This window comes from Novosphingobium indicum, assembly GCF_014645195.1.
Taxonomy (GTDB): domain Bacteria; phylum Pseudomonadota; class Alphaproteobacteria; order Sphingomonadales; family Sphingomonadaceae; genus Novosphingobium; species Novosphingobium indicum.
In genome coordinates, this window is the sequence record NZ_BMLK01000001.1 from 115,343 (window position 1) to 170,684 (window position 55,342).

The 55,342-nt window shown below is 64.2% G+C and carries 58 protein-coding genes and 1 tRNA gene (1 of these 59 only partly in view); 25 read left to right on the forward strand and 34 right to left on the reverse strand.

Annotated elements, in window-relative coordinates:
• Nucleotides 1–119: 119 nt before the first annotated feature.
• The 3 genes from IEX64_RS00500 to ispG are packed head-to-tail and all read right to left on the reverse strand — an operon-like array spanning nt 120 to nt 2,519.
• On the reverse strand, nt 120–635 hold the full coding sequence (locus IEX64_RS00500) for a retropepsin-like aspartic protease family protein (protein WP_188817167.1): 516 nt from the start codon (nt 633–635) through the stop codon (nt 120–122).
• Nucleotides 636–669: 34 nt separating this feature from the next.
• Nucleotides 670–1,395, reverse strand: coding sequence for a hypothetical protein (locus IEX64_RS00505; RefSeq protein WP_188817169.1), 726 nt, complete (start codon nt 1,393–1,395; stop codon nt 670–672).
• Nucleotides 1,392–2,519 (reverse strand): flavodoxin-dependent (E)-4-hydroxy-3-methylbut-2-enyl-diphosphate synthase, encoded by a 1,128-nt coding sequence (gene ispG, locus IEX64_RS00510; RefSeq protein ID WP_188817171.1) that lies wholly within the window; start codon nt 2,517–2,519, stop codon nt 1,392–1,394. The genes IEX64_RS00505 and ispG overlap by 4 nt, the downstream gene beginning before the upstream one ends.
• A 146-nt stretch (nt 2,520–2,665) precedes the next feature.
• On the opposite strand from ispG, the gene IEX64_RS00515 reads away from it, so the two are divergent.
• The 3 genes from IEX64_RS00515 to IEX64_RS00525 all read left to right on the forward strand — a co-directional run bounded on the left by IEX64_RS00515 (nt 2,666) and on the right by IEX64_RS00525 (nt 5,564).
• Nucleotides 2,666–3,676 (forward strand): zinc transporter ZntB, encoded by a 1,011-nt coding sequence (locus tag IEX64_RS00515; protein WP_188817173.1) that lies wholly within the window; start codon nt 2,666–2,668, stop codon nt 3,674–3,676.
• 74 nt (nt 3,677–3,750) lie between these two features.
• Nucleotides 3,751–5,040 (forward strand): cytochrome P450, encoded by a 1,290-nt coding sequence (locus tag IEX64_RS00520; RefSeq protein WP_188817175.1) that lies wholly within the window; start codon nt 3,751–3,753, stop codon nt 5,038–5,040.
• Between the two features lie 80 nt (nt 5,041–5,120).
• Nucleotides 5,121–5,564 carry a hypothetical protein gene (locus tag IEX64_RS00525; protein WP_188817177.1) on the forward strand — a complete coding sequence of 148 codons (444 nt, stop codon included), beginning with the start codon at nt 5,121–5,123 and terminating at the stop codon, nt 5,562–5,564.
• Nucleotides 5,565–5,627: 63 nt separating this feature from the next.
• Here IEX64_RS00525 and IEX64_RS00530 read toward each other — a convergent pair whose 3' ends face one another.
• The 9 genes from IEX64_RS00530 to IEX64_RS00570 are packed head-to-tail and all read right to left on the reverse strand — an operon-like array spanning nt 5,628 to nt 13,842.
• A complete protein-coding gene (locus IEX64_RS00530) occupies nt 5,628–6,149 on the reverse strand; it encodes a GNAT family N-acetyltransferase (protein ID WP_188817179.1) in 522 nt (173 codons plus the stop codon).
• A complete protein-coding gene (locus IEX64_RS00535) occupies nt 6,149–6,616 on the reverse strand; it encodes a GNAT family N-acetyltransferase (protein ID WP_188817181.1) in 468 nt (155 codons plus the stop codon). The genes IEX64_RS00530 and IEX64_RS00535 overlap by 1 nt, the downstream gene beginning before the upstream one ends.
• A 4-nt stretch (nt 6,617–6,620) precedes the next feature.
• Nucleotides 6,621–7,532, reverse strand: coding sequence for an RDD family protein (locus IEX64_RS00540; RefSeq protein WP_188817183.1), 912 nt, complete (start codon nt 7,530–7,532; stop codon nt 6,621–6,623).
• On the reverse strand, nt 7,529–8,569 hold the full coding sequence (locus tag IEX64_RS00545) for a stage II sporulation protein M (protein ID WP_188817184.1): 1,041 nt from the start codon (nt 8,567–8,569) through the stop codon (nt 7,529–7,531). The genes IEX64_RS00540 and IEX64_RS00545 overlap by 4 nt, the downstream gene beginning before the upstream one ends.
• On the reverse strand, nt 8,566–9,894 hold the full coding sequence (locus IEX64_RS00550) for a DUF58 domain-containing protein (RefSeq protein WP_188817186.1): 1,329 nt from the start codon (nt 9,892–9,894) through the stop codon (nt 8,566–8,568). The genes IEX64_RS00545 and IEX64_RS00550 overlap by 4 nt, the downstream gene beginning before the upstream one ends.
• Nucleotides 9,895–9,897: 3 nt before the next feature.
• The gene (locus IEX64_RS00555) at nt 9,898–10,872 is read right to left on the reverse strand and encodes an AAA family ATPase (RefSeq protein ID WP_188817188.1); all 975 of its coding nucleotides are present in this window, start codon (nt 10,870–10,872) and stop codon (nt 9,898–9,900) included.
• Nucleotides 10,869–12,194: a DUF4350 domain-containing protein gene (locus tag IEX64_RS00560; RefSeq protein ID WP_188817190.1), complete on the reverse strand. Its 1,326-nt coding sequence runs from the start codon at nt 12,192–12,194 to the stop codon at nt 10,869–10,871. The genes IEX64_RS00555 and IEX64_RS00560 overlap by 4 nt, the downstream gene beginning before the upstream one ends.
• Nucleotides 12,191–12,901 carry a hypothetical protein gene (locus IEX64_RS00565; protein ID WP_229709986.1) on the reverse strand — a complete coding sequence of 237 codons (711 nt, stop codon included), beginning with the start codon at nt 12,899–12,901 and terminating at the stop codon, nt 12,191–12,193. Before IEX64_RS00565 ends, IEX64_RS00560 begins: the two co-directional genes overlap by 4 nt.
• A 47-nt stretch (nt 12,902–12,948) precedes the next feature.
• On the reverse strand, nt 12,949–13,842 hold the full coding sequence (locus IEX64_RS00570) for a prephenate dehydratase (RefSeq protein ID WP_188817192.1): 894 nt from the start codon (nt 13,840–13,842) through the stop codon (nt 12,949–12,951).
• A gap of 119 nt (nt 13,843–13,961) precedes the next feature.
• On the opposite strand from IEX64_RS00570, the gene IEX64_RS00575 reads away from it, so the two are divergent.
• A complete protein-coding gene (locus IEX64_RS00575; RefSeq protein ID WP_188817195.1) occupies nt 13,962–14,627 on the forward strand; it encodes a c-type cytochrome in 666 nt (221 codons plus the stop codon).
• 126 nt (nt 14,628–14,753) lie between these two features.
• Here the strand turns inward: IEX64_RS00575 and IEX64_RS00580 are convergent, their stop codons facing one another.
• Together IEX64_RS00580 and IEX64_RS00585 are read right to left on the reverse strand one after the other, a co-directional pair.
• Nucleotides 14,754–15,413 (reverse strand): RlmE family RNA methyltransferase, encoded by a 660-nt coding sequence (locus IEX64_RS00580; protein WP_188817196.1) that lies wholly within the window; start codon nt 15,411–15,413, stop codon nt 14,754–14,756.
• 13 nt (nt 15,414–15,426) lie between these two features.
• Nucleotides 15,427–16,749 carry a Ppx/GppA phosphatase family protein gene (locus tag IEX64_RS00585; RefSeq protein ID WP_188817198.1) on the reverse strand — a complete coding sequence of 441 codons (1,323 nt, stop codon included), beginning with the start codon at nt 16,747–16,749 and terminating at the stop codon, nt 15,427–15,429.
• A gap of 157 nt (nt 16,750–16,906) precedes the next feature.
• Between IEX64_RS00585 and IEX64_RS00590 the strand changes: the two genes are divergently transcribed.
• A tRNA-Gln gene (locus tag IEX64_RS00590) sits at nt 16,907–16,980 on the forward strand.
• Nucleotides 16,981–17,200: 220 nt separating this feature from the next.
• Here the strand turns inward: IEX64_RS00590 and IEX64_RS00595 are convergent.
• Nucleotides 17,201–17,500, reverse strand: coding sequence for a hypothetical protein (locus IEX64_RS00595; RefSeq protein ID WP_188817642.1), 300 nt, complete (start codon nt 17,498–17,500; stop codon nt 17,201–17,203).
• A gap of 11 nt (nt 17,501–17,511) precedes the next feature.
• Here IEX64_RS00595 and IEX64_RS00600 point away from each other — a divergent pair, with 11 nt between their 5' ends.
• Both IEX64_RS00600 and IEX64_RS00605 read left to right on the forward strand, forming a co-directional pair.
• Entirely contained in the window at nt 17,512–19,944 is a 2,433-nt protein-coding gene (locus IEX64_RS00600) for a TonB-dependent receptor domain-containing protein (protein ID WP_229709987.1), read from the forward strand.
• Nucleotides 19,945–20,019: 75 nt separating this feature from the next.
• Nucleotides 20,020–21,861, forward strand: a complete 1,842-nt coding sequence (locus tag IEX64_RS00605) for a methyl-accepting chemotaxis protein (protein WP_188817202.1) — start codon at nt 20,020–20,022, stop codon at nt 21,859–21,861.
• Between the two features lie 345 nt (nt 21,862–22,206).
• Here IEX64_RS00605 and IEX64_RS00610 read toward each other — a convergent pair whose 3' ends face one another.
• Nucleotides 22,207–23,295, reverse strand: coding sequence for a DUF2332 domain-containing protein (locus tag IEX64_RS00610; protein WP_188817204.1), 1,089 nt, complete (start codon nt 23,293–23,295; stop codon nt 22,207–22,209).
• Nucleotides 23,296–23,667: 372 nt separating this feature from the next.
• Here IEX64_RS00610 and IEX64_RS00615 point away from each other — a divergent pair, with 372 nt between their 5' ends.
• A complete protein-coding gene (locus IEX64_RS00615; protein ID WP_188817206.1) occupies nt 23,668–24,015 on the forward strand; it encodes a hypothetical protein in 348 nt (115 codons plus the stop codon).
• Nucleotides 24,016–24,021: 6 nt separating this feature from the next.
• Here the strand turns inward: IEX64_RS00615 and IEX64_RS00620 are convergent, their stop codons facing one another.
• The gene (locus IEX64_RS00620; protein ID WP_188817209.1) at nt 24,022–25,071 is read right to left on the reverse strand and encodes a S66 peptidase family protein; all 1,050 of its coding nucleotides are present in this window, start codon (nt 25,069–25,071) and stop codon (nt 24,022–24,024) included.
• A 93-nt stretch (nt 25,072–25,164) separates the two neighbouring features.
• On the opposite strand from IEX64_RS00620, the gene IEX64_RS00625 reads away from it, so the two are divergent.
• Nucleotides 25,165–26,043 carry an LOG family protein gene (locus tag IEX64_RS00625; protein WP_188817211.1) on the forward strand — a complete coding sequence of 293 codons (879 nt, stop codon included), beginning with the start codon at nt 25,165–25,167 and terminating at the stop codon, nt 26,041–26,043.
• Nucleotides 26,044–26,053: 10 nt separating this feature from the next.
• Entirely contained in the window at nt 26,054–26,554 is a 501-nt protein-coding gene (locus tag IEX64_RS00630) for a GNAT family N-acetyltransferase (RefSeq protein ID WP_188817213.1), read from the forward strand.
• On the opposite strand, the gene thiD is transcribed toward IEX64_RS00630, so the two are convergent.
• The 3 genes from thiD to glmM form a co-directional block, all read right to left on the reverse strand.
• The gene (thiD, locus tag IEX64_RS00635; RefSeq protein ID WP_188817215.1) at nt 26,551–27,696 is read right to left on the reverse strand and encodes a bifunctional hydroxymethylpyrimidine kinase/phosphomethylpyrimidine kinase; all 1,146 of its coding nucleotides are present in this window, start codon (nt 27,694–27,696) and stop codon (nt 26,551–26,553) included. The two genes, IEX64_RS00630 and thiD, sit on opposite strands and share 4 nt — an antisense overlap.
• Nucleotides 27,697–27,795: 99 nt before the next feature.
• The gene (locus IEX64_RS00640) at nt 27,796–28,023 is read right to left on the reverse strand and encodes a DUF1272 domain-containing protein (RefSeq protein WP_188817217.1); all 228 of its coding nucleotides are present in this window, start codon (nt 28,021–28,023) and stop codon (nt 27,796–27,798) included.
• Nucleotides 28,023–29,363, reverse strand: a complete 1,341-nt coding sequence (gene glmM / locus IEX64_RS00645) for a phosphoglucosamine mutase (RefSeq protein WP_188817220.1) — start codon at nt 29,361–29,363, stop codon at nt 28,023–28,025. Before glmM ends, IEX64_RS00640 begins: the two co-directional genes overlap by 1 nt.
• A gap of 89 nt (nt 29,364–29,452) precedes the next feature.
• On the opposite strand from glmM, the gene IEX64_RS00650 reads away from it, so the two are divergent.
• Nucleotides 29,453–30,730 (forward strand): dicarboxylate/amino acid:cation symporter, encoded by a 1,278-nt coding sequence (locus IEX64_RS00650; protein ID WP_229709988.1) that lies wholly within the window; start codon nt 29,453–29,455, stop codon nt 30,728–30,730.
• A 4-nt stretch (nt 30,731–30,734) separates the two neighbouring features.
• On the opposite strand, the gene IEX64_RS00655 is transcribed toward IEX64_RS00650, so the two are convergent.
• Entirely contained in the window at nt 30,735–31,343 is a 609-nt protein-coding gene (locus tag IEX64_RS00655; protein ID WP_188817221.1) for an HNH endonuclease, read from the reverse strand.
• A 175-nt stretch (nt 31,344–31,518) separates the two neighbouring features.
• Between IEX64_RS00655 and gluQRS the strand changes: the two genes are divergently transcribed.
• The 5 genes from gluQRS to IEX64_RS00680 all read left to right on the forward strand — a co-directional run bounded on the left by gluQRS (nt 31,519) and on the right by IEX64_RS00680 (nt 34,621).
• Nucleotides 31,519–32,364, forward strand: coding sequence for a tRNA glutamyl-Q(34) synthetase GluQRS (gene gluQRS, locus IEX64_RS00660; RefSeq protein ID WP_188817223.1), 846 nt, complete (start codon nt 31,519–31,521; stop codon nt 32,362–32,364).
• Complete coding sequence (locus IEX64_RS00665) at nt 32,361–32,594, forward strand: HIG1 domain-containing protein (protein WP_188817224.1); 234 nt, start codon at nt 32,361–32,363, stop codon at nt 32,592–32,594. Before gluQRS ends, IEX64_RS00665 begins: the two co-directional genes overlap by 4 nt.
• A 63-nt stretch (nt 32,595–32,657) precedes the next feature.
• Complete coding sequence (locus tag IEX64_RS00670) at nt 32,658–33,227, forward strand: cob(I)yrinic acid a,c-diamide adenosyltransferase (RefSeq protein ID WP_188817226.1); 570 nt, start codon at nt 32,658–32,660, stop codon at nt 33,225–33,227.
• 65 nt (nt 33,228–33,292) lie between these two features.
• The gene (locus tag IEX64_RS00675; protein ID WP_188817228.1) at nt 33,293–34,162 is read left to right on the forward strand and encodes a 3-hydroxyacyl-CoA dehydrogenase family protein; all 870 of its coding nucleotides are present in this window, start codon (nt 33,293–33,295) and stop codon (nt 34,160–34,162) included.
• A gap of 141 nt (nt 34,163–34,303) precedes the next feature.
• The gene (locus IEX64_RS00680; RefSeq protein ID WP_188817230.1) at nt 34,304–34,621 is read left to right on the forward strand and encodes a hypothetical protein; all 318 of its coding nucleotides are present in this window, start codon (nt 34,304–34,306) and stop codon (nt 34,619–34,621) included.
• Here the strand turns inward: IEX64_RS00680 and IEX64_RS00685 are convergent.
• The gene (locus IEX64_RS00685) at nt 34,618–34,815 is read right to left on the reverse strand and encodes a hypothetical protein (protein ID WP_188817231.1); all 198 of its coding nucleotides are present in this window, start codon (nt 34,813–34,815) and stop codon (nt 34,618–34,620) included. The genes IEX64_RS00680 and IEX64_RS00685 overlap by 4 nt on opposite strands.
• A 23-nt stretch (nt 34,816–34,838) precedes the next feature.
• Nucleotides 34,839–37,472 carry a DNA mismatch repair protein MutS gene (gene mutS, locus IEX64_RS00690; protein WP_506330847.1) on the reverse strand — a complete coding sequence of 878 codons (2,634 nt, stop codon included), beginning with the start codon at nt 37,470–37,472 and terminating at the stop codon, nt 34,839–34,841.
• A 114-nt stretch (nt 37,473–37,586) separates the two neighbouring features.
• Here mutS and IEX64_RS00695 point away from each other — a divergent pair, with 114 nt between their 5' ends.
• The 4 genes from IEX64_RS00695 to IEX64_RS00710 are packed head-to-tail and all read left to right on the forward strand — an operon-like array spanning nt 37,587 to nt 41,865.
• Nucleotides 37,587–39,848, forward strand: a complete 2,262-nt coding sequence (locus tag IEX64_RS00695) for an NADP-dependent malic enzyme (RefSeq protein ID WP_229709989.1) — start codon at nt 37,587–37,589, stop codon at nt 39,846–39,848.
• 19 nt (nt 39,849–39,867) lie between these two features.
• Nucleotides 39,868–40,728 carry a carboxylating nicotinate-nucleotide diphosphorylase gene (nadC, locus tag IEX64_RS00700; protein WP_188817236.1) on the forward strand — a complete coding sequence of 287 codons (861 nt, stop codon included), beginning with the start codon at nt 39,868–39,870 and terminating at the stop codon, nt 40,726–40,728.
• Nucleotides 40,725–41,162 (forward strand): hypothetical protein, encoded by a 438-nt coding sequence (locus IEX64_RS00705; protein WP_188817238.1) that lies wholly within the window; start codon nt 40,725–40,727, stop codon nt 41,160–41,162. The genes nadC and IEX64_RS00705 overlap by 4 nt, the downstream gene beginning before the upstream one ends.
• 1 nt (nt 41,163) lies before the next feature.
• A complete protein-coding gene (locus tag IEX64_RS00710) occupies nt 41,164–41,865 on the forward strand; it encodes a ribonuclease T2 family protein (protein ID WP_188817240.1) in 702 nt (233 codons plus the stop codon).
• Between the two features lie 15 nt (nt 41,866–41,880).
• On the opposite strand, the gene IEX64_RS00715 is transcribed toward IEX64_RS00710, so the two are convergent.
• Nucleotides 41,881–42,336 (reverse strand): nucleoside deaminase, encoded by a 456-nt coding sequence (locus tag IEX64_RS00715; protein ID WP_188817242.1) that lies wholly within the window; start codon nt 42,334–42,336, stop codon nt 41,881–41,883.
• A 114-nt stretch (nt 42,337–42,450) separates the two neighbouring features.
• On the opposite strand from IEX64_RS00715, the gene rpmB reads away from it, so the two are divergent.
• Nucleotides 42,451–42,735: a 50S ribosomal protein L28 gene (gene rpmB / locus IEX64_RS00720; RefSeq protein WP_188817245.1), complete on the forward strand. Its 285-nt coding sequence runs from the start codon at nt 42,451–42,453 to the stop codon at nt 42,733–42,735.
• 76 nt (nt 42,736–42,811) lie between these two features.
• Here the strand turns inward: rpmB and IEX64_RS00725 are convergent, their stop codons facing one another.
• The 4 genes from IEX64_RS00725 to xseA are packed head-to-tail and all read right to left on the reverse strand — an operon-like array spanning nt 42,812 to nt 46,505.
• A complete protein-coding gene (locus IEX64_RS00725) occupies nt 42,812–43,831 on the reverse strand; it encodes an esterase-like activity of phytase family protein (protein WP_188817247.1) in 1,020 nt (339 codons plus the stop codon).
• 48 nt (nt 43,832–43,879) lie between these two features.
• Complete coding sequence (locus IEX64_RS00730; RefSeq protein ID WP_188817249.1) at nt 43,880–44,773, reverse strand: M23 family metallopeptidase; 894 nt, start codon at nt 44,771–44,773, stop codon at nt 43,880–43,882.
• A complete protein-coding gene (locus IEX64_RS00735; protein ID WP_188817251.1) occupies nt 44,770–44,973 on the reverse strand; it encodes a DUF2093 domain-containing protein in 204 nt (67 codons plus the stop codon). Before IEX64_RS00735 ends, IEX64_RS00730 begins: the two co-directional genes overlap by 4 nt.
• Before the next feature lie 26 nt (nt 44,974–44,999).
• Nucleotides 45,000–46,505 carry an exodeoxyribonuclease VII large subunit gene (xseA, locus tag IEX64_RS00740; RefSeq protein ID WP_229709990.1) on the reverse strand — a complete coding sequence of 502 codons (1,506 nt, stop codon included), beginning with the start codon at nt 46,503–46,505 and terminating at the stop codon, nt 45,000–45,002.
• On the opposite strand from xseA, the gene purD reads away from it, so the two are divergent.
• On the forward strand, nt 46,506–47,789 hold the full coding sequence (gene purD, locus IEX64_RS00745) for a phosphoribosylamine--glycine ligase (protein ID WP_188817255.1): 1,284 nt from the start codon (nt 46,506–46,508) through the stop codon (nt 47,787–47,789).
• The gene (locus IEX64_RS00750) at nt 47,782–48,336 is read left to right on the forward strand and encodes a hypothetical protein (protein ID WP_188817257.1); all 555 of its coding nucleotides are present in this window, start codon (nt 47,782–47,784) and stop codon (nt 48,334–48,336) included. Before purD ends, IEX64_RS00750 begins: the two co-directional genes overlap by 8 nt.
• Here IEX64_RS00750 and IEX64_RS00755 read toward each other — a convergent pair.
• Together IEX64_RS00755 and IEX64_RS00760 are read right to left on the reverse strand one after the other, a co-directional pair.
• Complete coding sequence (locus IEX64_RS00755) at nt 48,330–48,833, reverse strand: 3'-5' exonuclease (protein WP_229709991.1); 504 nt, start codon at nt 48,831–48,833, stop codon at nt 48,330–48,332. The genes IEX64_RS00750 and IEX64_RS00755 overlap by 7 nt on opposite strands.
• A gap of 47 nt (nt 48,834–48,880) precedes the next feature.
• Complete coding sequence (locus IEX64_RS00760; protein WP_188817259.1) at nt 48,881–49,876, reverse strand: adenosine kinase; 996 nt, start codon at nt 49,874–49,876, stop codon at nt 48,881–48,883.
• A 131-nt stretch (nt 49,877–50,007) separates the two neighbouring features.
• On the opposite strand from IEX64_RS00760, the gene IEX64_RS00765 reads away from it, so the two are divergent.
• Nucleotides 50,008–50,439, forward strand: a complete 432-nt coding sequence (locus IEX64_RS00765) for a hypothetical protein (protein ID WP_229709992.1) — start codon at nt 50,008–50,010, stop codon at nt 50,437–50,439.
• Between the two features lie 74 nt (nt 50,440–50,513).
• On the forward strand, nt 50,514–51,458 hold the full coding sequence (locus tag IEX64_RS00770) for a hypothetical protein (RefSeq protein WP_188817261.1): 945 nt from the start codon (nt 50,514–50,516) through the stop codon (nt 51,456–51,458).
• A 48-nt stretch (nt 51,459–51,506) separates the two neighbouring features.
• On the opposite strand, the gene IEX64_RS00775 is transcribed toward IEX64_RS00770, so the two are convergent.
• The 4 genes from IEX64_RS00775 to IEX64_RS00790 form a co-directional block, all read right to left on the reverse strand.
• Nucleotides 51,507–53,192, reverse strand: coding sequence for an AMP-binding protein (locus tag IEX64_RS00775; protein ID WP_188817263.1), 1,686 nt, complete (start codon nt 53,190–53,192; stop codon nt 51,507–51,509).
• A gap of 99 nt (nt 53,193–53,291) precedes the next feature.
• Complete coding sequence (locus IEX64_RS00780) at nt 53,292–53,999, reverse strand: DUF1013 domain-containing protein (protein WP_188817265.1); 708 nt, start codon at nt 53,997–53,999, stop codon at nt 53,292–53,294.
• Between the two features lie 131 nt (nt 54,000–54,130).
• Complete coding sequence (locus tag IEX64_RS00785; RefSeq protein ID WP_188817267.1) at nt 54,131–54,745, reverse strand: glutathione S-transferase family protein; 615 nt, start codon at nt 54,743–54,745, stop codon at nt 54,131–54,133.
• Nucleotides 54,746–54,769: 24 nt separating this feature from the next.
• Nucleotides 54,770–55,342, reverse strand: the 3' portion of a protein-coding gene (locus tag IEX64_RS00790; RefSeq protein ID WP_188817269.1) for an NAD(P)H-quinone oxidoreductase. The gene runs 429 nt beyond the window's last position; only the last 573 of its 1,002 coding nucleotides appear in the window; its start codon lies off the right edge, out of view; the stop codon is at nt 54,770–54,772.

Below are 55,342 nucleotides of genomic sequence, written 5' to 3' on the forward strand. Positions count from 1 at the left end.
CAGATGATTGCCCCTGAATCGAAAGTAACGCCCGCTGCAATGGCCTCGGTCATCGGCATGACGGCTTTCGCCATCTGGTCCAGCCTTGCGGGACTTTCCCCCTACATGGTCTGATCCGCTCAGCCCTCGTCGCCGAGCACCATCCGGTCGCCTTCAACCTTCACGCCGGGAAGATGCGTGAGGAAAGACTGACCCAGCAGCGACACGTCGAGTCCCTCAGGGATGATCGCCGCGGCAACATCCCGGGCTATGAAAGTATCCAGTTCCACCCGGTCAAGCCTCACCGGCACGCCGTAGACGGTGCCGCTTGCCCCCCGGCCGACCGGTACGAGATCGGCGTCGTTCCAGACCAGACCGACCGACCGCGCATCCGCTCCGGTAAGCGCAACGATGCTGGCCCCGGTATCGACCAGGAAATGGATGGGACGCGATTCGACGTCCACATCGGCATAGAAATGGCCATCGCCTGCCCGGTCGAGCACGGCGCCCCCGCTCATCCAGGCCTGCCGGCTCGGCGGAGCGGCAACGACCTGGGCGGGTTCTGCCTCCACTGCCGTCTCTCCCTCGAGTCCAGGCGCGATCCAGCCGACGAAAGTCACCGTCGCAAAGAGAAGGATGATAGGTCCGGCGCGCATGTCGGCAGGTTAGCCGACAAAGGATGATGGCCGGTTAAAGCGCCTGCGGATCCGGCCGATCCATACGGTAGCCGTGATGCATGGCCGTACCCGCCAGTGTCGCCATCAGGCCGACGATCAGCGCATCCCACACCATCAGCGACCAGACCAGCGATTCGGGCCGACCGAGAGCGGCCACGTGGTTCCAGCTGTGAACCGCCTGCAGCAGCAACCAGCCCGGTCCCGCATGCACGACGATGCGCAGAGCCTGACCCCACCCCTCGCGGTAAACCTGCGTCAGCCCCGAGGCCCGATCGCCGACCAGGCCGCCGATCATGAGCACGAGCGCGGGCAGGCTCGCGACCGTCATCACGGCCGATATCGCCGTTGCCACTTGCGGGGATGCACTCGTGAAGATCATGCCGGGGAGCGATGCGACAATCTGAATCGCGAAGCCGATAAGAACCCGTTTCCACGCGATCCCGGCAAGGCTCCACCAGCGCGCACCACGCTCGCGGTTGGCCCAGACCAGCGCCGCCAGGACGACCGCGATCATCAGGCCGGCAATCTTGAAAGCGCCGAAGGCCATGCGCTGCGGGTCCATGGCCAGCGCCCGGAACGCATCCAGGCTGTCGAACATGCCGAGGCGGACCTCGGCGACATGCTGCGCAAATTCCGGCACGATCGCGACCATCGGCACGATCGGGGCCAACCGCCAGAGCAGGACGCTGTCGCGCTGTGTAACCAGAAACGCCGACAGCTCCCGCTTCATCGCGCTCATTCGGCGGCCACCGCCTGCGCCTGTTCCGCCGCTTCGATCTCGGCCGCCTTGGCCTCGACCAGAGAAACGATGTGATCGAGCATGTCGTCGCTCTGCACGTGGTGATCGGTCACGCCCGAGAGATAGACCATGTGCTTGCCGTTACCCCCGCCGGTAATGCCGATGTCGGTCTCCCGCGCTTCGCCGGGACCGTTGACAACGCAACCCAGTACCGAGAGCGAAAGCGGCGTCTTGATGTGCTGCAAGCGCGCTTCCAGTGCCTCGACCGTGCGGATCACGTCGAAGCCCTGCCGTGCGCAGGAGGGGCATGAGACCACGCGAACACCGCGGGTGCGCAGGCCCAGCGCTTTCAGGATCTCGAAGCCGACGCGCACTTCCTCTTCCGGCTCGGCGGAAAGCGAGACACGCAAGGTATCGCCGATGCCGGCCCAGAGCATGTTACCGATGCCGAGCGCCGATTTGACCGTGCCGCCGATAAGCCCGCCCGCCTCGGTAATGCCGAGGTGCAGCGGACAATCCACCGCGTCGGCAAGCCCCTGATAGGCGGCAACCGCGAGGAACACGTCGCTGGCCTTCACCGCCACCTTGTATTCGTGGAAATCGTGGTCCTGCAGCAACTTGATGTGATCGAGCGCCGATTCGACCAGCGCTTCCGGACAGGGTTCGCCATACTTTTCGAGCAGATCGCGCTCGAGGCTGCCTGCGTTCACGCCGATTCGGATGGCACAGCCATTGGCCTTGGCCGCCCGCACAACTTCGGCCACGCGTTCGTCGGAGCCGATATTGCCGGGATTGATGCGCAGGCAGGCCGCGCCGGCATCGGCGGCTTCGAGCGCGCGCTTGTAGTGGAAATGGATGTCCGCGATCAGCGGCACCTGCGCCGCCCTGGCAATCTCGCGGAAGGCCGCCGTGCTTTCCACATCGGGGCAGGACACGCGGATGAGATCCGCCCCGGCCTCCTCGCAGCGGCGGATCTGGTCGATCGTGGCCTTTGCGTCGGAAGTGGGCGTGTTGGTCATGGTCTGTACCGTGATCGGGGCATCGCCACCGACGGGTACGCTGCCGACCATGATCTGGCGGCTCTTGCGGCGCTCGATATCGCGCCAGGGGCGTACAGAAGACATGACAGCCCTATAGGCGTTCGGCGCGCGGGTTTGAAGCCGCTTCCGACCTTCCTCGGCGATTCCTGTATCCTGTCGCACGGCGGCACCCCGCCGTGATGTCGATAGATGCCCTTTTGCGCCGCAGCGAATTGGGGCATGCAAAGGACATGAAGGCAAAAATCCTGACCGATGAAGGCGACGGCTCGATGCCGATGCTGTTCGGCCGCGTGCTGGACGGCAAGGGCGGCGGCCGGCCGATCAGCTGGGAGGAGGTGCCGGAATGGCGCCCCGGCAATGACAACGAGATGCTCTGGATCCACCTCCAGCGCACGCATCCCGGCGTCCAGCAGTGGCTGGAGGAGTGCCTCGGCATCCCCGAACCCACCGCCGAACTGCTCACCGGTGAGGCAACCCGCCCGCGTGCCTTCCGCGACGGCAGCACGCTGGTCGCCACGTTGCGCGGTATCAACTTCAACCCCGGTGCCGAGCCGGAGGACATGCTCTCGATGCAGCTGTGGAGCGACGGCAAGCGGGTCGTGACCCTGCGCCGGCTGCCGCTGCAGACACCGCGGATGACCTGCAACGACGTGGATGCCGGCACCGGCCCGGTCGACGCGGGTTCGCTGGTCACCTCGCTGACCGAGCACCTGATCGACCGCATGAGCCATTCGATCATCGACATGAACGATGCCATCGACGAGCTGGAAGACGGCGATCCCGAAGAGGATACCGAGTCGGTACTCGACAAGATCGCCACCATCCGCCGCAACTGCCTGGGCCTCAAGCGGCACATGTCGCCGCAACACGAGGCGCTGCTTGCCATCGCCAACAATGCGCCGGACTGGTTCGAGGACCACGACCGCCGCGAGATCGCCGAGACCATTGACCGGCTCCGCCGTTATCTCGACGATCTCGACATCAGCAAGGAAAGCGCGCTGGTGCTGCAGGACGACATTCGCGCCCGCGCTGCCGCCAGTACCGAGCGCACGCAGAACATGCTGACCATGGTCGCGGGCATCTTCCTCCCGCTGACCTTTCTGACCGGACTGCTGGGCATCAACGTGAGCGATATTCCGCTGGCAAGCCCTGGCAGTCACGGTTTCTGGATTATCGTCGGACTGTGTCTGGGCCTGTTTGTCATCGAGCTGCTCATCGCCCGAAAACTCAAGTGGATTTGACGGTTGTACAGTTTTCCGGTTGACAGAATCTGCCGGTGCTAACAGTCTGACGAAAACGCCGAGGGAGAGAAGGCGTGCCGCAGACAGAGACGCTTACACCGCCGAATTATCCGGACTTCTATTCCGACCCGAAGGTGATCGACCATCCACGCGAGTACTTCGCGCAGATGCGCTCCGCCGCGCCGGTGCAGCGCGAGGCCTATCACGGATCGCTGGTGGTCTCGGGGTACGACGAAGTCGTGGAAGTCCTCACCAGCCGGGACGACACGTTCTCCTCGGCGGTATCGGTTCTCGGACCGCTACCGCCCCTGCCCTTCACACCGCAAGGCGACGATATCGGCGAGCAGCTCGACGCGCACCGGGGCGAAATGCCGTGGACAGCGCACCTCGTGTGCTTCGACGGCGAAGACCACACCCGGCACCGCGCCCTGCTGACCAGCCTGCTCACCTTCAAGCGCCTCAAGGCCAACGAGGAATACCTGCGCGGTCTGGTGAACCGGCTGTTCGATGCTTTCGCCAAGGACGGCGGCTGCGAAGTGGTGACCCAGTTCGCCCACGCCACGTCCACCTACGCGATCAGCGACATAATGGGCATTCCCATGGCCGACCGCGCGGAATTGCTGGAAATGCTGGGCGCGCCGCCGAGCCAGATCGACGGCGATGCCGTGCACAAGGTCGGCCCCGACCCGCTGATCTTCCTCAAGGAACGGTTCGACAACTACATCCTCTCGCGTCAGGCCGAGCCGCAGGGCGACCTGATGAGCGATCTCGCCAATTCCCGTTTCAAGGACGGCAGCGCTCCGCCCTGCGAGCGGCTCGCGGAAATGGCCCGCTTCCTCTTCGGCGCCGGGCAGGACACGACCTCGCGCCTGATCGCGATGGCCATCCGCGTGTTGGGGGACCGGCCCGACATCCAGGCCCGCCTGCGCGCCGAGCCGGAAAAGATCGGCGATTTCATCGAGGAAACGCTGCGGATCGATCCGCCGGTCAAGGTGGTCTATCGCTTGGCCCGCAAGTCCACCGAGATCGCCGGCGTCGAAACCCCCGCCGGCACCGTGATCAACGTCAGTCTGACCGGCGCGAGCAACGACCCGCGCCACTTCCCCCACCCCGACGATTTCGACATGGACCGCGAAGGTCTGCGCGATCACATGGCCTTCAGCCGCGGCGGCCACGCCTGCATGGGCGCTCCGCTGGCCCGGCTCGAGGCACGCGTCGCCATCGAGGAACTGCTCAAGCGCACTAAGGACATCCGCATTTCGGAAGCCCACCACGGCCCGCCCGATGCACGCCGATACGAGTTCGAGCCGACCTACAGCTTCCGCAACATCGCGCGGCTGAATATCGAATTCGATGTGGCTTAGAATGATGGTTGAAGCGGCCCGCAACTGCGACGTCCGGCAAATTAGCAAATAAATAACGGACGTAGCCATACATCAAAGACATGAAGCGCTTTGTGACTATCATCGCGGCATTTGCCGTTGCCGGGTGTGGGACCATGTCCCCCCACTGCGCAAGCAATGATGCTCAGGGTCTCGTTGAAGCACTGAGGCCGGAAGCGCAGTTCAAGTCGATGCTCAAAGGCGTGGTCAATCGCACGCAGACTGCGAAGATGGCCGCTGCCAAAGACGGTAGTGCTGCGGGTCAGAAGCTTGATCAAGCCATTGATGACGCCGTTGAACGGCACGCGGGCGAATGGAAACGCAACCTTGTACTCAGCTGGCAGGCACTTAGCCCGGCAGAGGTTGAGCAAGTGTGCACAGCCTTGGAGCAAAGAGATCAACAGACGTTCACGCGCTTCGCCCAGCGTGTGGGCTCGAAGGTCCAATCCCGTAACGAACCACTTCTGCGTCGAAGTGCGGTCGAGGTGCTAGACGCTGTCTGGTGACGGCAAGACTGACCAGCCCAAGCACTACTTGAACTGGGTTGGATGCTCGGATCGACAGTTTCCCTAAGCCGCTCCGACCAGCTTCGCGAACAGGTACTCCTCGTCGCGCTGTTCGCCTACCATGAAGTGGATGTCGGCCACCTTGTCGAAGCCGTAGCGGCAGTAGAACTTCTGTGCGCCGGGGTTGTCCGAATAGACCGAAAGCTGGATCTCGTCGGCACCAAAGGCAGCGGCTTCCTGCAGTGCCCAGTCCATCAGGCACGTGCCGATGCCCTGGCCGGTCGCCTCGGGATCGGTGTAAAGCTGCTTGAGTTCGATCACCCGCTGCCCGCGCGCATGGTCGGGCCAGCCGCAGGCCATGATCAGCTTGCAATAGCCGAGCAGCTTGCCGTCGCGTTCGGCCACCATCACGCGCATCTGCGGGTCGGCGATCTCCTTGGCGACTTTCGCCTCGGTGTGCGATTCCGCGAGAAACGTCGAGAGGTCCTCGGGCGTGTAGAGATGGCCGAACTTGACGACGAAGCTGTGCGCCCCGAGTTCGGCGAGTGCCGCAGCATCGCTGAGTATAGCCTTACGCAATTCCATTATAGCACCTTGGTCATGCACATAGAGAATTCATCCGAAACGTAGTCGCCGAAGGGCGGGCATTCGGTGAAGCCATGGGCGCGGTAGAGGGTCTGCGCGGCCTGAAAAGGTTCGGGCCGCCCCGTTTCCAGACTGACCCGGCTATAGCCGCGCGAGCGCGCCTCTTCGATCAGCCTGAGCAGGATCGCCTTGCCCACGCCCTTGCCCCGGTATTCGGGCGCCGCGCGCATCGACTTCAGTTCGCCGTGCATATCGTCGAGATGCTTGATCGCGCCGCATCCTGCCAGCCTCTCCCCGTCCCACGCGGAAAAGAAGCGCACGTCGGGCTGCCGCAAGCGCTCGGCCGGCATTGCATGGACTTTGCAGGCCGGAGACCACTGGTGCATCTCATCGAGGTGCAATTGCAGCAGGGCGAGCACCGGCTCACCGGTCAGATCGTCGGGAACGATCGTCAGATTCTCGATCATGGCCTCACTCGGAATGCTTGTCGGCCTTGCGCCGGCCCATGCGCATGCCGCTTTCCAGCCTTGCCCGCAACTGCGTGTAGTAATCCTCGAGGAACGCCTTTTCATCGTTCCAGCCGTCGTTGCGGTCGATCTTGCCAGCGATGGTCTGATAGACCGTCTCGATCGACTTTTCGCGGTTCTCGCGCAGGACACGTTCGAGCGTCTGCAGTTCATACTCGCCGTAGACCTCCAGTTCGGCCTCCTCGAAGCGATAGCCACGGCGCGACGTGCTGACAGCATCGGTTTCGCCTGCAGACATTGCCGCTTCGAGTTTCTGGCGCGGTCGCTCGAGCACCCACGATCCGGCGATCACGTCGCCCGCACGCAGGGCGTCGCGGTTGAACAGCGGGAAGAGCATGAAGATCAGGAACCAGGCCGTCGCCGCCAGCCAGGCCCAGCCGTTGTCCGCCCCTGCACTCGCGAGGAACACCAGCGGCAGGAACAGCTCGATATCGCGCAGCAGGTTGCGGGCGATGACCATCTCGGCGGTGAGCCGTCCGCCATCGCGCGCGGCGATGCGGATGCCGGTCAGCCGCTTGCCCGGCGTCGCCCCACGCGGGCCCAGTTCGAAGAACAGGAAGTAGGCATTGCGGAACAGGAAGATCACAACGATCCAGACAATGACGAGAAACTGCAGCGCCTGCCCGGCAACCGAGCCGGACTGCGCCGCCCGCTCTACCTGCGCCACGCCGCCTGCAATCTGGAACAGAGCGATGGTGCTGGCGATGATCAGCACGACAATAATCAGCAGATCGAGCATCAGCGCGCCCATGCGGGCACCCCGGCTGGCAACGGCGACCGGTAGCGAAATGCCCTCAGGCGTCACCAGAATGCGATCGCGGCGGGACCGGCGCAGGCGATTGGGCAGCGCGCTCATCGCCGGTCCAGCACCGCATCGGCATTGCCGCGAAAGGCGAAGAAGTAGACGCACCAGAGGGAGAGCATGAAACCGCCGATGACGAAGCGACCGAAGGTTTCATCGACCATCTGTCGGGCAAAGCCTTCCAGAAGCGCCGCGATCACCAGCATCAGCACGACCCCGGTCATAACCACGGCGGAGCGGCGCCCGGCCTCTCCGGCCGCCTGCAGTACCGGCCTGTTGCCGGGAAAGGCGAAGGCGCGGCCGATATGCAGCCCGGCAGCGCCGGCAAGCAGGATCGCGAAGAGTTCGGTCGTGCCATGCACCGCGATCCACCCCGCGAAGTCCACGGCCAGGCCAACCCGATGATAGACCCAGGCCATGGCACCGAGCGTCGCGAGGTTCTGCACCAGCAGCAGCAGAGACGGCACACCGAAGGCAAAGCCCAGCGCGAAGGCCAGAATCGAGACCTGCGCATTGTTGCTGAACAGTTGAGCAGCAAAAACGCTCATGCCGCTTTCCTTGGATTGGCCGAAAATCGTGCTGCGCAGCACTTCCTCGCTGGCGCCGGGAACGCGCTGCCCGGCCATCTCACGGCCCACCAGCGAGAAATACCATTCGGGATCGTGGCTGACGAGGATCCAGCCGACCACGGCGCCGGCCACCATGACGGCAAATGCTATGAGCAGGTCCAGCCAGATCGAACGGACCGCCGCGCTCCAGCCGCCGCCCAGAAACCCTCTCAGCCATTCCCACAGCGAGGACCGCGTTCCGTAAACGACGAACCACGCGCGCTGAACCAGCGATTCCAGATAGGCCAGCGTGGCAGCATCGAGCGAGGTCTCGCGGGCAATCGAAAGGCTCGATGCCACTGTGCGATAGAGGCCGGGCAGTGCCAGAAGATCCTCGTCAGAGATCCCCTTGAGGCGCCCCTTCTCCATCCGCGTGACGATGGTCTCCAGCCGCTTCCAGTCGGCCTCGCGGTCAAGCCGGAAACGGTCGGAGCGCAGGGCGGCGGTTTCAATGGCCGAGGGGGCGGAAACAGCGGCGTTCATCCGATCGCTCCCGATCGCTTGATGGAAAGATAGGCGTCGAGCAGGCGCGTGCCGATGCGGTCGAAAGGCGCCTCCACGACATCGACGCCGATCTGCCGCAACCGGCCCGTGACCAGCGCCCTCTGACGAAGCAGCAAATCGGCGGAGACGGCTTCGGACAAGGTCTCCAGATCGTCGGGCGCGGCGGCCGACATCGTTTCCAGCTCATCGTCGGCCATGGTCACGAACAGGACCACATGGCGCGAAACAAGTCGCGATATGCTCTCGATCATCAGCTCGGCATTTGTGGGATCGCTGAAGTCCGAAAAGACGACGATCAGCGAGCGGCGCTGCAGGCGACCGGCCAGCGTTGCCAGCGCCAGCGTGAAGTTGGGTTCCTCGGTGCGGTATTCCAGCTCGGCGGCCGCACGCTGCAGCCGGTAGAATTCGCCCGATGCGGCAATGAAGGGCGTCTGCACTTCGGGATGACCGGCAAAGCCGAACAGCGAGACCCTGTCCCCTCCACGCAGCGCGACATAAGCCGTTGCCAGAGCGGCCGAAACCGCCCGGTCGAGCCGCGGCATACCCTGTATCGGTTCGCACATCGCCTGCCCGCAATCGAAAGCGAAAACGATCTGGTTGTTGCGCTCGGTCTCGTATTCCTTGGCATAGAGATGGACGTGCTTGGCCGAAGCCTTCCAGTCGATGCGCCGGCGGTCCATGCCCGGCTCGTACTCGGCCAGTGCTTCGAACTGCGTCCCCTCACCGCGGATACGCCGCGCGATCAGGCCGAACTGCGCGTCCTTGAGGAAGGTCTGCAGTGCCGGCGAACGGACAGCGGCGATGTTGGGCCAGACCCGCACAGCCTCGTCGACGTCGCCCTCAAGCTGGCGCGCACCGAGCCCGAGCGGGCCCGTCCAGCGCAGCCACGTGCGGCTTACTTGCCCGGTTCCACGGCGTGTCGCGCTGAAGCGCGCAGAGCCCTGCCAGTCATCGGTTTGCCTCTGGAGATCAAGCGTCATGCGCCCACCCGGTGCCAGCCGCGGATCGCAGGCAAGCGCCAGTTGCATCGCCGATGGACGCCCGCCGCTCAGCCGGACATGCGCGCCCATGGCTTCGCTCGCGCCGACTTCGATATCACCCGGCACCGCAAGGCGAAGGTCTTCCAGCCGGCCAGCCAGCAGTGCATCGATCACGACCAGCGCCAGAAGGACAAGGCCTGCGAAAGGCGCGATCACCCACGCGTCCGGCCGGGTTGCGCCGATCACCAGCGCGACCGGCGCCGCCAGCACCAGCAGCACGGCGGCGCGAACGGTCGGAACAATCGGGGCGATGCCGCGGCGCATGTCCTAGCGGGGCGCCTCGGTCTGCTCGACCAGCTGGGCGACGAGCTGCTCGACCTGCTTGCCCTCGATCTCCGCAGCCGGGCTGAGCAGCAGGCGGTGGCGCAGCACGCTGCCGGCGAGTGCCTTGACGTCATCGGGCACGACATAGTCGCGGCCTTCGAGCGCAGCGCGAGCACGGGAGGCACCGGCCAGCAGGACGGCGGAACGCGGGCTGGCACCGGATGACAGATCCGGACTCTCGCGCGTCGCGCGTACCAGCCGGACGACATAGTCGGTGACACTGGCGGAAAGGGTGACGCTTGCAACCGCTCGGGTGGCGGCGGCCAGAAGCTCCGGTGACGTCACGGCTTCGATCCCGAGTTCGGCCGGGCTCGGCGCTCCGCGATTCTCGCCGTAGCGGGCGACGATACGGCATTCTTCCTCGATGCTCGGATAGCCGACCAGCAGCTTGAACAGGAAACGGTCGAGCTGCGCTTCGGGCAGCGGATAGACGCCCTGGCTCTCGATCGGGTTCTGCGTCGCCACGACGGTGAAATGCTGCGGCAGTGTATGCGCCGTGCCGTCGAGCGTCACGCGGCGTTCCTGCATTGCCTCGAGCAAGGCCGCCTGCGTCTTGGGCGGTGTGCGGTTGATCTCGTCGGCCAGCAACAGGTCGCAGAAGATCGGGCCATGCGTCAGCGTGAACTGGCTGGTCTGGAAGTTGAACAGGTTCGAACCCAGAATATCGCCCGGCATCAGGTCCGGCGTGAACTGGATGCGCCCGAAATCGAGCCCCAGCGTCGCGGCAAAGCACTGCGCGAGGAAAGTCTTGGCGGTTCCCGGCGGACCTTCGAGCAGAACATGGCCGCGTGCCATCAGCGCGATCAGCAGGTGATCGATGGTCTCGGCCTGACCCACCACGGCCTTGGCGATCTGCGCCCGGATCGCATCGGCAAGCGTCGCCACTTCGGGCAGACTGAGAGATTGGGACTCGGTCATCGCATCAGCATCCTTTCGAGCGCATGGAGATCGCGCGCGGCTTTCAGGAGATCGTGCGGACGCCGCGCCGCTTTCAGGCGCGCGACGATCGCGGTAAAGGGTTCGGCATCGTCGTGGCGAGCGGCCAGCGCGCGGTCTATTGCCTCGCCGGCTTCCTCGGGATCGAGCGTGCGCGGCAGAGCGAGCGCCTGCATCAGCCGCTCCCGCGAGCGCTCGGCATAGGGTCCGGCGAGCAAGTGCAGTCGGCCCGACCGGCGAACGAGACCCGCCGCGTTCGCAACCAGGGCGCGCTTGCCGAAAGCTATCGCGCGGTCCGGCGCAAAGGGCGGACCGAAACGCAGGAAGGCGCGCCATCCGACAATGACCGCTGCCAGCAGCAGGCAGAGGGTCGCCGCGAGAAACGGCGGCGTGAAAGCCAGCGTGAGCAGGTTGTTTGACCGCCCCAGCCCGTTAAGCGTCAGGTCGAACAGAACGGACCCGCCGTCATCGACTTCCATCGCCGGCACCAGAACATCAAGCAGCTGCGCGCTGGAGCGGCTTGCCATACCGTAATTGTTGAACAGGTCCGGCTCAAAGACGACCACAAGCGGATAGAGATCCTCGTCTTCGCCCGAATGAAGCACCCGGTCGCGCGCCAACGGCTCGAGGCCCGGATAGTACCCGCCGTCATCCATGAACCCCGCAAGCGTTATGTTGTCTCGTGCGCCCGCAATAAGCTGAACCAGATCGGTCCCACCGCCGCTCTGGATATGCTTGCTGTCGGGCAAAAGCCCGCTCAATCCGACACCGTGCCATCGCCCTGGACCTTCGGACTTGGTGAATTGGCTTCCCCGTACCGAAAGCGTGTCGAGAAAGCCTTCCCAGTGCGGCGGCTGAACGCCGCCGAGGCTTACCCAGCCCTTCTTTGCCTCGGTCTGATCCTTTGCCGGCGGCATTTCTATCCACTTCGGCAAGATCACGAGGGTCGGCCCCGTGTAGCGGCGAGCGGAGACGATCTTCTCGATCTCCTTGCCGTCGGCGAAGGCTGGCGGGGTAAGCACGAGCAGCCCGGCCTTGTCGAGCGCTCCCTCGTTGCGGACCTGCCGGACGGCATATCCCCGCCGGTCGAGATAGTCGGCCATGGCGGCATAGCCTGTCACGCCCTTGCTCGCGGCGTGGGCCTTGCCGTTGTTGGGAGACCCCATGCCGGCACCTGTGCCGATCATCCAGAGCAGAGCGACGAACAGCAAGGTGCCGATCAGCACGATGGCAAGCACCGACCGCCGCGAAAACGGATTAGCGCCGACAGCTATGTCATGACTGGGTGCGAGAGCAGTGCTCATGCCGGCAGCTCTATGCGGGCGAAGTCGGCATAGGCCGAGCGGGCCGCCGCCCAGTCCTGCGCATCCAGATCGCGCAAGGCGAAAAGGCAGCGCTCGACCCGTTCGGCGATGGTGTTGAAAGCGCTACGCCCGGCCTCGGGCAGCATCGGCAGCACGGCAATCTCGCGCGCGGTGGATGCCGGTATGACCCAGTCCGGCCGCGCATCGGCAATCTGGCGCACGCTTCGTTGCAACAGCAGGTGCGTCGCTTCGGCATAGCGCCCCTCGGACGCGAGCCTGTCGGCGTCCTCAAGCAGCGCCACCGCCTGAAAGCGGTTCGGAGCCCAATGCTCTGCTTCCTCCTCCGCGTTTGGATTGCGCAGGCGCCGGTTCATGATCATCGGTGCGAACACGCGCCACAGCAGAAACAGCAACAGCAGAACGCCCGCGACGATCAGCACCCACTGGAACACCGGCCAGGACATGCCGAGCAGCCGCCCGATCGGGGCGAAAATCGCCTCCAGGGCTCGGCCGATAGCCTGGAGCCATTCGGGTATTTGCGGAAGTTCAGGAGTCTTGGGCGGGGGCAACGGCGCATACTGGATATCGGCGGCGTGGCGCACGGCTTCCCAGTCGCTGGCAGCATCGCGGGCCGCAGCCGCATTCTCTATCTGACCGCCTGCAACCGTCACGGCGACGTGCTTGGCATGGCGCATCAGCGCACGCAAGCATGCTCCACGGTGAATCTCTTGTAATCGCTGCGCTTCGTGCGCGCTCAGCCGCGCGGACGGGCCTGACGGTAAGTCCCGAGCGGGCGCACGTACTTGCAGTGGAAGGCCAGTTCCTGCAGCGCCAGATCGACGCGCGGGTCGCCCGGCGCGCCTTCGATATCGGCGTAGAAGGTCGATGCGGCAAAGCTGGCGCCGGTCTGGTAGCTTTCCAGCTTGGTCATGTTCACGCCGTTGGTCGCGAACCCGCCAAGTGCCTTGTAGAGCGCGGCGGGAATGTTGCGGACCTCGAAGATGAACGTGGTCATCGCCGGCTGACCTTCCAGCATGAACGGGTCCAGCGGCTCCTTCGCCAGCACCACGAAACGCGTGGTGTTGTCGGCGGCATCCTCGACGTTTTCGTCGATAACCTTGAGGTCGTAGAGCTCCGCCGCGAGCTTGGGCGCGATCGCGCAGGCCTGCGAATCACCCTGCTCACGCACGAAAGCGGCAGCGCCGGCGGTGTCGGCATAGGACATCGGCACGATGCCGCGCTCGCGCAGGTAATGGCGCGACTGGCCCAGTGCCTGCGGGTGGCTGTAGGCTGCCTTGAACGGGCCACCGCCCAGCCCCATCAGCGCATGGTGGATCGACATGAAATGCTCGCCGACGATAGAAAGCCCGCTTTCCGGCAGCAGGAAATGGATGTCGGCCACGCGGCCGTGCTGCGAATTCTCGATGGGAATGATGGCCCGCTCGGCACGCCCTTCCTTCACGGCATCCAGCGCATCCTCAAAGGAAAAACACGGCAAAGGCAGACAGTCGGGGTCATATTCGAGCGCCGCACGGTGCGAGTTGCAGCCGGGCGCACCCTGCAGCGCGACGGCGCGGGTGCGATCTGCGGTAGCGGCCTCACCCATGCGGGCGACGAGTTCCAGAGCGGGTCCAGGATACGAATGCATGATGGGAGCGCGCTTAAGCGGCCACGGCGATATCCGCAATGGCTCTTGCACTCCGCGCGAGCCGACACTAGAGCGCGTGCGATCCGAATGAGATAACATTCACCGCGGGGCATGCACGAATGGACGATCGTTTCAACACCATTGCCGGCTGGGCACTTTTTGCCGGCATCGTCGGGCTTGGCCTGAGCATTGTCAGTTCGCAGTACTTCAAGGCTGACAAGCACGAACGTCCGGAAACGATGGGTTATGCCATCGAGGGCGTCGCTGAAGAAGGTGAAGGCAGCAAGGAAGAGCCCTTTGCCAACCTTCTGGCCGTTGCCGACGTCGCCAAGGGCGAAGCCGTCTTCGCCAAGTGCAAGTCGTGCCACACCATCAACGAAGGCGGCGCCAACGGCATCGGCCCGAACCTGCATGGCGTAGTGGGCGAGGTGATCGGCAAGGGTGTTGGCGGTTTCGCTTTCTCCGACGCGCTCAAGAGCGTGGGCGGCGAGTGGACCTTCGACAAGCTCAACGAGTGGCTGAAGAGCCCCAAGGCCTTCGCACCGGGCACCAAGATGACTTTTGCCGGCCTTTCCAAGCCGCAGGACCGCGCCGACCTCGTCGCGTACCTCAACACGCAGGGCTCGAACCTGCCGCTGCCCGAGCCGGTAACGGAAGAGGCAGCGCCGGCAGAGGGTGACGCCGCCACGGCCGAAGGCGAGGACGCCGAAGCTGCCGCACCGGAAGGTGAAGCCGCCGCCGAAGGCGAGGCTCCGGCCGAAGAGGCAGCCGCACCGGCCGCCTGAATGCAATTCTGAAATCCGGCATTGCCGGTCGAAAACGGTCCGCAGGCGCCACCGAGTCGCCTTGCGGATCGTTTTCGTTAGGGGCCGAGGCAGCGCGGTACTGCAAGCGCTACCTCGTTAGACCTCTCAGCCCTTGAAGCCCTTGGCGATCACGTACCACTCCGACGAATCCTTGCGGCTCGCCGGAGGTTTGGCGTGCTTGACGCTGGTGAAGTGGCGCTTGAGCAGACCGAGGAGTTCGGTGTCGGTGCCCCCCGCGAGCACCTTGGCGACGAAGGTCCCGCCCGGCGCCAGCGCCTGGATCGCGAAGTCGGCCGCGGTTTCCACCAGGCCCATCGTGCGCAGGTGGTCGGTCTGCTTGTGACCGACGGTGTTCGCCGCCATGTCGGAAAGTACCAGATCTGGCGGACCATCCAGAGCGCCTTCCAGCGCTGCCGGGGCCTCATCCGCCATGAAGTCCATCTCGAAAATGGTGACACCTTCGATCGGATCCGTCGGTAGAAGGTCGATCCCCACGACTTTCGCCTTGGGGCATTTCAACCGCAGGACCTGGCTCCAGCCGCCGGGGGCAATGCCGAGGTCGACGGCGCGCTCCACGCCCTTGAACAGGCCGAACTTCTCGTCGAGCTCGATCAGCTTGTAGGCGGCACGGCTGCGGTACCCGTCAGCCTTGGCCTTTTTTACGTATGGATCGTTGATTTGGCGCTGCAGCCACCGCGCCGAACTCGTCGTGCGCTTCTTCGCGGTGCGAAGTTTCTCGCCGGGATTGCGTCCGGACCGGGTCATCGTTTCCACTTTCTCATCGCGAGGCCACCGCGCGGCGTACGCCTGCACTCGTGGTCCTCGATGCGTGCCCGCGACCATGTCCGTGCGAGGCGATCAGGCTACGCAGGATACCTTCGCGTATCCCGCGATCCGCCACACCGAGGCGCCCGGCCGGCCAAAGATCGAGAATCGCCTCGAGAATCGCACACCCTGCAACCACGAGATCGGCTCTCTCACGTCCGATACAATTCACTTCGCGCCGGTCCTCCACCGCCATGGAAGAGAGACGGCTGCTGATCTTGCGCATCGATTCGGCCGGAACGATCAATCCGTCCACCATGCGCCGGTCGTATTGCGGCAATTCGAGATGCAGGCTGGCCAGTGTCGTGACGGTGCCACTGGTCCCCAGCAGACGAAGCGGACCGTCCTGCCCCGCGTTCTCACGCGCCGGGGACACCCGCTTGGAAAAGGCAGAGAAGCTTTCCGCAACCAGGCTGTGCATGTGGCGATAGCGTTCGAGCCTGTCCTCCAGCGTATGGCCTTCCGGACCACAGCTTTCCGTCAGCGACACGACACCCCAAGGGACACTCTGCCAGTCGAGAATGCGCGGAACGGTGCCGGTGCTCTCGATCAGCACCAGTTCGGTCGATCCACCGCCGATATCGAAGATCATTGCCGGGCCGAGGCCGTCCTCCAGAAGCACGTGGCAGCCCAGCACGGCCAGCCGCGCTTCCTCGCGCGCGCTGATGATGTCGAGCGCAATCCCCGTTTCGCGGCGCACGCGCTCGATGAATTCCGGCCCGTTCTCGGCCCGGCGGCAAGCTTCAGTCGCGACCGAGCGGGCAAGGAAGACATTGCGGCGCTTCAGCTTTTCCGCACAGACGCGCAGTGCCGCGAGGGTACGATCCATCGCCTCGTCGGACAGTCGGCCCGACTGGGCCAGCCCTTCGCCCAGCCGCACGACGCGGCTGAAGGCATCGATCACCGTGAAGTTCTCGCCGGAAGGCCGCGCGATCAGCAGACGGCAATTGTTCGTGCCGAGATCGATGGCCGCATACGACTGGCGCGGCGGCCCCTGCCGTGGCGGCCCATCCTTCGACTGATTGTTGTGGAGTGAGGCGGGCTGCGACTGGCCCTGCCGTGTTTCATCCGGCCCCACAGAGGCCGGTACACTGTTGTCATTGTATTCGCGCGGCGCTGCGTCTGCCTTCTGCGTCGGCGCTTCCCGCTGGGGACGCCCCTTCGCCTTGCCTGTTCCGGGAACCGACGGGCGTGACTTGCCCCTCCGGCCCTTGCGCCGCCGCCGCTGGCGGCCCGGTCCATCGACTTTCGCTGCCGGCGGATCGTGCTCCGCCATGGTATCAATACTCGTTTATCTCATCCCGCCACCATCGGACGGGCACCTGACACCGATGCTAACGACCTGCGACGAAAGGAGCAAGAGCGCCCGGTGAACGGATCGCGGCAAGATGCTTGACCCGAATCGCAACCGCCTCTAGAGGGGCGCCCTCCGGTGCCCCGTCGTCTAATGGTAAGACTACGGATTCTGATTCCGTCTATCGAGGTTCGAATCCTCGCGGGGCATCCAGTCTCCCTTACAATCCAGAAGATGTGCTCTCGCTCGGGAGCTATCAGTACGCCTGCAAAGCAGGCTGCGCGGACACAGATCGCAGGTGCGATGGCGAATCGATGCTGCTGCGCACGCTCCTCTGATCGGCGGCAGGATGCCGATTTCGATAGAGGTATCGATGTGGGGCGCCGGGACGTCCCGCCGTCGGGACTTTTGTCACGGGTCTCTCGCACTACCGTCAAAAATGGGCGGATTCCCGGGCATTGGGCTCTTCACCTGAAAGAAACCAAGTTTCTTCGCAGGGCCTTACGCCGCAGCGTGCAGGAGTGCTTCGTCGACAACCATGCCTGCCTCGTGCCGGTGGACGCGCGCCACGGAAGGCCGCGCTTGCAACCAGCCGGTTGTCAGCAAACCCAGCAATTATCCTTAACGGCGCGAATGCCGGATTTAAGCCCCCCGTGAACAATGCCGATCCCGCGAACATCAGCGCAACAGGGATCAAAAAAAGTGAAAACCAAAAGTCTTCTTCTGCTTGCATCGGCGTGTCTCATGCCGCTTCCGGCTCTGGCCGCCGACGACGATACCGGCACCGATGCGCCGCCCGCTCAGGAAGCGCGCGTCAACCAGATGACCACGGGCGTGGCTCGTGCCCGCGACCGCCTCGACAGCGCCACCTCGACCAGCACGATCACCGGCGACGAGATCGAGAAGTTCGGTGCCCGCTCGGTAGCGGAAATCTTCCGTAACATCCCCGGCATGCGCGCCGGCAGCACCGGCGGTGAAGGCTTTGCCAACATCTCCATCCGCGGCCTGCCGATCGCTCTGGGCGGTGCGAAGTTCCTGCAGATCCAGGAAAACGGGCTGCCCACACTCGAATTCGGCGACATCGCCTTTGCCACGGCGGACCAGTTCCTGCGTGCCGACCTCAACCTTGCGGGCGTGCAGGCGATCCGCGGCGGTTCGGCCTCGACCTTCGCGTCGAACTCCTCGGGCGGCATCGTCAACCTGATCGACAAGACCGGCGACGTCGCCGGCGGCGCCGTGCAGATCAGCACCGGCCTCGATTACGATTCCAAGCGGATCGACTTCGAATACGGCTCGCCGATCACCGATACGCTGCGTTTCCACGTCGGCGGTTTCTACCGCAAGGGCGAAGGCCCGCGCGAAACCGGATTCGACGGCTTCAAGGGCGGCCAGGTCAAGTTCAACATGACCAAGGACTTCGCCGGCGGCTACTTCCGCGTCTACGCCAAGCTGCTCGACGACCAGACCGTACCGACGCCGTTCTCGCCGATCCTGGTTTCGGGTTCGGGCGACAATCCGGACTATTCGAACGTTCCGGGCCTGAACGTGCGCAAGGATTCGCTGTTCTCGCGCTACATTCCGGGCAACCTGACGCTCGACGACGAGAACAAGCCGACCAACAACGCATTCAGCGATGCAACCCACTCCAAGGTCAAGTCCATCGGCTTCGAAACCAAGTTCGAAATCGAAGGCTGGCGCATCAACGAGAAGTTCCGGTACTCGGACATCTCCGGCCACACGATCCAGCCGTACACGCTCTCCAATGCGAACGCCCAGTTGCCGGTACAGTCCATCAATTCGGCCCCGGTCATCATGGGCATGCTGCGGGCAAGCAGTCTGCAGTACGCGACCGGCCCCAACGCTGGCCAGACAATTGCGGACCCCACCACCCTTAATGGCAATGGCCTGCTGGCGCTCGTCACCAATCAGGACGTTACCCTCAACAGCCTGAACAACATGACCAACGACATCCGCGCCAGCAAGGTGTGGGATCTCGGCTCGGGCAAGCTGACGTTCACCGCCGGCTACTACAAATCCAGCCAAGACATCGATACGGCCTGGACCTGGACGACCATGATCACCGACGTGCTCGGTGGCGGCGAGGCCCATCTGATCAACGCTTTTGCCGGCCCGTATCAGATCACGCAGAATGGTGTACTGGCTTACAACGCAGCGCTCATCGGCGGCTATCGCCGTGACCGCTACGATGTGAACTACGACATCAACGCGCCTTACGGCTCGCTCAACTATATGTTCGGCAAGTTCGCGCTTGGTGCCAGCATCCGTTATGACATGGGCCGCGTGCGCGGCACGCTCTATGGCTCCAGCCTTCCCGGTACCGCGAAGTCGACCACGTTCGACATCAACGGCGACGGTGTGATCACGATCCCCGAAACCAACGTCGGTTTCATCGACTACACCAAGCCCGCACCGGTCCACTACGACTACAATTACCTGTCGTACTCGCTCAGCGCGAACTACCGCATGTCGGACAACTTCTCGCTGTTCGGCCGCTACTCGAAGGGTGGCCGCGCCAACGCCGACCGCATCCTCTTCGCCAACTACGTCAGCCCGACCACCGGCGAACTGCTGGTCTCCGAAGCGGCATACGACCCGGTGAAGCAGGCGGAAGGCGGCTTCAAGTACCGCGGCGACAACCTGGAAGTCTACCTGACCGGCTTCTGGGCCAAGACTGGCGAGCACAACATCGGTCTCGAACGCACTTATCGTGCCTATGGCGCCGAACTCGAAGCCGGTTACCAACGCGGCATATTCTCGGTGTATGGCGGCGCGACCTGGACCAAGGCGGAAATCACTTCCGACGCGCTGAATCCGACCACGGTCGGTAACACGCCGAAGCAGCAGGCCGACCTGATCTTCCAGGTCACCCCGCAGGTTGAAGTCGAACGCTTCACGATCGGCGCCAACTTCTACGGCACCACGAGCAGCTTCGCCGGCGATACGAACCAGCTGAAGATGCCCGGATACGTCGTGACCAATGCCTTCGTGCAATACCGTCCGACCGATAATGTCACGGTCATGCTTAATGCCAACAACCTGTTCGACGTTCTAGGTCTCGTCGAAGTCGACGCGGAATACATCCCGTCGAGCGGTGTGGTGACGGCGCGCACGATCAATCCGCGCACCATCTCTGCCTCGTTGCGCTTCAACTTCTGACGGAATTCCGGCCGCAGTGCTCTCGGCACTGCGGCCGGGCCCTGACGAAAGCGAACACAAGATTGGAATGAAATTATGCTCAGCTCGTTGAACATTCCGAAGAAGTTGGCGGTCGCCTTCATTGCGATCAACCTCTCGGCGGCGGTCATGATGCTGGTCTTCGCTACCAACATCGCCATGATCAGCCGTTCAACCGAGCGGACCAATTTCCATCAGGATATCCACTCCAAGGCGCTGTCGCTGGAGACGCAGATCCTGCGTCAGAACAGCCAGATGCGCGGATATCTGGTGACTGGCGACGATGTGTACCTCAAATCCTACTACGAAGGCCGCGACGAGTACGACGCGACTTCGGCCGAGCTCGAGAAAATCCTGACCAACCCTGAAATGCGCCAGAAGCTGCTGGAATCGCGCACCGAAACGCTCAAGTGGCGTGAGGACTGGGGCGACAAGTCGATTGCGATGGTCAAGGAAGGGCGCCGCGCCGAAGCCGCCGAGCGCGTTCGCGACGCCGGCAAGGCTGCGCTCGTCAGCGCCGCAGTTCTGCCCTTGCGCGACCTGCGCGACTACGAACAAGCACAGCTTCAGGAAGAGTCGAGCGGCCAGAGTTCCGCCATCACCACGGCCTGGATAGCCCTGGCTATCGGCGGCCTTGCTCTGATCGGCATCGCCGTGGCCCTCCAGCGCAAGCTGAGCCGCGACATCGCCGTGCCTGTTGGTGACCTGACCGAGACGATGTCCGCTCTTGCGGCCGGTCGCAACGACGTATCCGTCCCAGGTACCGAGCGCGTCGACGAACTGGGCAACATGGCCCGCGCCGTGCTGGTCTTCCGCGATGAAGCCGTTGCCAAGGTCGCGGCGGATAAGGACCGTGAAGCCGCCATGGCGGAAATCGGCAGCAAACTTCATGACCTGTCGCAATCCGATCTGCGCGCACGCCTCGATAATCTGCCGGACGCCTTCGCCACGGTCGCACGCGACTTCAACGACGCACTCGATCAGCTCAGCGGCGTCATGCTGTCGGTCCGCGGAAGCATCAACTCGATTTCCACGGGCTCGTCGGAAATCCGCCAGGCCACGACCGACCTCTCGAACCGTAGCGAGGAACAGGCAGCGCGCCTGCAGTCGTCGGCTGCCGCCATGGACGAGATCACCCGCAAGATCGGTGAAAGCGCTGGCATCGCTTCGCAGGCCAGCCGCGCCATGACCGAAGCGCGCGGCGAAGCCGAGCAGGGCGGCGAGGTCGTGCAACGTGCCATCGAGGCCATGAATGGCATCGATCAGGCAACAAGGGAAATCGCCGAGATCATCACCGTGATCGACGGGATCGCCTTCCAGACCAACCTGCTGGCTCTCAATGCCGGCGTCGAAGCAGCCCGCGCGGGCGATGCCGGCAAGGGTTTCGCAGTTGTCGCCTCCGAAGTGCGAGCCCTCGCACAGCGAGCTGCCGATGCCGCCTCGGACGTCAAGTCGCGCATTCTGGCTGCCACCGACCACGTGACCTCGGGCGTCGAACTGGTCAACGATACCGGCGGCTCGCTGACACGCATCATCGAGCGCGTATCGAGCGTCAGCGAATCGATCGAGAACATGGCCAAGACTGCCGAACAACAGTCCACCGGCCTGCTCAAGGTCAACGAAGCCATTACAGCAATGGACTCGATGACCCAGCAGAACGCCGCGATGGTCGAGGAAACCACGGCCGCGACCGAAATGCTGGCTCGCGAAGCCCAGCAGCTGTTCGAGGCCTTCTCGATCTTCAAGGTCGACGACGGTGCCCCGGTTCCCATGCGCGCCACGGCACCGACACCGCTGCCGGCACCGCGCGCCAGATCGGCGCCGAAACCGGCCGCAGCGCCGCCTGTCATGGGCAACCTTGCGGTACAGGCGAACGCGGACGACTGGTCGGAGTTCTAAGGCTCCGGCAGTTCCAACCCGATACGAAAGGGCGGTGCGTTACAAGCGCGCCGCCCTTTTTTTGTTTTGGGAAACGTCCCCGAAAATGGAGGCTGGGCGCACAAAGTGCGAGAGCAACATGAAACCGCCGGCCGGCCGTCATCCCGGCAAAGGCAGGGACCGCTGGCAGCCGAGCGCTACGCCGAGACTGATCGACGGCATGGCGGGACGTCTTGTGGCGATCTGTTCGGGTGGGTCGGCTGGGTGACGCTGGGCCAGCCACAACGCCAGACCCGGTAAAGCATCCGCGCGAACGCAAGGCTGGCGATCCCCGGCGGCGCGACAGGCTTTCGTTCTAAAGGAGAATCAGGCCGTGACCTGGCCTTGCGCCGGGAGGTGCCACTTCAGCCAGGCACCATAAGGATGACAAGCCGCAAGGATCTGCCTCTCGCCATCACCAGCGCGGCCAGCCCAGGAAGTGAGGCAAAGCAGGACCTGCGTGCGGTCCCGATTCCATTCCAGCCCGATCCGTGCCAGCGGCCGGTCTCGAGTAGCCCTGTGGCCCGCCTCGAGAATGGAAGCCTTCAAGGCCAGCAATTCATCTTCGGGAAGGTACTGCAGCACCATCGAGTGCTGAACGACGCGCATGGTCCCGGCGGCCTGCGGCTCTCTGAGCCGCTGTGACAGCCAGGTGCCCGCACTCTCGCGATCCACGAGAGGAACATCGTCGCGCGCCAGCAACATCGCTTGCGCCAGACATTCGGAGCGCACTTCGTCGCCCGGCCAGACATAGGACATCAGGCGCTCGCGCGTATGCGAATCGTCGAGCCGCAGCGGCCGCAGATCGGCGCCGCGCGCAGAGGCTATGGCCACGTGGGCCATGGGAGGCGGTGCGCCCTGCCAATCCGGTTGCAGCCGCAGCCGTGAGTTCGAATCGCCAAAGGCAACGCCGCCCAGGTCGTGCGCATAATGATCGAGCAGCAGATTGAGGCCTGCGCTGGCCCCCACTTCGAGCAGATCGAAGGGCATGCCATGCCGCTTGGCCAGGAGCGAAAGAGCGGCCATGAAAGCGCTCGACCGGCGGACTTCGTTGGTCTGCGTCGGGTGGGCCATCCACACCAGCAGCGTCGGTTCGCCAAGTTCCAGTGCTTCGCCCACGGCCCGGTCGAATTCGGTGTGGTCGCCGGCATAGAGGGCGGAAAGGTCGGCAAAGGTCCCGCGCCGCGCCAGAGCGTGCAACCCGGCATTGAGCCGAAGCGCCATGGCGCTTGCCGCCGGATCGAGAGGCCACTCGGCAATCGTCGCATCGAGCCGGGGTGCCCGCCAGAGCTGGCGATAGGCGGCGGCCAGAATTTCGCCCGTGAACGGCGATCCCAGCGTAGCGGCGACGTGCGATTGCTTAAGAAGATAGGCTCGCGGGTCGTTGCGTCCCGCGGTGGCAAGAGGATGCGCCATTGTTGCGGCGGGTTCCGGATCGGGGACCGGTGTGGCCGTGAGCACGCGCAATACCTCGTTAACTACCAGACTCGCCGAAATTTCCGCGAGATAGCCGCAAGGTACCGGTGCTCGGTTGATGCAATCCGGACCAGCGAATACGTGAACACACGTATTTCACTGACCTATAACTCGTAAACGCCGCAAAACGGCCAAAGCCAGCCCTGCCGGATTCTGCAATGGTCGGCAATTTTACTCCAAATTTACCATGTATGCGTAACTGCATACCGACCGACCAAGGGAAAATGCGCAGTCGAGTTCTGCTACTCCCTAAACGGCTGCGCCCTAGAGTGCACTCAACAAGACTGGTTAATTTTTTCAGGATTGTTTCCAATGGCTACTCAAGGTCCGATACCATCCCATCCGGCACCCGTCGGCACCCGTCGGCACCAGCGGGCGGAGGTCGAGATGATGGCCCGCTTTCGCCGCGGAGTGGTGAGCAGCACGGTCATGCTCAAGGACCTGACGCGCTTCGGTGCGCGGATCGAGGGTGTCGGTCAGCTCGAAACCGACGAGGCGGTCAGCCTGGCCCTTCCCGGGTGCCGCCCTGCGCTGGCCTTCGTTGCCTGGGCCAACGATCACTGCGCCGGTCTGGAGTTCGCGGACCCCCTCGAAAACACGGTCTTCGTCAACCTGGTGGCCTGCTACGGATTGGGTCAAAGTTCCGCTGCCGCGGCCTGACAGGCCTCAGGATACCGTCGGCTCCAGCATCCGGATCGTTCCGGCATCGGCGTCGATCTCCGCCATCACCCCCACCGGCATGCTGATCTGGCCTGAAATGTGGCCGATCATCGCCCCCTGAAACGCCGGCACGCCCAGCTCTGCAAAACGGCGGTCGAACACTTCATAGACTGTGAAGTTCGAATACCCGCCATCGGGGTTGTGGCAGCCCGTGCATTGCCCGAAGACCACGCCCGCCACCTTGTCGAGAATGCCGGCCAGCGCGAGCTGGGTGAGCATGCGGTCGATCCGGTATTCGGATTCGTTGGTATCTTCCAGAAACAGGATCGCACCGGAAAAGTCGGGCAGATAGGGCGTGCCGACAAGCGCCGACAGCACGGTCAGATTGCCGCCCAGCAACCGGCCTTGCGCCTTGCCGCCGCGAAAGGTCCGCACCTCCGCGCCGCGCCCCGAGAGGTTGGGGCCGCTGTAGGAAGGGACCGAATAGGTCGGCGTGGCCGCATCGAAGGCGAGTCGGCGAAAGGCCTCCCAAGCCTGCGGCGGCCAGGATGCCGCGGCATTGGGCCCATGGATGCTGTGCACTCCGGTGCGGGCCGTCAGCGCCAGATGAAGCGCCGTATTGTCGCTGAAACCCGCGAAGAGTTTCGGCTTGCGCGCAATTGCGGCGAAATCGATATGCGGCAGCAGCCGCGCCGAGCCCCAGCCGCCGCGAACGGCCATGATGCCGCGAACATCATCGTCGGCGAACATGGCCATCAGGTCGTCCGCACGCGCCTCGTCCGAGCCGGCGAGATAGCCTTCCCGAGCCAGCAGATGCGGTGCGCTCTTGGGGACCAGCCCCATGGCGCGCACGGTCTCTTCGATTTCGGAAAGCCCGAAGCGGTCACCGATGAAGCCGGCGGGTGCCACCAGCCCCAGCACGTCTCCTTCGCGCAGACGCGGCGGCCTGACCGGCGCGGGCGATCCTGCCGGCACGGCGACAGCGCGCGCGGAAAATTGCGAAACGGCGAAAGCGGCGGCACCCAGCCCCGCGACAGCCTGGCGTCGGGTCAGCATCGGCAAAAACCCTAGAGGCTGGTCAATTCCGCGCAAGTAGGCGTGCGATTATCTTCACTCGACGTCCGCCGCGCGAACCGCCATGGAGCCTCAATGACAGACGACGAAGACGACAAGCCCCTCACCCAGCGCCGTTTCTACAAGGCCGAACAGGAGGTCGGCTTTGCCGACCAGCAGAGCGGCACCATCCAGACCGAACATCCGGCCTATCGGCTCGCGTTCCGCGACACCGATTTCCTGTTGCGCGACGAGCTGCGGCCGGTGCGCTTCCAGCTCGAACTGCTCAAGACCGAGATGTTGCTGGAAGAAGCCCAGATCGGCTCAACGCTGGTCTTCTACGGATCAGCGCGCATCCCCTCGCCCGAAAAGCGCGAGGCCTTTCTCGCCACGCCGGGGACCGAGGAAGAGAAGAAAGTCGCCGAGCGCCTCGCTGCCAAGACCAGGTACTACGAAGAGGCGCAGCGCCTGGCACAACTCGCCAGCCAGTGCGCCATCGTCGAAAAGGGCATGCGCCAGTTCGTGGTCTGCTCGGGCGGCGGCCCTTCGATCATGGAAGCCGCCAATCGCGGCGCTTCGGACGTGGGCGCCGAATCGCTCGGCCTGAACATCGTCCTGCCGCACGAGCAGGCACCCAATCCCTACGTGACGCCGCGCCTCTCGTTCCAGTTCCACTACTTTGCGCTCAGGAAGATGCACTTCCTGCTGCGCGCTCGCGCCGTCGCCGTATTCCCCGGCGGTTTCGGCACGCTGGACGAGTTCCTCGAACTGCTCACGCTGATCCAGACCGGCAAAATGAAGCCGATCCCGATCCTGCTCTATGGCCGCGAGTTCTGGGAACGCATCATCAACTTCGAGGCTCTGGCCGAGGAAGGCACAATCAACCGCCGCGATCTCGACCTGTTCACCTGGTGCGAGACGGCCGAGGACGGCTGGCGCGAGATCAGCCGGTTCTACGACCTCGATTGCGGATAAGGCGCAGGCCGTGGCGCGGATCGAGACACAGCACCTGATCCTGCGCCCGGCCCGCGTGGATGACGCCGACGATCTCCACGCCATTTTCACGCGGCCGGAAGCGATGCGCTACTGGTCGCGTCCGCCGCACGAGAGCCTTGCAGAGACTCGCGAATGGCTCGCCTCGATGATCGAAATCCCGTCCGGTGCGGGCGAGGATTTCATCATCGAGCATGAAGGCCGGTGTATCGGCAAAGCCGGTCTATGGCGGTTTCCCGAGATCGGCTTCATTCTCCACCCCGACTTCTGGGGCCGAGGCTTCGCCCGCGAGGCGCTGGAGGTAGTGCTGGCACGCGGCTTTGCCGTGCACGCCCTCGATCACGTGATTGCCGACGTCGATCCGCGCAACGCGGCCTCCCTTGGCCTGCTTGCACGGCTGGGGTTCCATGAGACCGCCCGGGCGCAGCGTACATGGCAGGTCGACGGCGAGTGGTGCGACAGCGTCTATCTCAAGCTGGACGCGCCCCGCTAGCGGTCATCCTGGCGCGGTAGGGCCCAGGGCGGATAACGGCGCGACAGCCCGGCGCTGTACAGGCACAAGCGATTACCCGCCGGATCGGCAAGCCATGCCTCACGCCAGCTCCAGGATTGATCGCGCGCAGGCTCGATCGCCATCCCCGCGTTCGTCAGCGCTGCGATCACCGCATCGAGATCGAGGCATTCGAAGTAGATGCCCCCGCCCACAACCTCACCGTGACCGGTACTCACCGACAAGGTAACGCCGCCAGGCGCTTCGAAACGCGCGTATCCCGACTTCGGGCTGTCGACGACCTGGGTCAAGCCAAGCGCCTTGTAGAACGCGACCGATTCATCGAGGTCGCGCGCCGGCAGCGTGATCTGGTTCAGGCACAGCTCTCCCGCCAGATCCAGCCGCACCACCGCATGCCCCATCGGCCCATGACCGGCCCCGAACCCCGGCGCATCGCGCAACGCGAGCTGGACGAAGGTGCGCCCGGCCTCGACGGCGGCTATCAGCGCCATGCCCTGCCCTAGAAATTTGGCAATAGCGCTGGAAAGCGTGCAGCCTGTGCCGTGATTATGGCGCGTATTCAGCCGGGGCACAGTCCAGACGACCGGATCGCAGCCCGGCACGACAAGCCGGTCTTCCACCACCTCGCCCTCGGCGTCGCCCCCCTTGGCGAGATACGCGGCACTGCGCGCGGCCATGGCCGCATCGCCCCCCAATGCCGCGAGTTCGGGGACATTGGGCGTGGTCAGTGTCGCCACGGCAATCAGCCGTTCGAACGCCGCGATGGTATCCGCATCCGCCAGCACGGATCCACTCGTGGCGATCATCACAGGATCGAACACCACGGGTACGCCGAGCGTTTCCAGCTTGTCGGCAACCGCATGGGCAATCGCTGCCGAGCCCAGCATTCCGATCTTCACCGCATCGACACCGATGTCGCCGATGCAAGCATCGATCTGCGCCGCAACCATTTCGGGTGAAAGCGTCTCCACGCCGGTCACACCCAGCGTGCTTTGCGCCGTGATCGCCGTGATCGCGGTCATGGCGTAACCGCCCAGCATCGTGATCGTCTTGATGTCGGCCTGAATGCCGGCGCCACCGGAGCTGTCGGAACCGGCGATGGAGAGAATGCGGGGGGGATTCATGAGTAATACGTCCGGTTGAGCGCGCATCCATCCTTCGGCAGGCTCAGGATGAGCGGGATTTGGTTCCGCCCCCACCTAGCTTGAGAATCCCGTCGACTGCTACCCCTTGTAACGGCGCACTTTCGAAGGGGGATGGGCATCCTGATGCCGCTTCGCGCGGGTCGGGCGGTCGACGAGTTCGCCGCCGCAGGTCGGGCACCGATCATCCAGGTCCTCGGCGCATTCGGCGCAGAAGGTGCATTCGAAACTGCAGATGAAGGCGCCGGGCGCCTCGGCGGGGAGGTCCGTGCCGCAACGCTCGCAGTCAGGGCGCATTTCCAGAGCCATCAGCCGGCCACCTTTTCGACCGCCTGGCAGATCGAGGCGACGGCGGCCTCCACCTCGCCGGCATGGTCGCCTTCGGCCATGACGCGGATCACTGGTTCGGTGCCCGATGGCCGGATGACCAGCCGCCCCTTGCCGTTGAGCGAGGCTTCCGCATCGGCAATCGCCGCTTTCACGCTGCCCTCTTCGAGCGGCTTGCCGCCCGCAAAGCGCACGTTGCGCAGCAATTGCGGGACGGGATCGAACAGATGCAGCAGCTCGCTCGCCCGCTTGCCCGACTGGACGAGCGCAGCCAGCACCTGCAGCGCTGCCACAGTGCCGTCGCCGGTCGTCGCGTGATCGAGCAGGATCATGTGGCCCGACTGTTCGCCGCCCACGTTGAAACCGCCGGTCTTCATCCGCTCGAGCACATGGCGGTCGCCGACCTTGGTGCGCTCGAGATTCAGGCCCTGCCCCTGCAGGAAGCGTTCGAGCCCGAGGTTCGACATGACTGTGGCAACCACGCCGCCGCCGCGCAGTTCGCCGCGCGCGGCAAGCTGGCTGCCGATCAGCGCCATGATCTGGTCGCCGTCCACGACCTGCCCCTTCTCATCCACGACGATCAGACGGTCCGCATCGCCATCGAGAGCAATGCCGATGTCCGCGCCCGAGGAGACAACGGTCTCCTGAAGCAGGCCAGGATGCGTGGAGCCGCAAGCCTTGTTGATGTTCTTGCCGTTGGGCGAAACGCCCACCGCCACGATTTCCGCGCCCAGTTCCCAGAAAGCGGAAGGAGCGACCTGATAGGCCGCGCCATTGGCGCAATCGACCGCGATCTTCAGCCCGTCGAGCCGCACCAGGCTGGGCAGCGACGCCTTGACCGCGTGCATGTACCGCCCGCGCGCGTCCTCGATGCGCCGCGCCCGGCCAATGTCCTCGCTGGCGGCAAGCCCAAGTTCCTCGCCCAGCATTTTTTCGATAGCGAGCTCATCCTCGTCGGACAGCTTGAAACCATCGGGACCGAAGAGCTTGATGCCGTTGTCCTCGTATGGGTTGTGGCTGGCCGAGATCATCACGCCGACATCGGCGCGCAGTTCGCGGGTCAGCAGGGCCACGGCGGGCGTCGGCATCGGGCCGAGTAGCACGACGTCCATGCCCACACTGGTAAAGCCCGCCACCATGGCGTTTTCCAGCATGTAGCCCGACAGGCGGGTATCCTTGCCGATCACGACGCGATGGCGATGGGTGCCGCGCAGGAAGCGGGTACCGGCGGCCTGGCCGACTTTCATGGCGGTGGCGGCGGTCATCGCGCCCTGATTGGTGCGGCCGCGAATGCCGTCCGTGCCGAAAAACTGCTTGCTCATGGGCTGCCCCTTACCACGGGAATCCTGACAAATTGCTATGTCGTGACGGCTTGGTAATGTCACATGGCCTTACTTGCCACAGGAACCGCATGACCGAAAACAGCCCTGCCGCGCGTATGCCCGAAATCCGCGTCCCGGGCCTCCTGACACTGGCCGGCCTGATTGCCGGGCTAATTCTGGGCGCAGTGCTGCAGGGCACGAGCGTTCTGCCGCCCCTGCTTGAGATCGCCCGACCGCTCGGCGGTTTCTGGCTGCAAGCGCTCAAGATGACGATCTTGCCGCTGGTGATCGGCCTGATGTTCACCGGTATCATCGAGACTGCCGCTGCCGCCGAGGCGGGCGCCATGGCCCGGCGCACGCTGATCCTGATCGTCGGCGTTCTGGCCGCGAGCGCCGTTCTGGGCGGCGTACTGATGCCGGGGCTGCTGGCCTTGTTTCCCGCCCCCGCACTGAACCTGCCGCCCGCCAGCACCACGCCGGACGCCGATCTGCCCGGTTTCGCCGACTTTCTGAGCTCGCTCCTGCCGACCAACGTCTTCACCGCTGCAGCGGATGACGCCATGCTGCCGGTGATCGTCTTCACGGCGCTGTTCGCCACCGCCGCGACCCGCCTCGCCGAAGAACCGCGCCGCCAGCTTGCGCTGTTTTTCGAGGGTCTGGCGGGGGCCATGATCGTGGTAATCGGCTGGGTCCTTACTTTGGCTCCGCTCGGCGTCTTCGCGCTAGGCCTTTCCCTCGCGGCAACGAGCGGCGCAGCGGCCATAGGTGCAATGGCGCACTACATCGCGCTGGTATCGTCGCTGGGGGCGATCTTCCTGCTTGGCGGCTATCCGCTGGCGGTATGGGTCGGACGGCGCGGATTGGGCGCTTTCGCAAAGGCCGCCTTGCCCGCCCAGGTCGTGGCCGTATCCACCCAAAGCTCGCTGGCCAGCCTGCCCGCCATGCTCGGCTCCTGCCGCGAGCTGAAAATTGCGCCAACGACCAGCGAGTTCGTCCTGCCGCTCGCCGTCACGCTGTTCCGCGCGACAGGCCCGGCGATGAACATGGGCGTCACGATCTATGCCGCCACGCTGGCCGGGTACGAGCTGACACCCATGGCGATTGCCGCAGGCGTGATCGTAGCTTTCGTCACGACATTCGGCACGGTCTCGCTACCCGGCACCATCAGCTTCATCGCCTCCACAGGCCCCATCGCTGCCGCCATGGGCGTGCCGCTTTGGCCGCTGGGCATTCTCGTGGCCGTGGAGATGCTGCCCGACATCATGCGCACGGTCGGCAACGTGACGATGGACGTGGCCGTGACGAGTGCCGTCGATGCAGGCGCGTCGGAAGCGGAGCCGCACGAAGCGCCCCAAACCCTGCACTGAACGCTTACTCTTCGAGCTCGATGTCCCAGTAAAGCCAGTCGCGCCAGGTTTCGTGGAGGTAGTTGGGCGGAAAGCCCTTGCCGCGTTCCTGCAACTGCCAGTTCGTCGGCCGGATCGGCTGCACCAGCGGCGGCATCTTCGCCTGCTTGGGCGTGCGCCCGCCCTTCTTGAGATTGCAGGGGGCGCAGGCGGTGAGGATGTTTTCCCAGCTCGTCCTGCCGCCGAGGCGGCGCGGGACGACGTGGTCGAACGTCAGGTTATGCGGGCTGCCGCAGTACTGGCAGCTGAATCGGTCGCGCAGGAACAGGTTGAAACGGGTGAAAGCTGGAAACTCGCTCGGCTTCACGTACTGGCGCAGTGCGATCACCGAGGGGATCTGCATCGTCCAGCTGGGACTGTGCACCGCGCGGCCATAGGTGGAAACAATGTCCACCCGTTCAAGCACCACCGCCTTGATCGCGGTCTGCCAGGGCCAGACACTGAGCGGATAATAGGACAGCGGCGTGTAATCCGCGTTCAGCACCAGAGCAGGACAGTCTGAAAGACTTCGGGAGGGATCATCCTCCGCGCTGCGGAACCGGGCCGCGCGCTCGATCAGCTCCGACTTGAGCATGGCCTCCTGTCGCAGGCCGTCATTGCGGTTTGATGGCAATGGGATGTGGCACTGAGCATGGGCACATTCATGCACTTGCACGAGTCCTCGTCAAGCAGACATTATTACACCGCTCCTACAATCCACAGCCTCGACACCTTGCGGCGACCGCGCCGCGCGATAGGACAAGCGCACGATGATCGTGACGCGCTTCGCCCCCAGCCCGAACGGCCCGCTGCACCTCGGCCACGCCTATGCCGCCGTTGTCGCGCACGATCTGGCATACGAAAGAGGCGGTGCCTTCCGCCTGCGGATCGAGGACATCGACGGCGCGCGCAGCAGGCCCGAGTTCGTCGAGGAGTTCTTCCAGGATCTCGAATGGCTGGGCCTGAGCTGGGACGGCGAGGCCGCTTTCCAGTCGCATCGCCTCGCCCGCTATGCCGGGGCCGGCGAGCGGCTCAAGGCGATGGGCCTGCTCTATCCCTGCCGCTGCACCCGCGCTGAAATTGCCGCCGCCGCGACCGAGATCGGCCCCGACGGCCCGATCTATCCGGGCACCTGCCGGCATCGCGCGGTCGCCCCCGAAGGCGCCGCATGGCGGCTTGACGTCACTGCCGCGATGAACCGTACCGGACCGCTGGAATGGCTGGACGAAGGCGCTGGTCCGCAAGCAGCGACCCCGCAGATCTTCGGCGATGTCGTGCTGCTGCGAAAGGATCTTCCCGCCAGCTATCACCTTGCCGCCACGCTCGACGATGCCGCCGACGGCATCACGCTGGTCACGCGCGGCATGGACCTGTTCCGCTCGAGCCATGTGCACCGCCTGCTGCAGGCCCTGCTCGATCTGCCGGTACCGGTCTGGCACCACCACGGCCTGCTGGTCGAACCCGATGGCCGCAAGCTCGCCAAGCGGCGCGGCTCGCCCTCGCTGGCAGACCGGCGCCGCGCCGGGGAAGGCGGCCTTGCGATCGCCGATGCGCTGCGGGCGCAACGCTTCCCCGCTGGCATTTCCCTGTCACAAGCCCTAAATGGGACCCCATGAGCTATATTCTTGTCCCCATCATCATCGTGCTCATGATCATGGTCGTGGTCAGTCTGGTGCGCGGCATTGCCGCCTTCATCAACAGCACCAAGGAAGACCTCAACCGCGATCCGAACGCGACCGGGCCCTCGCCCAATCAGGTGCTGCAGAACAAGATGATGTTCAACCGCATCAAGTATCAGGCGGCGGCTGTGCTGGTCTGCGGCCTGCTGCTCGCGATGGCCCGCTGACCATTGTAACAGCGGCCCGCACCGCCTAGGGCGCTCGCAGGCCCTTTCCAGACGAGTACTCCCTTGGTTCGGTTGAACAAGATCTACACGCGCACCGGCGACGACGGGACCACGGGTCTCGTCGACGGATCGCGATTGCCCAAGCACGCTGCGCGCATGGATGCGATCGGCGCGGTCGACGAAACGAACAGCGCGATCGGTCTGGCCGTCTGCGCGATGAAGGATTCGCCGCATGCCGCCACGCTGATCCGGATCCAGAACGACCTGTTCGATCTCGGCGCCGATCTGGCCACGCCCGGCGAGGACTTCACACCCGGAGAGATGACGCTGCGTATCGTGGACGCGCAAGTCGAATCGCTCGAAACGGCAATCGACACGATCAACGCGGACCTTCAGCCGCTCAAGAGCTTCATCCTGCCCGGCGGCAGTGAAGCAGCGGCACGGGTCCACGTGGCTCGCGCCTCGACCCGCGCTGCGGAGCGCAAGGCTGCGGCTCTTGCCGCTGCCGAGCCCACCAACCCGGCCGCGCTCGCCTATATCAACCGGCTCAGCGACTATCTCTTCGTCCTCGCTCGGGCGCTGAATGCCAACGGCACCCAAGACGTGCTTTGGGTGCCCGGCCAAAATCGCTAGGTTCCCTCGATGAAGGCGACGCGCTAGGCAGCGCGCGAATTCGGTTCAGCGAGAGGGAGTGAAGCGTGCAGACAGTCGGTATCATCGGTGCGGGCATCATGGGCTCGGGCATTGCCCAGACCGTCGCGAGCAAGGGCATGGACGTGGTCCTCACGGACATCAGCCTCGAGAATGCGGAGAAAGGCAAGGCCGGCATCGCCAAGGGCCTGTCGAAGCTCGTCGCCAAGGAAAAGATGACCCAGGCCGATGCCGATGCGCTGCTGGCGCGCATCACGCCGGTCGGCGACTATGCGCCGCTGTCGGACTGCGACATCATCATCGAGGCCGCGACCGAGCGCGAGGATATCAAGGCCAAGATCTTCGAAGCCGCGGGCAAAGTGCTCAAGGACGGCGCGATCATGGTGTCCAATACCAGCTCGATCCCGATCACCCGCATGGCCGCGCAGTCGCCGGATCCGACGCGTTTCTGCGGCATGCACTTCTTCAACCCGGTGCCGGTGATGGGCCTGGTCGAGGTAATTCCCGGCCTGGCCACCTCGCAGGACACCACCGACCGCATGAAGGCCTTCGGCGAAAAGCTCGGCAAGACCGTCGTCCTTGCCGGCGACGGGCCGGGCTTCGTGGTCAACCGCATCCTGTGCCCACTGCTGAACGAGGCGATCTTCGTGCTGGGTGAAGGGCTGGGTTCGGTCGAGGACATCGACGCCGGCATGCGTCTGGGCGCCAACCACCCGATGGGCCCGCTGACGCTGGCCGACTTCGTGGGCCTCGACACGCTCTACGAGATCATGAAGGTGTTCCAGGCGACCACCGGCGATCCCAAGTACCGTCCTGCCCCGCTGCTGCAGAAGTATGTCGAGGCCGGCTGGTACGGCCGCAAGAGCGGCAAGGGCTTCTACGACTATTCGGGCGAAAAGCCGGTTCCAAGCCTGTAACGGGCATTGCCCTTCGACAGGCTCGGGGCGAGCGGATGCGGTTTCCCGTCCGCTCGTGCTGAGCTTGTCGAAGCATTCTCTCGGCGCAAAGCGGGAACAGCAGCCCGGTCTTCGCCGTTATTCGGTCAAAGGAGAATTTTCATGACCGAACGTACCGACGATCTCGCTCCCGAAACCGTCAATGCCGAGCAGCAGGATGCCAATACGCAAGCGCAGGCCGTTGCGGATCAGGCGATGACCAGCTCGCTGTCCGTGCTGGGGCTGGAACAGAGCGAAAAGCTCTCCAACAGCCTCAACCCCGCAGCAACGCAGGATCTCGTCGATCACATGAAGCAGATGGACACCAGCGGCACCATCGACATGAGCGCCTATCGCGGCGAGGAAACGATGGACGATCTGGAAAACCGCTATGGCCGAGCAGCCGTGGCCGACGACTATCTGGCGCACGACGACAGCTAGTTCGGGCTGTCGGAGTCCTTGGCCCAGGGATTCGTGTGATCGGGCTTTTGCGCCGCAACCTGGGCGTTTTCGTGCCTGGCTGCCTGATCGGCGGCCGGCACCGTGCAGTAAGCCGTCGCCAGTATGCCGGCCGCCCAGAACAGGGCGTTCCAGCGGCTCTTGAAGACGGTGGTTATCTTCGGCCCGAACATCATCGTGCGAACCTAGGCCCGCAAGGTTAAGGTTCGGTACCGGCCTCGCGCTTGAGGTCGTAGAGAATTTCCAGCGCATCGCGCGGCGCGAGGGCATCCACATCCATATCGCGCAGCTTCTCGCGCAAGGTATCGCACTGTTCCTCGCGCGTTTCCTGCGCCGCCGCAAAGAGCGGCAAATCGCCGAGCCCGGCGGCAAGCCCGCCGGTTTCCGCCCGGCCCTTTTCCAGCTTTTCCAGCACTGCTTTCGCCCGGCTTACCACCTTGGGCGGCACACCGGCGAGACGCGCTACGGCAAGGCCATAGCTGCGGTCCGCCGGGCCATCGGCGAGCTCGTGGAGCAGGACGAGATCGCCTTTCCACTCGCGCGCACGGACATGGTGGAGCGACAGCGCCTCACAGGTCTCCGCCAGCCTCGCCAGCTCATGGTAGTGCGTGGCGAAGAGGCAGCGGCAGCGATTGGTCTCGTGCACGGCCTCGGCCACCGCCCAGGCCAACGCCAGACCGTCGTAGGTAGACGTGCCGCGGCCGACTTCATCGAGAATGACGAAACTGCGTTCGCTCGCCTGCGCGAGAATAGCGGCCGTCTCGACCATTTCGACCATGAAAGTGGAGCGCCCGCGCGCAAGATTGTCCGCTGCGCCCACGCGGCTGAAAAGCCTGTCGACCATGCCGATCCGCGCCGATTGCGCCGGGACGAACCCGCCCGCCTGCGCCAGCAGCACGATAAGGGCGTTCTGCCGCAGAAAGGTCGATTTACCGCCCATGTTGGGGCCGCCGATCAGCCAGAGCCGGTCGTGCGTCCCCAGCCGGCAGTCATTGGCGACAAAGCGCTCGCCTTGCGCCGCCAGTGCAGCCTCGACGACGGGGTGCCGCCCACCCTCGATGTCGAGAGAGAGACCTTCGACCACTTCGGGGCGGATCCACCCGCCTTCCGCTGCCCGCTCTGCCTGTCCGGCAGACACATCGATACGTGCCAGCGCAGCGGCCGTTCCGGCGATTTCCCGGCGGGCCGCGACCGCTTCGGCCACCAGATCCTCGAAGTGCGCTTCCTCGGCGGCAAGGGCATGAGCGCCCGCCTCGGTGATGCGGCTCGCCTCCTCGTGCAGCGCCAGCGCATTGAAGCGCATGGCCCCCGCCATGGTCTGCCGATGCGAGAAGCCGCTGTCGGCCTCCATCAGCTTGTCGGCATGGCGCGAAGGAACCTCGATGAAGTAGCCGAGCACATTGTTGTGCTTGATCTTCAGCGCGGCAACGCCGGTTTCCTCGCGATACTTCGCTTCCAGCGCGGCAATCGCGCGGCGGGCGTTGCCCGAAGTCCGGCGCAGTTCGTCGAGCGCGGCGTCGTAGCCTTCGGCAATGTAGCCGCCCTGCCCGCGCTCGGTCGGCGGCGCCGGCACCAGCGCCCGCGCAAAGTGATCGACCAGCGCACCGTGCCCGCCGAGATGCGGCAGCAAGGCTTTGAGCAGCACCGGCAGATCGTCCCGCTGCGCCAGCCTGTCACTAATGGCACGCGCGCCGGAAAGGCCGTCGCGCAGTTGCCCGAGGTCGCGCGGGCTTCCCCGTCCGGCAACCACGCGGCCGAGCGCCCGGCCGACATCGGGCAGCGAACGCAGCGCGGCGCGCAAGTCCTCGCGCAGCAAGGCATCGTCGTGCAGCCACTCGACCAGTTCAAGCCGCTCGGCGATCGCAGACCGGTCGGTGAGCGGCGCTGCGAGATCCTCGGCCAACTGGCGGGCCCCGGCGCCGGTCACGCAGCGGTCGATGGCCTCGATCAGGCTGCCCTTGCGTGTACCTTGCGTGGATTCGAGAATTTCAAGGCTGGCGCGCGTCGCTTCGTCCATTGCTAGCGTGGCTTCACCCGAGCGCGGCTCGGGCGGCAGCAATAAAGGCAGCGCCCCGCGTCCGACATGGTCGAGATAGGCAATGAGCCCGCCTGCTGCTGCCAGCATCGGCCGGGTGAAGGTGCCGAAACCATCCAGCGTGGCGACGCCGTGGATGCCCTTGAGCCGTTCCTCGCCACCATCGGAAGAGAATTCGTGCCCGGACCGGCCGATCGCATCGTCGGGGGCCATTTCCCAGCCGTCGGGCACCACCACTTCGCTCGCGCCAAGCCGGGCAAGCGCGGCGCCGAGACGGTCGGGCGCGCATTCCTCCAACTCCATCCGGCCCGTCGAGATATCGCAGGCAGCGATGCCCACCGTTCCGCGCACTTCGCAGGCGGCTGCAAGCACGTTGGCCCGGCGCGGCTCGAGCAGGGCTTCCTCAGTGAGTGTGCCCGCGGTGACGAAACGTACGATGTCGCGCGCGACCAGCGCCTTCGAGACCCTTCCTTCCTTTCGCGCGCGCTCCTTGGCTTCGGCCGGCGTTTCGGTCTGTTCGGCAATCGCCACCCGGCAGCCACCCTTGATCAGGCGGGCGAGATAGCTTTCGGCGGAATGGACCGGAACGCCGCACATCGGGATCGGCACGCCATTGTGCTCGCCCCGCGTGGTCAGCGCGATGTCGAGGATCGCGGCGGCCTTCTTAGCGTCATCGAAGAACAGCTCGAAGAAGTCGCCCATCCGGTAGAAGAGCAGGCAATCGCCGGCCTCCTCGCGCAGCGCGAGGTATTGGGCCATCATCGGGGTGGCACCCTGGTTGCCGGATTTGCCGCTCATGTGCGCGAGCGTTAGCGCCGCTTATCGCTTTTTGTGAAGCGCATGATCGCTCCTTTCCCCTATCGCGTGCCCCCAACATCCGTTAGGGGCTCCGGCGAATGCAGGAGATGTAGCTTGTCCGAGAAAAGCAAGGTTCAGTTCACCGAGCGTGAAGCGCTGTTCTACCACGAGACGATCCGTCCCGGTAAGATCGAGATTATCGCCAGCAAACCGATGGCGACGCAGCGCGATTTGTCCCTTGCCTATTCTCCCGGTGTGGCCGTGCCCGTGCAGGCCATCGCCGACAATCCGCAGACCGCTTACGACTACACTGCCAAGGGCAACCTCGTCGCGGTAATTTCCAACGGCACGGCCATCCTCGGCATGGGCAACCTCGGCGCGCTCGCGTCCAAGCCGGTGATGGAAGGCAAGGCGGTTCTGTTCAAGCGCTTCGCCGACGTCGACTCGATCGATATCGAACTGGCCAGCGAGAACGTGGACGCACTGATCGAAGCCATCGCGATGATGGAACCGAGCTTCGGCGGCATAAACCTCGAAGACATCAAGGCGCCCGAGTGCTTCATCATCGAGCAGACGCTGCGCGAGCGCATGAAGATCCCGGTCATGCACGACGACCAGCACGGCACCGCGATCATCGCCGCTGCCGGCCTGATCAATGCGGCGCACCTGACCGGTCGCGATCTCGACAAGGTCAAGGTCGTGGTCAACGGAGCCGGCGCTTCGGCCCTGGCGTGCACGGCTCTCATCAAGTCCCTGGGCGTGCGCCACGACAACGTGATTGTCTGCGACTCCAAGGGTGTCATCTACAAGGGCCGCGAGAACGTCGACCAGTTCAAGTCCGCCCATGCGGTCACGACAGACAAGCGCACGCTCACCGAAGCGCTCAAGGGTGCAGACGTTTTCCTCGGCCTCTCGGTTGCCGGCGCGGTAACGCAGGAGATGGTGAAGGAAATGGCCAACGAGCCGATCATCTTCGCCATGGCCAACCCGGATCCGGAGATTACTCCGCCCGACGTCAAGGCCGTGCGGCCGGATGCCATCGTCGCCACCGGCCGTTCGGACTATCCGAACCAGGTCAACAACGTGCTGGGCTTCCCCTTCATCTTCCGCGGTGCGCTCGACGTGCGCGCAACCGCGATCAACGAAGAAATGAAAGTCGCGGCCGCCCACGCCATCGCCGAGCTGGCGCGCAAGCAGGTGCCCGAGGAAGTCGCTGCCGCCTATGGCGAGACGCAGCAGTTCGGCCGCGAATACATCATTCCGGCCCCCTTCGATCCGCGCCTGATGGAAGTCGTCCCGATGGCCGTTGCCAAGGCGGCAATGGAATCGGGCGTCGCCCAGAAGCACATCGAGGACTTCGACGCCTACCGGCATGAGCTCAAGGGCCGTCTCAACCCGACCACGTCGGTGCTGAGCAGCGTCTATGGGCAGGTAAAGGCCAATCCCAAGCGGGTGATCTTTGCCGAGGCCGACAACGAGGTGGTGCTGCGCGCTGCCATCCAGTTCCGCGATTTCGGTTATGGTGAACCCATCCTGGTCGGCCGTACGCAGAACATCCGCGACCTCATGAGCGAGCTGGGCGTTGCTGATCCGGAGAGCTACCAGATCGAGAACTCGATGGTCTCCGAGCACGTCGAACCGATGGTGGGCCTGCTTTACGAGCGGCTCAAGCGCCGCGGTTTCCTGGAGCGTGACGTGCAGCGGATGGTAAACACCGACCGCAACGTCTTTGCTTCGGGCCTGCTCAAGCTGGGCGTCGGCGATGCCATGATCACCGGCATGACGCGCCCCTTCGCGCAGTCGATGAAGGATGTGCGCCGTGTGCTCGATCCGGCCGAGAACAAGCTGCCTTTCGGCATCCATATGCTGGTGGGCAAGCACCACACCGTGTTCCTGGCCGACACTACCATCAACGAACGTCCGAACGCGGAAGAACTGGCCGTCATCGCCACCGAAACTGCCGCGGTCGCCCGCAGGCTCGGCCACGAACCGCGTGTCGCCTTCCTCAGCTATTCGACCTTCGGCAATCCCTCGGGCAAGTGGCTCGAGACGATCCGCGGGGCGGTCCAGATCCTGGAATCGCAGAACCCGGGTTTCGAATTCGATGGCGACATGGCACCCGATGCCGCGCTGAACCCCAAGATCCTGGCCCTCTATCCGTTCTGCAGGCTCTCCGCGCCGGCAAACGTGCTGATCATGCCGGGTCTGCAGTCGGCCAATATCTCGGCCAAGCTACTGCGCGAAATCGGCGGGGCGACCAATATCGGCCCGATGCTGCTGGGCATGGAAAAGCCCGTGCAGATCGTGCCGATGACCGCGATTGCTCCCGACGTTCTGACCAGCGCCGTGCTTGCCGCGGCAGGAGTCACGGGCTGATCGCATCGGGAAACGTTGCATGAGCGCATTTTCGATCCCCGGCTTCGATCTGGCCGCGTTCGTCGAGGTCACTCTGGCCGAAGATCTCGGCGTCGGGCTTCCCGGCGGCGGTCATGACGTCACATCGGAAAGCGTAATCGACGCCGACGCGCGGTTTTCCGGGGTGATGGATTCGCGCGACGCGATCACCGTGGCCGGTCTGCCGATTGCGGCTGCCTTTTTCCGCAAGCTCGACCCGACCATGGAAATCGCGATCCTGGCCGAAGAAGGATCGCGCGTGCAGCCCGGCACCGACCTGATGCGGCTGACCGGCAATGCCCGCGCGATGCTCACGGCGGAACGCTCTGCGCTCAACACCGTGCAGCACCTTTCGGGCATCGCAACGATGACCCGCCAATACGTCGATGCCATGAACGGCCACGCAACGCTGCTGGACACGCGCAAGACCATTCCGGGGCTTCGGCACCTGGAAAAGTACGCAACCCGCATGGGCGGCGCCCAGAACCACCGTATGGGCCTGTGGGATGCCGCGATGATCAAGGACAACCATGCCCTCGTCGCCGGCGGCGTCGGGCCCGCGGTAGCGCGCGCCAAGGCAGCCGGGGTGGCGCAGATCATCTGTGAGGTCGATCACCTCGAACAGATCGAGCCGGCCATTGCCGCTGGCGCACACCATCTGCTGCTCGACAACATGGCACCGGATAGGCTGCGCGAGGCCATCGCCCTGGTGGCGGGCCGGGTTCCCACGGAAGCCTCGGGCGGGGTCAATCTCGAGACCATCGGACCGATCGCCGCAACCGGTGTTACCTACGTCTCCGTCGGCCGCCTGACGCAGAGCGCTCCTGCAGCCGATATCGGACTGGATTTCACGCCACTGTGAAGCGGCAGCAGCCGCCCTCGGTCCGGTTGTTCGGGTATCTCGTCCTTGCTGCGACAATTCTGACTGTTGGGCTGCTGCTGGCCTACTATGGCCAATTGCGCGCACAGGCGGTGAACAACGGCCAGTCGGCAGCCGGCCCGCTGCTCGCGATGATGAGGGTTACCGGCTACAACCTGTGCTTCTGGGTCGCCATTGCCCGCCGCGCGAGCAACATCGCACGCTGGTTCCTGCTGGGCCTGACGGCGCTCGGCCTGGTGAACCAGATGCTTGACTACGAACGCTATCTGGCTCTGGGCATGCCCTATATCGTCACGACCGTGATAGCCTCGATGGCGCAGGTTGCCGCCGTCGCGGTCCTTTTCCGGGAGGACGCCGATCACTGGCTGCGCCATCGTGGCCGGACCGAATCCGACGAAGCCGAGATCTTCCGCTGAAATGTTCCGCAAAGCCCTTGTCGCGCTAGCCGCCATGCTGGCGCCTGTTCCCGCATGGGCTCAAGCCTATCAATGCGCGCTGCCGCGCAGCATAGCACCGATGCAACCCGTCACGCCTGACGGGCCCGTACGCAAGCTGCCGGTAGCCGGCTATACGCTCGCGGCAAGCTGGTCTCCCGACTACTGCAAGATGAGCGGAGAAACCCGCTCCATGCAGTGTTCACGCAAGAACGGCCGCTTCGGCTTCATTCTGCACGGCCTGTGGCCCGAAGCCCGTCGCGGACCGGCGCCGCAATGGTGTGGAAGCGGTACAATGCCTTCCCCGGAAGTTGTGCGGCGCAACTTGTGCATGACGCCATCGGCCGATCTGCTGGCACATGAATGGGCCAAGCACGGCACCTGCATGACGAAGCTGCCCAAAACCTATTTCAATGTCAGCGCGATCCTGTGGCGATCCATCCGCTGGCCCGATGCCGACCGCCTCTCGCGTCAGAAAGACCTTACCGTGGGTGACCTGCGCAAGGCATTTCTGGCGCGCAATCCCGACTGGAAAGCCTCCTATGTCGGTGTCGAAGTCAGCCGAACCGGATGGCTGCGGGAACTCCGGCTGTGCTACGGGAACGACTTCATGCCAAAGCCCTGCAGCAAGTGGCAATATGGCCCACCCGATGCGGCCGGCCTTAAGATCTGGCGGGGCCTGTAGGTGGGACGCGAGGTCTCACCGCCTCTCGCGAAAGAATTGGCGCAGTAACTCCGCCGATTCGGCCTCACCGATGCCCGCATAGACTTCCAGCCGGTGCAGGCACTGGGCTTGCTGGAAGACGCGGGCACCGTGCTCGACAGCCCCTCCCTTGGGATCTGAAGCACCGTAGTAGAGGCGGGCAATCCGGGCATGGGCGATGGCGCCTGCACACATCGCGCAGGGCTCCAGTGTCACCCAGAGTTCGCAGCCTTCGAGCCGTTCATTGCCGAGAGCACGTGCAGCCGCGCGAATCGCCTCGATTTCGGCGTGACTGGTGGGGTCGTGCCGCTCACGCGGTCCGTTGCGGCCGGTTGCAATGACCTGCCCGTCCTTTACCACGACGGCACCGATAGGAACCTCTCCCGAATCGGCAGCCTCCCGCGCTTGCGCGAGAGCCTGTTGCATGTAATCGGGGAGCGGCCAGCGGGTCATCGAACCCCGCTAGCGCGCTGAATTCCGCCATGCAACTTGACCTTGTCGAGACGACTCGGTAAGGGCGCGCCTTCCCGTACAAACGGCAACAGATTTTTTCGAGCGAGAGTAGACATGTCCCGCATCTGCGAACTGACCGGCAAGGGCCGTCAGGTTGGCTGCAACGTCAGCCACGCCAACAACAAGACCAAGCGCGTCTTCCTGCCGAACCTGCAGAACGTCACGCTGATGTCGGAATCCTTGGAGCGCAGCTTCAAGTTCCGCGTTTCGACCCAGGGCCTGCGCTCGGTCGAGCACAACGGTGGCCTCGACAACTGGCTGCTCAAGGCTTCCGACACGAAGCTTTCGCCGCGCGCCCTGAAGGTGAAGCGCGAGCTCAAGAAGAAGCAGGCCGCCTGATAATCTGGCCCTCCTGCGGGAGAGCCATTATCCGGTTGGAAGCTACGGAGCGTACGAGGCCTGCCTCGTGCGCTTTTTAGCGTTTGCGTTCCGACTTTCCGGGCCACGGAAGTTGGGTAGGGTCGACTGTCAGCTTCCAAAGCAATGTGCGCTGCAAGACGCGCATGTTGTTGTCATCGGACATGAGCCAGACAGCAACTTTGTCATCGGCCTGCGGAACGACGGCAATCGCCTCGAAATTATCGACGGGGAGTACGGAGGCCAGTGAAGCCAGCGGCACCGAATGCCAGATTTTCCCCGGCCTTATCTGCGCAGGATCGGCAATCACGATCCGCCCGGCAAAGCGCATGGGAAAGGCCCAGAGCAGTCGCCGCATGAGAATCAGCGCCCGGCCGTCGGGCAGGAGCGCCATATCGACCACAGAAAAGTTGTCCGGCCCGTCAAAAAGGAACCTGTGGCCTGCCGGGTGCTCGACAGGATCTCCATCGAACATCACTGCTTGATGCAGGCGTGATTCCTGCCAGGATCGCGTGACTTCTCGTATCACCACGAAGCGGCCATCAGGCAATCGAGTCATAGCTTCGGGCCCTGTGTTGCGGCCCCAGTCCTCCATCTGCACAGGCCGCAATCGAGCGGTTTGCTCAAAACGACTGTTCAATCTTATTATGGCGTTGCTGCCCTCTACGCCCAGCCAGTAGCGATGTGTGGAAGCATCGTATGCCACGGACTCAACGTCTCTGGGCGATCTGTGCAGGTTATGCCCAAACTTGAGCCATCCGAACTGGATAGGCGCCTGTTTTGTCCCCGGCGGAAAAAATCGCACAAAGGAGCCATTGTCGGTAAGCGCCAGTATTCTGCCATCCGGCAGAGGCAACATTGACGAGTAACCAGAAAAACGCGTGCCACGCGATTCCAGTTGCCAAGCATGTTCGAGCTGAAAAGACCCAAGATAAGAAGCCAGGACTTTTTGCGAGGGAAGCTTCAACGCAATCGTGCGGATGCTCGGATCGTTCTGCACCGGATCTGGCGCTTCATGCCCCCAAGTCACCACCAAAAGCGCCAGAAGCGGGATCAGGAGGGCGATGTTGCGGCGCACAATGCGTGATTAGTCTGTTCCGGCGCCGCCGCAAGCCTTTCCGGGGCTTCAGTTCATGGGGCCTGTGAAAAGCAAGGGATCGAGCCGGTCCTTTTCCCACTTGATGGACCAGTGCAGGTGCGGACCGGTGGCGCGGCCACTCATGCCGATCTTGCCGATGACCTGCCCCTGCTTCACGTGATCGCCTTCCTTCACGAGGATCTGCGAACAGTGCAGGAATGCGCTGTTGAGACCCATGCCATGATCGATCATCAGCAGATTGCCTTCGAGCGTGAAAGGCTTATCCGCAACGAGCGTCACGACACCGTCTGCCGGTGCAACGAAGGGACTTCCACCCTTGCCAGTGGTGATGTCGATGCCCGAGTGATAGCTGCCGGGTTCGCCGCGATAGATGCGCTGCGACCCGAAGCGCCCGGAAATGCGGCCTTCCACCGGCCAGATGAACGTCTGGCGCCAACCCTGCGCATCGCTGCGAATCGCCCGCGCGGCATGGATCCGGGCAAGCTCCGGTCGGCGCAGCTTCATGAAGGCCTCGGAAGGCCCTCCGGACCTGCGCGCGATGTTTACACGCTCGATGTTCCAGGCACGCGGCGTGACATCCAGCGTCTGCCGGGTCAAGGCACCGTCTATCGTCGTGATCGTGAGCGTGGCATGCGGGCCGGCATCACGATCGAACGCCGCAAACCAGGCACCGTCAGCCGCCAGCGGGACATCCTGCCCATCAAGCGACAAAGCCTTGACGTCTGCGGGTGCCTTGCCGCGAATCCAGCCGCCTTGCGTCAATTCGCCGGAAAATGTCAGAGGCGCGGCGCGCAGTCCCGGCGTCGCAGCATGGGCTGAATCACGCCCTCCGAACGGCACGCCAGCGACGGCCCCCGCGAGGCAAAGCACTGCGAGCCCGCCAACCGCGAGCGATGCGATAGACACTTTGGGGAGCGTCATGCCTGCTCCAGCAGGCGCCGGGTGGCGATCTCCGCGGAGGCATAGGCTTCCTGCCGACCGACACTCCAGTAGCGAAGGGCCTCCAGCGAGATCTTCTCGCCGGTGACGGCGCATTCCACGAAGTGGCCGGGGCTGAGCACCCGGAAGCCGTTGGGACCATAACTGAGAGTTGCGGGACGATCAGCGGAAGACATGAGCATGCAAAGTACCTAGCAGAGCGGTGCAATCAGAACAAATCGCCCTGCCGCGGCTCATCGGCCTTCGGTCGCGCCGGTTTGCGCGCGGGGGGCGTCGGGGTTGCTGTCTGCGGCATCGTGCCTGAACCGACCGTGACCGGCAGTTTCCCATCCCGGAATTCGAGTACCAGCGAAGCTTCCTGTTCCGCCCGCTCCCGACTGGTGAGCGCCTGACCGTTCGTGTCGGTAACCAGAGCATAGCCCCGCAGCAGCGGCAGGCGCGGATCGAGCTGGGGGAGAACGCGGGCTACCGGTGCGAGACTGTCGCGCGCCTGCACCCAGCGCCACGTGAGCAGGCGCGACGTCAGCCCGGCATGCGCGAGCCGGTCCCGGCTGGCTTGAACGCGCTGGCGCAGCAAGGGCAGTGACAGCTTCGCTGCCGTACCGCTCAAACGTTCGCGCTTGCTGCGCTCCTGATCTTGCAGGCCCCGACGCAGCCGCTCGGAAAGCTCGTCGAGCTTCTGGACCTTCGCGGCCAGGATGGCGTCCGGCTTCGGCAGACGCTGGACACGGGCTTCCAGCCGCTCGCGGCCCAGAGTGACGGGACGCAGCGCACAGCGGCGCTTGCGCAAGGCCAGTTCGTCGAGCTGGGCCATGAGTTCGGCGCGCACCGGGACCGCCATCTCTGCTGCGGCGGTCGGCGTCGGGGCGCGACGGTCGGCAGCGTAATCGCAAAGCGTAGTGTCGGTTTCATGCCCGACAGCGGAAATCACCGGAATCGACGATTCCGCGACCGCCCGCACGACCGCTTCTTCATTGAAGCCCCAAAGGTCCTCGATCGAGCCGCCGCCACGTGCCACGATCACGACGTCCGGCCGCGGGATAGCCCCGCCGGGCGTAATCGCCGAAAAACCGCGCACGGCATTGGCTACCTGCTGGGCGGCGCCTTCGCCCTGCACCAGCACCGGCCAGACCAGCACCCGGCTGGGGAAGCGGTCGGCAAGGCGGTGCAGAATGTCGCGGATAACGGCACCCGTGGGTGACGTCACGACGCCGATCACGGTCGGCAGGAACGGCAGGGCGCGCTTGCGCTCGGGCGCGAAGAGACCTTCGGCTGCCAGCCGGGCACGGAGCTTTTCGAGCAGGGCGAGCAATGCGCCCTCGCCGGCGATCTCCATCGATTCGATGACGATCTGGTACTTCGAGCGGCCCGGATAGGTGGTCAGCTTACCCGAGACGATGACTTCCAGACCGTCTTCGGGCCGAAACGCGAGACGCTGGGCGCCGCCGCGCCACATGACCCCGTCGATCACTGCCTTCTCGTCCTTGAGTGCGCAGTAAAGGTGTCCTGAAGCTGCCCGTTTGACGCCGGACAGCTCGCCGCGAAGGCGCACGAAACCAAAGCGTTCTTCCACCGTGCGCTTGAGCAGCGAAGAAATCTCGCTGATGGAAAGCGGGGCGGCGTTGTCCCCGGCAGCCTGCTTCGCTACCAGCCCCCCCGAACGACCGTTTCCATATTCGTCGTCATCGAAAGACTGACCGAAAGGCTGAGGCAAATGAACATCCTTCTTCTGGGCTCGGGCGGCCGCGAACATGCGCTGGCCTGGAAGCTGGCGCAATCCCCGCTCTGCGACACATTGTGGGCTGCCCCCGGTAATCCGGGTATCGCCGAACATGCAACATGCGTGGCGCTGGATGCCACCGATCATGCGGCGGTACTGGCCTTTTGCGAGGAAAAGGTGATCGGCCTGATCGTGATCGGTCCCGAGGCCCCGCTGGTCGATGGGCTTGCCGATTCGCTGCGCGACAAGGGCTTTGCCGTGTTCGGCCCGAGCAAGGCGGCCGCCCAGCTTGAAGGGTCGAAGGGTTTCACCAAGGACCTGTGCGCCCGCGCCAATATCCCCACCGGCGGCTACGAACGCGTGGCCAATGAAGCCGATGCCATGGCGGCCCTGCAGAAATTCGGCGCCCCGGTCGTCATCAAGGCTGACGGGCTTGCCGCGGGCAAGGGTGTGACGGTCGCGATGACCATGCCCGAAGCCGAAGAAGCGGTGCGCGATATCTTCGCCGGCCGCTTCGGAGAGGCCGGCGCCGAAGCGGTGATCGAGGAGTTTCTCGAAGGCGAAGAAGCCAGCTTCTTCGCCCTCACCGACGGCTCCACCATCGTGCCCTTCGCGTCCGCCCAGGACCACAAGCGTGTCGGGGACGGCGATACCGGCCCGAACACCGGAGGCATGGGCGCTTACAGCCCGGCCCCTGTTCTGACTGCGGATCTGGCCGGCGAAGCGATGACGCGGATCATAGCGCCGACCGTTAAAACGCTGGCAGACGAAGGCATGCCCTATTCGGGCGTCCTGTTCCTGGGCCTCATGCTCACCCGCGAAGGTCCGAAGCTGATCGAGTACAATTGCCGTTTCGGCGATCCCGAGTGCCAGGTCATGCTGCTGCGGCTCGAATCGGACCTTGTCGAACTGCTCCACGCCTGTGCCGAATATCGCCTGGGATCGATCCAGCCGCCGCGCTTTGCCGATGATACGGCGCTGACCGTGGTCATGGCGGCCAAGGGTTATCCCGGCACGCCGGAAAAGGGCGGATCGATAGAGGGCATTGCCGAGGCCGAGGCCGGCGGCGCCAAGGTCTTCCACGCCGGTACTGCCATCAAGGACGGAAAGCTGGTTGCCAACGGTGGCCGGGTTCTCAATGTCACGGCGCGCGGCGAGTCCGTGACCGAGGCCCAGCGCAAGGCCTATGCGGCCGTGGACGCCATCGACTTCCCGACCGGTTTCAGCCGCCGCGATATCGGCTGGCGCGAAGTGGCGCGCGAAGCAGGCGATGCTTAAGCACTCCGATGCCATCCTGAAACTGGCGACTGCCCTTGGGGTCCTGCTCGCCGGTGCAGGGGTCGGTTTCTACTACGGTATCTTCCTGCCCTCGCAGGATATCCGCCGCCAGACGCAGGCCATGGCCGAACGCAAATCCGCTGCAGCGGCGCAAAGCCAGGCACTCGTCGAGCAAGCACGGCGCGAAGCGGAAGAAGCGAAACGCAATGCCGAGCACGCCAAGGCGGCGCAGGCCGAGTACAACGACTGCATCGGCTTTGCCGAGATGTCCTACAAGCGGCGCTGGGCAGGGAGTTGCCAGGCCATGCACGATGCGGATGTAGCAGCCTTCGACGATTGCGCGGACAATCTGTTCAGCACCGAACGGGGATGCCGCGCCAAGCATCCGATCCGCCCGGCCAGCGACTGCGCCTTGCCAGCACGAATGGCGCGCGAACTCACCGGTGCGCGCGACACACGCAAACGCGAGTGCCTTGCCAAGCTGCAAGCCGTGCAAGGGAGCGCAAGCCTGCTGGACCAAACAGGCGGCGCCATTTCAGATCAGTAGCTGAGACCCTCGGGCGGCTGGTCGAGCAGCAGCTTGACGACCATGGCCAGCCGCTTTGCGTCCTCGCGGGCGAGGTGCTCCTTGGGCAGCCTGTTCTTTGCCTCGTCAAGCGCGGATACGACCTGGGCACGGGTGTAGCCGCGCTTCTTTATGAACTCACCGAGGTAATGCACCGGAAACGGGACCTGTGAGCCTGCGGCGTGACACAACACTTCCAGCCAGTACTGATCGAGATCGGCATCGGCATAGACGTTGCAGTCATGCACGAACTCGCTCATTTCGGCGACGACTTGCGTAAGCGGCAAGCCTTTCTCTTCGAGCAGGTCGCGGCTTATGCCGTGGAGCTTTTCGGCCTCTTCCGACCAGTCCCAGTATTTCCAGGCATCGGCAGGCCGGATCAGCCAGGCGCGGCTGTCCCCGTCCGTCCGGGCGATGGCGACTTCGATGGGGAAGGACTGCCCGTATTCGGGCAGGCAGCTCGCTTCGAAGTCGATCAACGCCGGACAGGTAATATCAAGTCTCCCTTATGCACCTCAATGGCCGCTCATCCCATGCGTTCGGCGACGAAAGCCTTGAGATCCTTCTCGGCGCGCGCGCCGTAGTGCGAGATGATTTCGCTGGCGCATATCGCCCCCATCCGCAGGCAATCGGCCGTCGGCTTGCCGCGAACATGCCCGAACAGGAAACCGGCGGCGAACAGGTCGCCGGCACCCGTGGTGTCGACCACCTTGTCGATCGGCTCCGCGGCTACTTCGCTACGCTCGCCATTTTCGACCGCGACCGCACCATCCGCGCTGCGCGTGACGACAAGCGTGGGGATCTTCGGCGCCAAGGCAGCAAGGCCGGCTTCGAAGTCCTCTTTCTGGGTAAGCGCCGCCATTTCGTGCTCGTTGCAGAACAGCACGTCGATCTCGCCGCCATCGATCAGCTCGATGAAGTCGTCGCGGTGCCGGTCGATCACAAAAGTTTCGGAAGGGGTGAAAGCAACCTTGCGGCCTGCCCGGCGCGCTGCCGCGATCGCCTTGCGCATGGCCGCACGCGGTTCTTCCGGATCCCACAGGTATCCTTCGAGGTAGAGCACCGCGGCATCCGCAATCACGGTTTCGTCCAGCGCTTCGGGCGGAAGATGCTGCGAGGCGCCGAGAAATGTGTTCATCGTACGCTGACCGTCGGGCGTCACGAAGATCAGACAACGCGCCGTCGGCGGATCGCCGGCGCGCGCCGGGACCGAGAACTGGATGCCAGCAGAGCGGATGTCGTGCGAAAAGACGTCGCCGAGCTGGTCCTGTGCCACCTGCCCGATAAAGCCGCACTTGGCCCCGAGCATGGCGAGACCGGCGAGCGTATTGGCTGCCGAACCGCCGGAAATTTCGCGCGCGGGGCCCATGGCATCGTAAAGGCTGCGCGCCTGATCGGTATCGATGAGCATCATGCCGCCACGGGCGAGACCCAGTTCGTCTATCAGGCTGTCCTCGCAGTTCGCGATGACGTCGATAATGGCATTGCCGATGGCAATGACGTCCAGGGTCGGTTGCGTCATGGGGGTAGTGTCCTTGAATTGCCGTGAAATGCAATGGCCGCGAGTAGCGTGCGGCTCGCCGCTCCGCAACCGTGCGCCATCAAAGCTGCCGTTGACAGGACTCCACAGCCGGGCAATGCGAGAGGCCGATCATGAATACCTTGCGACCCACCATCCACCGTATGCGCGCACCGCTGGCCGCCTGTTCCCTTGCCCTGCTGCTCAGCGCATGCGCTGGCGGTGTGGCCAGCACGCAGCGCCCCTCGGCAGGCGTACCCGCCGTACGCCAGCCGACGCGTACCGCACCGCGCGATCCGCAATTCCAGTCCGGCCCCGGGCTGGAAGGGGTGATCGGTGCCACGCAGAGGCAGCTGGTCCGCCAGTTCGGCGATCCCCGCCTGGATGTCTGGGAAGGAGACGCCCGCAAGCTGCAGTTCACCGGGACCCCCTGCGTTCTGGACATCTATCTCTATCCCACATCGCGCTCGCGCGAGCCGCTGGCGACCTATGTCGATGCCCGACGCGCGTCCGATGGGCAGGATGTCGACCGCGCCGCCTGCATCGCCGCGCTCAAGCAGGGATAACGAGGCGTTTAACGCCAAATTAGAGGTATTCTGCCACTCGATTCCCGACGATCCTTGTCGGGAGCCGCAATACGATGAGCATGCATTTCAGCAAAATCGCCGAACAGGCGCTTGCCGATGGCGAGATCTGTGGCGACGACGTCCTGTCGCTGCGCCGGGCCGGCTGGGCCAACGGCCGGATCGATCCGGATCAGGCGGATGTGATTTTCGCCATCAACGGCCGGCTGGACATGCCGAGCGCCGAGTGGACCGATTTCTTTATCGAGGCCATCGGCGAATACGTGGTCAACCAGCTTGAACCGCGCGGCTATCTGACCGAGGGCAATGCGGACTGGCTGATTACGCACATCGAGCGCGACGGCCGGTTGCACTCGATCACCGAACTCGAATTGCTGGTGCGTGTTTTCGAAAAAGCCCTGAACGTGCCCGAGGCCCTGCGCGCCTACGCCCTGCGCCAGGTTGAGGAATCGGTCGTTAGCGGTGTCGGCCCGACCCGCTGCGGCGGCGAACTCGCAGCCGGAAACGTCACGCAGGCAGAAGCGCGCATCATGCGCCGCATTCTCTTCGCATCGGGAAGCGAGCGTCCCGCAGGTGTGAGCCGCCGGGAAGCCGAGCTGCTGTTCCGCATCAAAGACGAAACGCTCGAAGGCGACAACGCGCCCGAATGGAAGCAGCTCTTTGTTCAGGGTGTTGGCAACTACCTGCAGGGCTTCACGTCGCACACACCGCTTTCGCGCGAACGCGCGACACAGCTCGAAGCCTTCATGAACGACCACACCTCCTCGGTGGGCGGTTTCATGGTCCGCGCAGTGCGCAGCATCGGCACGGCCAACGTCAAGGGTGTGATATTCGGCCGCAAGAAAGTCGAAGCGAAGTTCGAAACGCTTATCGAGGCCGCCGTCGAGGTCACCAGGGACGAGAAGACCTGGCTCGACGACCGGATCGAAGCCAACGGCGTGGTCGACGAATACGATCAGGCCCTGCTCCGATTCCTGGCCGAGGACGGCTACCAGCCCTGATATTCAGCGGAACTGCCTGTCTGCGAGGACGATGTCGTCCCCGGCTAATCAGGCTCCGAAGACTTCGGCCTTGAGAGCCTTTCGGTCCAGTTTACCAACCATGGTCCGGGGCAATTCCGCGCGCAGTACGACCTCGTCGACGCGCTCGTGCTTGCCGATACGGGCATTGAGCCAGTCGGCGATCTCATCGGCCTCGGCAACGGTGGCTGGCTGCAACACGACGTAGGCTCGCGGGATTTCACCGTGGTAGTCGTCGGGCGCGCCCAGAACGATCGCTTCCTTGACGTCGGGATGATCGAGCAGGACCTGCTCGATCTGGCTGGGAAAGACCTTGAAACCGCTGACCGCAATCATGTCTTTCGCCCGATCAACGATACACACGTAGCCGTCTTCATCGATCGTCGCGATATCGCCGGTCCGCAACCAGCGCGTACCGTCCCGCTCGACAAATGCCTCTGCAGCCGCTTCCGGACGATTCCAGTAACCCAGCATGACTTGCGGTCCCGAAACCGCCAGCTCGCCGGGCTCATCGGGACCTGCGTCCCGCTGCGGATCCTCCTTGTCGAGCAGCCGTAAGTCGGTTCCCGGCAGGGGATGACCGATAGATCCGGGCCCTTCTCGGCCATCGAACGGATTGGTCGCGACCACTCCAGCCGCCTCGGTAAGGCCGTACCCTTCCACGAGCTTGGCCCCGCTTCCGCGTTCGAACTGCCGCTTCAGCGAGGCCGATAGGGGGGCGCCGCCTGAAATACAGGTAAACAGGCTCGAGAAGTCCGTACGCGCCATGCTCGGATGATCGAGCAGACCCTGGAACATGGTGGGGACCCCCGGCATCGCCGTCGCCTTTACGCGCTGCATCGTCTCCAACACCTGCCCGGGCCGAAAGCGCGGCAGGATCGCAATCATCCCCCCGTTGCAAATCGTACGATTGAGCACGGTCGAATTGGCGAAAACATGGAAGAACGGCAGCACGCCCATGATAACGTCGCGCGCATGGGCATGGGGATCGATGCATTCGATCTGGCGGGCATTGGCCGTAAGGTTCTGGTGCGTGAGCATCGCCCCCTTGGGCGTGCCGGTGGTGCCGCCCGTGTATTGCAGAAGGGCCAGATCGGTAAGCGGATCGATCTCGACCGGTTCTGGATTGTTATCGGCCAGAATTTCCGACCATTCGAAGATGTTCGCGCTCGTGGGGACCGGCACGGTCTCGTCGCGCCGGAACATGCGCAGGCCCAGGCCCTGCCAGAACGGCATCTGCGCCGCCAGCCGCGCCACGACCAGCCATTCGAGATCGGATTTCTGCAGCACCTCTTCGGCCGCTGGCAAAAGGAACGAAACGTCGAGCGTGACCAGCAGGCGCGTGCCAGAACCGGCCACCTGTGCTTTCAGTTCGGCCACGGTATAGAGCGGTGAGAAATTCACCACTGCCGCACCGGTCATCAGAACACCGAAATAAGCGGCGAGATAGGTCGGAACGTTGGGAAGGTAGAGACCGACCCTGTCGCCCTTGCCGATACCGAGAGACTGCAATCCGGCGGCAAAACGCCGTGCCTCTATATCGATCTGACGGTAGGTGAATTCACGGCCGAGAAAGTCGGCGAACACGCGGTCTGCGTAGCGCCCGGCGCTGTCGGCGAACAAGGACGTCATGGAAAGAGGCGCAAAATCCTGCGCCCACGAGCAAGGGTGTGCATAGCTGCTACGCCATGCGCCGGGACCGGTCCTCTTCTCCATACCCACGATAGTGGGCGCAAGACCGGCCCCGGGCAAGCAACTTGTGTTCAGTTGTTAACTTTACCGACAGGTCTAGAACGCGCGGCGCCGGATTCGCGGTTACTCGCCGCGCTCTTCCGCAGCTTCGGCGGCACGCTTGGCTTCGAGCCAGGCGGCGGCCTCTGCTTCCTGTGCGGCTTCGTTGGCGGCCTTGGCGGCAGCTTCACGTTCGGCGCGCAGCTCGTCGATCAGCGCCTGCTTGTCGTCGACCAGACGCTCATCGCCCGGCAGATCGTCCTCGATGCCGGCCTTCTTGGCGGCCTTGGCAACGATCGCGTCGAGTTCACGCTGCGAGCACAGGCCAAGCGTGACCGGATCCTTCGGCGTGATGTTGGCGATGTTCCAGTGCGAACGATCGCGAATGGCACCGATGGTGTTGCGCGTGGTGCCGATCAACTTGCCGATCTGCGCATCCGAAACTTCGGGATGGTTGCGCAGGATCCAGGCGATGCCGTCGGGCTTGTCCTGACGCTTGGAAACCGGGGTATAGCGCGGGCCCTTGGTACGGCTGACGGTGACCGGGGCCTTATGCATCTTGAGCTTGTAGTCGGGGTCGGACTGACCCTTCTCGATCTCTTCCATGGTCAGCTCGCCGGCGCGCACGGGGTCGCGACCGGTGTACTTGCTGGACGCGAGATCGTCGGCCATGGCCTGGACCTCGAGCAGGTGCAGGCCGCAGAACTCGGCGATCTGCTCGAAGCTCAGTGCAGTGTTGTCGACCAGCCAGGAGGCGGTCGCGTGCGGCATCAGCGGAGTGGGCTGGCTCATTCTCTATCTCCGGCGGAAACAATAAGGGCCACCCCTTCGGAGTGGCCGTTCGTGCCCGATTTAGGGAAAGTTTCGGGATTCGGCAAGCAAAAGCCTAGTTTCTTGCGAACCGTCCTGCCGAAACCCGGCCATCAGTCCATCGGCACGTAGCCCGGCAAGCCCGATACGCGCTTCAGCCAGCGGCACACGGCCGGATAGTCGTGCAGGCGGAAACCGCCCGCCTCGCAGACATGGGTGTAGGGATAGAGGGCGATATCGGCCAAAGTCGCACCCTTGCCAACGAACCAGTCACGCTCGGCAAGATGCTCATCCATTACCGCCAAAGCCGCTTCGCCGCCGGCGCGCTTGGCCATGATCTGGTCTTTCTGAAAGCGCGACAGGTTCGATTCGCCCACGAACATCAGCCAGAAGCGCAAGGTCGCGATGTTCGGCTCATGGCTGTATTGTTCGAAGAACATCCAGCGCAGCATATCGGCACGCTGGAAAGCATCGGTTGGCATCAGCGCAGAGCTTTCCGCGAGATACCAGCAGGCGGCATTGCTTTCGGGCAGAAACCGGTCGCCGATCTGCAGCACCGGAATGCGTCCCGTGGCATTCACGCTCTGCAGGAATTCGGGCCGGCGCGTATCGCCCTTCATGATGTCGTACTGAACGCGCTTGACGCGCTTGCCCAGCAGGGCCGCCGTGAGCCGGATCTTGTAACAGTTCCCGCTGCGCGGGTCTTCGTGAAGGGTCAGGGCATCCATGCGCAGTTCATCGCATGAGTGACCTCACACCTCCAGCACGATCTTGCCGATATGATCGCCGGCTTCCATGCGCGCGTGGGCCGCAGCGGCATCCGCCAAGGGGAAGCGCGCATCCATGATCGGCCGCAAGGCCCCACTTTCCACGAGAGGCCAGGCGTTGGCGAGGATTTCCTGCGCCAGCAGCGCCTTGAACTCGTCCGAGCGCGGCCGCAGCGTCGATCCGGTCAGCGTGTAGCGCCGGCTCATCACGACGGCCATGTTGATCTCGGCCTTGGCACCGCCCTGAACGGCAATGGTGACATGGCGCCCGTCCATAGCGAGGCACTTGAGATTGCGCGCGACATAGCTGCCCGCGACCATATCCAGCACAAGGTTCACGCCCTTGCCGCCGGTGAGCCGCGCGACCTCTTCCACGAAGTCGGTGGCTTTGTAGTCGATGGCTTGCGCCGCGCCGATCTTCAGCGCCTCGGCACATTTTTCCGGCGATCCGCACGTCACGATCACGTCGATGCCGAAATGCCTACCCAGCATGATCGCCATGGTGCCGATGCCGCTGGTGCCGCCATGGACAAGGATGGTCTCGCCTTCGCGGGCATA

Coding starts and splice junctions, on each gene's coding strand:
- IEX64_RS00500 (WP_188817167.1), bottom strand. CDS start 635: ATGCGCGCCGGACCTATCATCCTTCTCTTTGCGACGGTGACTTTCGTC.
- IEX64_RS00505 (WP_188817169.1), bottom strand. CDS start 1,395: ATGAGCGCGATGAAGCGGGAGCTGTCGGCGTTTCTGGTTACACAGCGC.
- ispG (WP_188817171.1), bottom strand. CDS start 2,519: ATGTCTTCTGTACGCCCCTGGCGCGATATCGAGCGCCGCAAGAGCCGC.
- IEX64_RS00515 (WP_188817173.1), top strand. CDS start 2,666: ATGAAGGCAAAAATCCTGACCGATGAAGGCGACGGCTCGATGCCGATG.
- IEX64_RS00525 (WP_188817177.1), top strand. CDS start 5,121: ATGAAGCGCTTTGTGACTATCATCGCGGCATTTGCCGTTGCCGGGTGT.
- IEX64_RS00530 (WP_188817179.1), bottom strand. CDS start 6,149: ATGGAATTGCGTAAGGCTATACTCAGCGATGCTGCGGCACTCGCCGAA.
- IEX64_RS00535 (WP_188817181.1), bottom strand. CDS start 6,616: ATGATCGAGAATCTGACGATCGTTCCCGACGATCTGACCGGTGAGCCG.
- IEX64_RS00540 (WP_188817183.1), bottom strand. CDS start 7,532: ATGAGCGCGCTGCCCAATCGCCTGCGCCGGTCCCGCCGCGATCGCATT.
- IEX64_RS00545 (WP_188817184.1), bottom strand. CDS start 8,569: ATGAACGCCGCTGTTTCCGCCCCCTCGGCCATTGAAACCGCCGCCCTG.
- IEX64_RS00550 (WP_188817186.1), bottom strand. CDS start 9,894: ATGCGCCGCGGCATCGCCCCGATTGTTCCGACCGTTCGCGCCGCCGTG.
- IEX64_RS00555 (WP_188817188.1), bottom strand. CDS start 10,872: ATGACCGAGTCCCAATCTCTCAGTCTGCCCGAAGTGGCGACGCTTGCC.
- IEX64_RS00560 (WP_188817190.1), bottom strand. CDS start 12,194: ATGAGCACTGCTCTCGCACCCAGTCATGACATAGCTGTCGGCGCTAAT.
- IEX64_RS00570 (WP_188817192.1), bottom strand. CDS start 13,842: ATGCATTCGTATCCTGGACCCGCTCTGGAACTCGTCGCCCGCATGGGT.
- IEX64_RS00575 (WP_188817195.1), top strand. CDS start 13,962: ATGGACGATCGTTTCAACACCATTGCCGGCTGGGCACTTTTTGCCGGC.
- IEX64_RS00580 (WP_188817196.1), bottom strand. CDS start 15,413: ATGACCCGGTCCGGACGCAATCCCGGCGAGAAACTTCGCACCGCGAAG.
- IEX64_RS00585 (WP_188817198.1), bottom strand. CDS start 16,749: ATGGCGGAGCACGATCCGCCGGCAGCGAAAGTCGATGGACCGGGCCGC.
- IEX64_RS00595 (WP_188817642.1), bottom strand. CDS start 17,500: ATGCAAGCAGAAGAAGACTTTTGGTTTTCACTTTTTTTGATCCCTGTT.
- IEX64_RS00600 (WP_229709987.1), top strand. CDS start 17,512: ATGCCGCTTCCGGCTCTGGCCGCCGACGACGATACCGGCACCGATGCG.
- IEX64_RS00605 (WP_188817202.1), top strand. CDS start 20,020: ATGCTCAGCTCGTTGAACATTCCGAAGAAGTTGGCGGTCGCCTTCATT.
- IEX64_RS00610 (WP_188817204.1), bottom strand. CDS start 23,295: ATGGCGCATCCTCTTGCCACCGCGGGACGCAACGACCCGCGAGCCTAT.
- IEX64_RS00615 (WP_188817206.1), top strand. CDS start 23,668: ATGGCTACTCAAGGTCCGATACCATCCCATCCGGCACCCGTCGGCACC.
- IEX64_RS00620 (WP_188817209.1), bottom strand. CDS start 25,071: ATGCTGACCCGACGCCAGGCTGTCGCGGGGCTGGGTGCCGCCGCTTTC.
- IEX64_RS00625 (WP_188817211.1), top strand. CDS start 25,165: ATGACAGACGACGAAGACGACAAGCCCCTCACCCAGCGCCGTTTCTAC.
- thiD (WP_188817215.1), bottom strand. CDS start 27,696: ATGAATCCCCCCCGCATTCTCTCCATCGCCGGTTCCGACAGCTCCGGT.
- IEX64_RS00640 (WP_188817217.1), bottom strand. CDS start 28,023: ATGGCTCTGGAAATGCGCCCTGACTGCGAGCGTTGCGGCACGGACCTC.
- glmM (WP_188817220.1), bottom strand. CDS start 29,363: ATGAGCAAGCAGTTTTTCGGCACGGACGGCATTCGCGGCCGCACCAAT.
- IEX64_RS00650 (WP_229709988.1), top strand. CDS start 29,453: ATGACCGAAAACAGCCCTGCCGCGCGTATGCCCGAAATCCGCGTCCCG.
- IEX64_RS00655 (WP_188817221.1), bottom strand. CDS start 31,343: ATGCTCAAGTCGGAGCTGATCGAGCGCGCGGCCCGGTTCCGCAGCGCG.
- gluQRS (WP_188817223.1), top strand. CDS start 31,519: ATGATCGTGACGCGCTTCGCCCCCAGCCCGAACGGCCCGCTGCACCTC.
- IEX64_RS00665 (WP_188817224.1), top strand. CDS start 32,361: ATGAGCTATATTCTTGTCCCCATCATCATCGTGCTCATGATCATGGTC.
- IEX64_RS00680 (WP_188817230.1), top strand. CDS start 34,304: ATGACCGAACGTACCGACGATCTCGCTCCCGAAACCGTCAATGCCGAG.
- IEX64_RS00685 (WP_188817231.1), bottom strand. CDS start 34,815: ATGATGTTCGGGCCGAAGATAACCACCGTCTTCAAGAGCCGCTGGAAC.
- mutS (WP_506330847.1), bottom strand. CDS start 37,472: ATGAGCGGCAAATCCGGCAACCAGGGTGCCACCCCGATGATGGCCCAA.
- nadC (WP_188817236.1), top strand. CDS start 39,868: ATGAGCGCATTTTCGATCCCCGGCTTCGATCTGGCCGCGTTCGTCGAG.
- IEX64_RS00710 (WP_188817240.1), top strand. CDS start 41,164: ATGTTCCGCAAAGCCCTTGTCGCGCTAGCCGCCATGCTGGCGCCTGTT.
- IEX64_RS00715 (WP_188817242.1), bottom strand. CDS start 42,336: ATGACCCGCTGGCCGCTCCCCGATTACATGCAACAGGCTCTCGCGCAA.
- rpmB (WP_188817245.1), top strand. CDS start 42,451: ATGTCCCGCATCTGCGAACTGACCGGCAAGGGCCGTCAGGTTGGCTGC.
- IEX64_RS00730 (WP_188817249.1), bottom strand. CDS start 44,773: ATGACGCTCCCCAAAGTGTCTATCGCATCGCTCGCGGTTGGCGGGCTC.
- IEX64_RS00735 (WP_188817251.1), bottom strand. CDS start 44,973: ATGCTCATGTCTTCCGCTGATCGTCCCGCAACTCTCAGTTATGGTCCC.
- purD (WP_188817255.1), top strand. CDS start 46,506: ATGAACATCCTTCTTCTGGGCTCGGGCGGCCGCGAACATGCGCTGGCC.
- IEX64_RS00750 (WP_188817257.1), top strand. CDS start 47,782: ATGCTTAAGCACTCCGATGCCATCCTGAAACTGGCGACTGCCCTTGGG.
- IEX64_RS00760 (WP_188817259.1), bottom strand. CDS start 49,876: ATGACGCAACCGACCCTGGACGTCATTGCCATCGGCAATGCCATTATC.
- IEX64_RS00765 (WP_229709992.1), top strand. CDS start 50,008: ATGAATACCTTGCGACCCACCATCCACCGTATGCGCGCACCGCTGGCC.
- IEX64_RS00770 (WP_188817261.1), top strand. CDS start 50,514: ATGAGCATGCATTTCAGCAAAATCGCCGAACAGGCGCTTGCCGATGGC.
- IEX64_RS00775 (WP_188817263.1), bottom strand. CDS start 53,192: ATGGAGAAGAGGACCGGTCCCGGCGCATGGCGTAGCAGCTATGCACAC.
- IEX64_RS00780 (WP_188817265.1), bottom strand. CDS start 53,999: ATGAGCCAGCCCACTCCGCTGATGCCGCACGCGACCGCCTCCTGGCTG.
- IEX64_RS00785 (WP_188817267.1), bottom strand. CDS start 54,745: ATGGATGCCCTGACCCTTCACGAAGACCCGCGCAGCGGGAACTGTTAC.